This window comes from Pseudomonas umsongensis, from assembly GCF_002236105.1.
GTDB classification, from domain to species: Bacteria; Pseudomonadota; Gammaproteobacteria; order Pseudomonadales; family Pseudomonadaceae; genus Aquipseudomonas; species Aquipseudomonas umsongensis.
This window is the reverse complement of the sequence record NZ_NIWU01000006.1, coordinates 226,176-283,846: the sequence shown is the minus strand read 5'-3', so window position 1 is coordinate 283,846 and position 57,671 is coordinate 226,176. Positions and strand designations below refer to the sequence as shown.

Below are 57,671 nucleotides of genomic sequence, written 5' to 3'. Positions count from 1 at the left end.
GTATCCGCCGAGTAAGACGTCAGTCTGAAACAAAAAACCGGGCCTAGTGCCCGGTTTTTTGTGCCTGAAAGTAAAGCGCGCTGCGTACAAGCTTTTAACCGCTTCAAGTGGTCATCATGGGTCGGAGATGATCATTAGTAATTTTCTATCGATGTCTACAGGTTAATGAATTTGTAGGCGTCACAGTGATGATCAATACTCCCTCTCAGCCGATTAGCCGGCAGTTCAAGACTGACAGAGAAAGGAAGATCACATGAGCCAAAACAACACGCTTACAACTGCCAGTGGCGCTCCTGTCGCCGACAACCAGAATTCCCGCTCCGCCGGCCCTCGCGGCCCATTGCTGCTCGACGACTTCCACCTGCTCGAAAAACTCGCCCACTTCAACCGTGAAAATATCCCGGAGCGTCGTGTGCACGCCAAGGGTTCGGGCGCTTACGGTACATTTACCGTCACCCGCGATATCACCCAATACTCCAGCGCCATACTATTTGAGGCTGTCGGTAAGCAAACGCCAACCTTCCTGCGATTCTCCACTGTCGGTGGTGAACGCGGTTCGGCGGACACCGAACGTGATCCTCGTGGCTTCGCGCTGAAGTTCTATACCGAAGAAGGCAACTGGGACATTGTGGGCAACAACACGCCGGTATTCTTCATTCGCGACCCACTCAAGTTCCCGGACTTTATCCACACTCAAAAGCGTCTGCCACAAAGCAACCTCAAAAGTGCACAGGCGATGTGGGACTTCTGGTCGCACTCACCGGAAGCGTTGCACCAGGTCACCATTCTGTTCTCCGACCGGGGCATTCCCGACGGCTATCGTCACATGCACGGCTTCGGCAGCCACACTTACAGCCTGATCAACGCCACGGGCGAGCGTCATTGGGTGAAGTGGCACTACAAGACCCAACAAGGCATCAAGAATCTTGCACCTGCAGAGGCGACGCGGCTGGTGGGTACCGATCCAGATTACGCCCAGCGAGACTTGTTCGAAGCGATCGAGCGAGGCGAGTTCCCAAAATGGCGCGTGTGCATCCAGATCATGACCGAGGCCCAGGCTTGCGCGCACTATGAGAATCCGTTCGACGTGACTAAAACCTGGTCGCAGAAGGAGTTCCCGTTGATCGAAGTGGGTGAGTTGGAGCTCAATCGAAATCCACTGAACTACTTCGCCGAGGTCGAGCAAGCCGCGTTTGGCCCAAGTAACATGGTGCCCGGTGTAGGTCTGTCGCCAGATCGCATGCTGCAAGGTCGGGTATTCGCTTACGCTGATGCGCACCGCTACCGCATCGGCACCAATCACCAGCAATTGCCGGTGAATGCGCCGCGCAGTCCGGTCAACACTTATCAGCGCGATGGCTCGATGGCGTTTGGCAGCAATGGTGGTGCGGCGCCAAACTACGAGCCCAATAGCTATATCGAGTCGCCAAAGCAGGCGCCCCGTTATGCTGAACCTGCATTGGCATTAAGCGGCGCAGCGGATCGCTATGATCATCGCAAAGACACCGACTATTACAGTCACGCTGGCGCACTGTACCGATTGATGAATGACGAACAGAAAGCGTTGCTGGTCCACAACATTGCGGGCGCAATGGCGGGGGTCTCAAGCGACGTCGTCGACCGTCAACTGCAGCATTTCTTCAAGGCCGATCCGGCGTATGGAGAAGCAATTGCAACGCTGCTCAACGTACAGCTTAACGAAGTCTAAATGAGAAGCAGAACCGCCCTTATTAGGGCGGTTTTTGCGTTATTTAAGCTGCTTTTCTCAGAATATCTTCGCTTTTATTGCGTGCGGCGAGTGACGTTGTGGTCATGTTGGTTCAAACTACAGACTTTCAAGCAGGGAGATGTAGGGCGATGCAAGGCCACCCAGACGTTATCGATTACCTCAACACGTTGCTGACCGGCGAACTGGCCGCGCGTGATCAATATTTCGTCCACTCGCGGATGTATGAGGACTGGGGTTTCACCAAGCTCTACGAACGAATCAACCACGAGATGGAAGAAGAAGCAGGGCACGCTGATGCACTGATGCGCCGGATTCTGATGCTCGAAGGCACGCCGCGCATGCGTCCGGACGATCTGGATGTCGGCACCACGGTTACTGAAATGCTCGAAGCGGACTTGCGCCTGGAATACAAGGTTCGGGCCGCGCTGTGCAAGGGCATCAAGCTCTGCGAACAGCACAAGGACTATGTCAGCCGCGAAATGCTGCGGGTCCAACTGCATGACACCGAAGAAGATCACACCTATTGGCTTGAAAAGCAGCTTGGCCTGATCAAGTTGATCGGTCTCGAGAATTACCTGCAATCCCACACCTGATTGCGGCGAATACAAAAAAGCCCCTGTTACCGATGAAGTGACAGGGGCTTTTTCGTGGGGGCCCAGTTAAGCCCTGTCACGCTCCAGCAGGGGCTTGAGGTAATAACCGGTATGGGATTGCTTCATCTCTGAAACCTCTTCCGGCGTGCCAACGGCAATGATCTGCCCGCCCTTGGAACCGCCCTCTGGGCCCAGGTCCACCAGCCAGTCAGCGGTCTTGATGACGTCGAGGTTGTGCTCGATCACCACCACCGTATTGCCGTGGTCGCGCAGACGGTGCAACACATCCAGCAGTTGCTGGATGTCCGCAAAGTGCAGCCCGGTAGTCGGCTCGTCGAGGATGTACAGGGTCTTGCCAGTGTCACGCTTGGACAGTTCGCGCGACAGTTTGACCCGCTGGGCCTCACCACCGGACAGTGTGGTCGCCGATTGTCCCAGCTTGATGTACGACAAGCCGACGTCCATCAGAGTTTGCAGTTTGCGCGCCAAAGCCGGCACCGCATCGAAGAACTCCCGGGCCTCCTCGATGGTCATCTCGAGGGTTTCATGAATGCTCTTGCCCTTGTATTTGATCTCAAGGGTTTCGCGGTTGTAGCGCTTGCTCTTGCACACATCGCACGGCACATAGATATCCGGCAGGAAGTGCATTTCCACCTTGATCAGGCCATCACCCTGACAAGCTTCGCAGCGTCCGCCCTTCACGTTGAAGGAGAAGCGCCCGGGGCCATAACCGCGCGATCGCGACTCCGGTACGCCGGCAAAAAGCTCACGAATCGGTGTGAACAGGCCGGTGTAGGTGGCCGGGTTGGAGCGTGGGGTACGACCGATGGGACTCTGGTCGATGTCGACGACCTTATCCAGATGCTCCAGGCCCTTGATGCTGTCGTGAGCAGCCGCTTCCAGGGTGGTTGCCCCGTTGAGCGCCGTGGCACTCAACGGAAAGAGCGTGTTGTTGATCAGTGTCGACTTGCCTGAGCCGGACACGCCGGTCACGCAGGTCAGCAGGCCGATGGGAATGTCCAGGTCGACGTTGCGCAGGTTGTTGCCACGGGCGCCCTTGAGCGTCAGCGACAACTTCTTGTTGCGCGGCGTACGCTTGGCCGGCACCGCGATCTTCACGCGGCCCGACAGGTACTTGCCGGTCAGGGAGTCGGGATGCGCCATCACCTCGGCCGGCGTACCTTCAGCGACGATGTGCCCACCGTGAACCCCCGCACCAGGGCCGATATCCACCACATAGTCGGCCAGGCGAATCGCGTCTTCATCGTGCTCTACCACGATCACCGTGTTGCCGATGTCCCGCAGGTGTTTCAGCGTGCCAAGCAACCGGTCGTTATCACGCTGGTGCAGACCGATCGAGGGTTCGTCGAGGATGTACAGAACACCGACCAGCCCGGCGCCGATCTGGCTGGCCAGGCGGATACGCTGGGCCTCACCACCGGACAAGGTGTCTGCGCTGCGATCCAGCGACAGATAATCGAGGCCGACGTTGACCAGGAACTGCAGGCGTTCGCGAATTTCCTTGAGGATCTTGTCGGCGATCTCGCCACGGCGGCCAGTCAGTTTCATCCCTTCGAAATAGTCGCAGGCATCACCGATTGGCAGGTTGGTCACCGCCGGCAGGGTTTTCTCGCCGACCCACACATGCCGTGCTTCGCGACGCAGACGGGTGCCGCGGCAATCAGGGCAGGACTGGGTGCTGAGGAACTTGGCCAGCTCTTCGCGTACCGAGGCCGACTCGGTTTCACGGTAGCGGCGTTCCAGGTTTGGCACGATGCCTTCGAACGGGTGCGAGCGCTTGACGATATCGCCCCGGTCATTCAGGTATTTGAAATCGACGTTTTGTGAACCGCTGCCGTGCAGGATGCTCTTCTGCTGCTCGGCCGGCAGTTCGTTGAACGGCACTTCCAGACTGAACTTGTAGTGGGAGGCCAGCGAGCCAAGCATCTGGAAGTAATAGACGTTGCGCCGGTCCCAGCCGCGAATCGCGCCTTCGGCGAGGGTCAACTCACCATTAACCAGGCGCTTGATGTCGAAGAACTGCTTGACCCCCAGGCCATCACAGGTCGGGCAGGCACCGGCCGGGTTGTTGAAGGAAAACAGCTTGGGCTCGAGTTCACTGATGGCGTGCCCGCAAATTGGGCAGGCGAAGCGCGCGGAGAAGATCATCTCTTCGCCCGGCTCGTCGTCCATCGGTGCCACCAGGGCGATGCCATCTGCCAGTTTCAGCGCGGTCTCGAAGGATTCGGCCAGGCGCTGTTGCAGGTCGGCACGCACCTTGAAGCGGTCAACCACGACATCAATGGTGTGTTTTTTCTGTTTATCGAGCTTCGGTGCTTCGTCCAGCTCATACAACTTGCCGTTGATCCGGGCACGAACGAAACCTTGTGCGCGCAGTTCCTCGAAGACCGAAAGGTGCTCACCTTTGCGCTCGCGAATGACCGGCGCCAACAGCATGAGCTTGCTGCCCTCAGGTTCGGCAAGGACCAGGTCGACCATCTGGCTGACGGTCTGCGCTTCCAGGGGAATGTCGTGGTCCGGGCAGCGTGGAATGCCGACGCGCGCATAGAGCAGGCGCAGGTAGTCGTAGATTTCGGTGATGGTGCCCACGGTCGAACGCGGGTTGTGCGAGGTCGACTTCTGTTCGATGGAAATCGCCGGCGACAGGCCTTCGATGGTGTCGACGTCAGGCTTTTCCATCATCGACAGGAACTGCCGGGCATAGGCCGACAGCGACTCGACATAGCGGCGCTGGCCTTCGGCGTACAACGTGTCGAAAGCCAGGGATGACTTGCCCGAGCCGGACAGGCCGGTGATGACGATCAGCTTGTCCCGTGGCAGGGTCAGGTCGATGTTCTTCAGGTTGTGGGTTCGAGCCCCACGAATCAGGATCTTGTCCAAGGTGGCCTCGCTCGGCGGGCGTCGAAAACGTAGGAGTATACGGCCAAATACTGGATGGATGCACACTATCGAATGTTGCAATTGCTGCCTTACATGAAAGCTCTGTCATCTACACGCGGCAAAGCGTCGCGATATACCCTGCCAATCGATGGGACTGGTAGAATCGCCGCCGGTTCACATGAGGTTTTTCCATGCACGATCCCCACAGCGAGCGCATGAGTGGCAGCGAGACCCGCGCGGCAAGCGGTCTGGCCCTGGTGTTCGCCTTCCGTATGCTCGGCATGTTCATGGTGTTGCCGGTATTGGCGACCTATGGCATGGACCTGGCAGGAGCGACCCCGGCCCTCATCGGGCTGGCGATTGGCGCTTATGGCCTGACCCAGGCGATTTTCCAGATTCCTTTCGGTTTCATTTCTGACCGCATTGGCCGCCGCCCGGTGATTTACCTGGGGCTGATCGTCTTCGCGCTTGGCAGCGTCCTGGCGGCCAACGCCGACTCGATCTGGGGCGTGATCGCCGGGCGCATCCTGCAAGGTGCCGGTGCGATTTCCGCCGCGGTGATGGCTTTGCTGTCAGACCTGACCCGCGAACAGCACCGGACAAAGGCCATGGCGATGATCGGCATGACGATCGGGCTGTCGTTTGCTGTTGCCATGGTAGTAGGACCGTTGCTGACCCGTGCCTTCGGGCTGTCCGGACTGTTCCTTGCCACAGGTGGCATGGCGCTGGTTGGCATCGTGATTGTGATGTTCATGGTGCCGCGCTCCACGGGCCCGTTGCAGCACCGTGAATCCGGCGTCGCGCGCCAGGCGCTGATACCGACGCTCAAGCACCCGGACCTGCTGCGCCTGGATCTTGGTATCTTTGTGTTGCACGCAATGCTGATGTCGAGTTTCGTCGCCTTGCCCCTGGCGCTCGTCGAAAAAGCCGGGCTGCCCAAGGAGCAGCATTGGTGGGTGTACCTGACGGCGCTGCTGATTTCCTTCTTCGCCATGATCCCGTTCATCATCTACGGCGAGAAGAGACGCAAAATGAAACGTGTTTTACTCGGCGCCGTCGTGACGCTGATGCTCACTGAGCTATTCTTCTGGCAGTTCGGCGACAGCTTGCGAGCTCTGGTGATTGGTACCGTGGTGTTTTTCACCGCCTTCAATCTGCTGGAAGCTTCGTTGCCGTCGCTGATCAGCAAGGTTTCACCGGCGGGCGGCAAGGGCACGGCGATGGGGGTCTACTCCACCAGTCAGTTCCTTGGCTCGGCACTGGGCGGCATACTTGGCGGCTGGCTGTTCCAGCATGGCGGTCTGTCGGTTGTGTTCCTTGGATGCGCTGGTCTGGCTGCCCTCTGGCTGGCCTTTGCTGTTACCATGCGTGAACCTCCCTACGTGACAAGCCTGCGCTTGCCATTGTCGCCCGAGGCGATCCGCGAAGCGGGGCTGGTTGAGCGCCTGAAGGCCGTCGTAGGGGTAACAGATGCAGTGATAGTCGCAGACGAAGCGGCGATTTACATCAAATTGGACACCGAACTATTGGATCGCACCACCCTTGAAAGCCTGGTGAACAACCCGGCCGGGGCAGCGTGCGTAGCCTAGGAGAACGTAATGGCCCGTGGGGTTAACAAAGTCATATTGGTCGGCACTTGCGGCCAGGATCCTGAAGTTCGTTACCTGCCGAATGGCAACGCCGTGACCAACCTGAGTCTGGCAACCAGCGAACAGTGGACCGACAAGCAAACCGGTCAGAAAGTCGAAAAAACCGAATGGCACCGCGTGTCGATGTTTGGCAAGGTCGCGGAAATCGCCGGCGAATACCTGCGTAAAGGTTCGCAGGTCTACATCGAAGGCAAGCTGCAGACCCGCGAGTGGGAAAAAGACGGTATCAAGCGTTACACCACTGAAATCGTGGTCGACATGCAAGGCACCATGCAACTGCTGGGCGGTCGTCCTCAACAGGGTGACCAACAAGGCCAGGGCGGCGGTAACAACTACCAGCAATCCGCTCCTCGCCAGCAGGCTCCGCGTCCACAGCAGTCGGCACCGCAACAGTCGCGCCCGGCTCCTCAGCAGGCCGCGCCACAGCCAGCTCCGGACTTCGACAGCTTTGATGACGATATTCCGTTCTAAGCAATAGCTTCGATCGAATCAAAGCCCGGCACTCCCATCAGGATGCCGGGCTTTTTGTTACCCGCAGTTTTCGATTTCCCTGTAGGAGCCGTATTGCGCGGCAAGGCGGGTATGTTATTAACGGCTGGCGGCGAGGAACTCGTCGGTGGACACCACCTTGGCGTAGGCAAAACCCAATGCCGACATGAACGCGGCATGTACGTGGGCTGCCGGAACGTTCAGTCCATTGAACTCCAGGTCACGGGAGGCACAGGCATCGTGGATCACCATGACGCTGTAGCCGAGGTCGTTGGCGGCGCGGGTGATGCCGTCGACACACATGTGGCTCATGCTGCCGACCACCACCAGTTCCTTGATGCCTTGCTCGTCGAGAATGCTCTGCAGTTCGGTTTCGCGGAACGAGTTGACGAAGTGCTTGAGCACCACCGGCTCATTGCCTTGGTTGAGGACTTTAGGGTGCAGCTTCGCACCGTCCGAGCCCGGGGTGAAAAACGGCGCTTGTGCGGAGGTGAACTCGTGGCGGATGTGCACTACCGAATCACCGGCCTCACGAAAGGCCTTGAGCAGACGAACAGCGTTGTCTGCGGCGGCATCGGCGCCGACCAACGGCCATTTGCCCTGGGGGAAGTAGTCTTTTTGGATATCGACTACGATGAGTGCTTGCTTGGCCATGACTGTTTCCTCGAAGTGCGGTTTGGGTGTGGAATGAAGTATTGACCCTGGCAGACCGTCCGGGGATTGGCCGCACCGACAATAGAAGGGGGAAAACTGACAATGGAAGCACAAAGGGCAATCGCCGAGCTGGGCGTGTTGATCTATCCCGGCGCGCAGATGGCGGCGGTGCATGGGTTGACGGACCTGTTCGGGGTGGCCAACCGTATCGCTGCAGAGCATCAGGCGGCGCGCTTGCCTTTGTTGCGGATCAGCCATTGGCAGGTCGATGGCGAACAGGCGCCCGTTCGTGTCTATGACAGCCATCCCGCTGCGGACAGCGCATTGGTAGCGGTGTTGATTCCGCCGTCGATTGCCGGCTTCACCGAAGCCCAGGCGCCGCAAGCGCTGCTGCGTTGGCTTCGCCAGCAGCACGCCAATGGCGCGACCCTGGGGGGTGTCTGCGTGGGCTCGCTGCTATTGGCTGAAAGCGGACTGCTGGACGGTCGCAGCGCCACCACTCACTGGACTTCCGCGAAAACCTTCGCCGAGCGCTACCCGGCGATCAAGCTCAAGGCTGATACGCCCATCGTCGATGACGGCGACCTGATTACCACGGCCGGGCTGATGGCGTGGTCTGAATTGGGTCTGCGCCTGGTCAATCGTCTGCTGGGCCCGAGCATTGCCACCGGCACTGCGCGTTTCCTGGTGGTGGAACACAGCGACAGCGCCAGTGAGTGTGGCAGCAATTTCGCCCCGATTCTCAACCATGGCGATGCCGCGATCCTCAGGGTTCAACACTGGCTGCAAAGCACGGGTGCCACCGATGTCTCGCTGACGGCGATGGCTGAACGTGCAGGGCTGGAGGAGCGGACGTTCCTGCGGCGATTCCGTGCGGCAACCGGGCTTAAGCCGACGGAGTACTGCCAGCACCTGCGAGTCGGCAAGGCCCGGGAAATGCTCGAATTCACCAATGGCACCATCGATCACATCGCCTGGACCGTGGGATATCAGGATCCGGGGGCGTTTCGTTCGACATTCAAGAAGATTACCGGGTTGGCCCCCAGTGATTACCGGGCGCGGTTTGGGGCGATGCCGAGTGCGGCCCCCCGATAGAAGCATCACCCTGCGGGAGTGCCAAAATGCTCGAGTCGTGCAAAATGCCAGAGTCCTGATACCCGTCGTGCAGAATAAAGCAGGCGCGACGCTATGCTTTTTGCACAACCGATTGATTTTAAAACCGTTATTTTCGAGGGACGATTGGCCTGAACCCTGCACCCCATCAGCTACATTCATTTAGCGACAATTGAAGGGGGACGCATGACCCCAACCAACCGCAAAAAACTGGTAGTCGCCCATTCGGTCCGCCCCGATGCGCCGCAGCACGAAGTCGAAACCAATCGCGCCCTGGCCCGTTGGCTGGCGCAAATCCTCGGGCTCAAATACGGCGGCAGCTACGACCCGCAGGTGCATGGCGGGCGGGACATCTATTTGTTGCCGACCCAGACCCTGGTGGGCGCCGCTGCCGCCCGGCAGTTGGGCGTCAAGGGACCAGAGGATTTATGGGGCGGATACGTCGAGCACGATTTCATCTGCACCAAGGCCATCAGCCATGGTTTGTTGAACAGGCATGCCCATGCACCGCAAGGCTGGGCGCCGATGTTTTCCGAACGGGTGCGCACGGTAGTGCTCGACGGTCTCAGTGTTTTCTCCTTCGACGATGCACGGCCGGCGGCGGAGCATCTGCTCTACAGCGGTCCGATCCGTATGAAGCCAATTCATGCCTGTGCGGGGCGCGGCCAGGAAGTCATCACTAGCCTCGACCAGTTCGACGAAATCCTCGCCCGTCCTGAAGCCAAGGCGCTGTTCAGTGAAGGTGTGGTACTGGAGCAGGACCTGGACCAGGTGATTACCCACAGCGTCGGGCAGAGTTTCATCGGCGCCAGGTTGCTCAGTTATTGCGGTGATCAATACTTGACCAAAGACGCTCATGGCGAAGAGGTCTATGGTGGTTCGAACCTGCTGGTGGTGCAGGGTGGCTACGACGATCTGCTGGCGCTGGATTTGCCTGACGATGTGCGATTGGCGATCAGGCAGGCCAAGGTGTTCGACGCGGCCGCCGATGAAGCCTATCCCGGTTTCTACGCCTCACGGCGCAATTACGACATCGCCCAGGGAATTGCCAGTGACGGCCAGCGACGCAGCGGCGTGCTCGAGCAATCCTGGCGCATGGGCGGGGCCAGCAGCGCGGAAGTGGCAGCGTTGCAGAGCTTCGTCAACGATCCGGGGATGCGCGCGATTCTTGTGTCTTCGGTGGAAACCTACATCGATCAGCCACTGCCGGCGGACGCCATCGAGGTGTACCGAGGGCCAGCGGAAAACAGTGATTTTCTTCTCAAGTACGTAACGGTCAACTCCTATGACGGCTAGAAGCGAAAGCATTCAAATCGACATCGACGACGAACAGATGAGCGGGACTTTCCTGAGCCCCAAATCAAAAGTCCCTGGCGTGCTGTTCGTGCACGGTTGGGGGGGTAGCCAGGAGCGAGATCTGGAGCGGGCGAAAGGCATCGCCGGTCTGGGGTGCGTATGTTTGACCTTCGACCTGCGCGGGCATACCGGCGGCACGGGTATTCCGTTGACCCGCGTGACCCGTGAAGACAATCTGCGTGACCTGCTGGCGGCCTACGACCGCTTGCTGGCGCACCCGGCGCTGGATACCTCGGCGATTGCCGTGGTCGGCACCAGTTACGGCGGATACCTGGCCTCGATCCTCACCTCGCTACGGCCGGTGCGCTGGCTGGCCCTGCGAGTGCCGGCGCTGTACCGCGACGATCAATGGCATACGCCCAAGCGCGATTTGGACAAGCTCGATCTGCGCGATTACCGCAGCACTCTGGTGCGCGCCGACAGCAATCGGGCACTGCATGCCTGTTCGCAATTCACGGGTGATGTGTTGTTGGTACAGTCCGAAACCGATGATTACGTGCCTCACGCGACCATCATGAGTTATCGCGCGGCGTGCCAGCAGACACACTCGCTGACCCACCGCATCATCGACGGCGCCGATCATGCGCTGAGCGATCCGGTTTCACAGCAGGCCTACACCTCGATCCTGGTGGACTGGATAACGGAAATGGTGGTGGGTGAACGGTTGAGCATTATTCAGTCAAAATGAATAGTAGTGTCGCTCATGACGCCTTCGCGAGCAGGCTCGCTCCCACAGGGGAATGCATTTCAAATGTGGGAGCGAGCCTGCTCGCGAAGGTGTCCACCCATTATTTGGGTTTTTTCGATATCCGCAATGACTTGGCCTTGGCCTCCACCATCAGGTACATCACCAGCGTGATCAATAACGGCAACAGGAAATAAATTGCCCGATACGCCAGCAAACCCGCCACCAGGCTACCCCGCGATGCCTCGTGTTGCAGCAGCGCCACGAACACCGCTTCCAGCACACCTAGCCCTGCCGGAATGTGGGTGATGACCCCGGCGATGGCGCTGATCAGCAACACGCCAAGCACCAGCGGATAATCCAGTTTGCTCGGTAGCAGCGTGAAAATGACCGCGGCCATCAACGACCAGTTCAGCGCCCCCAGGGCCAGTTGCAGGACCGCCATGCGCAGTGATGGCAAGTTGATTTCGACCCCGCGGATCGCCCACTCGCGGCGTTTGGAAAACCGGCAGGCCGCGAGATATCCCGCACTCGCCAGCAAGAGTAAAACGCCCACGCCTTGCAGCGCGCCGCTACTGAGTTTCCAGCCTGGCGGCATGCGCACCAGCCCACTGCTGAACACCGCGCCGGCAATCACCATGTAGCCGAACCAGTTGGTCGCCAGGCTCAGGCCGAGGATTTTCGCAATGTTGGCCTTGCTCACCCCGAGTCGCGAATACAGCCGATAACGCATGGCGATGCCGCCCACCCAGGCGCTCAGGTTGAGGTTGAAGGCGTAGCTGATGATGCCCACCGGCAGGATCTGTTTCCACGTCAGGTCCTGGCGAATGTAGGTTCGGCCGATCAGGTCGAAGCAGGCGTAGACCAGGAAACTCATCAGTGTCAGCCCTGAGGCGATGATCAAGGTGCGTACCTTGAAATCGGCCAGGGTGTCGAGCACCTCGTTCCATTCGATGCGCTGGGCAAACATCGTCAAGAGGACGATCAGCGCCAGGAAAAACAGCATTGTCAGTGGTCTTTTCCAACGACTCCAGCGCGATTTCGCCGGGTGCTCGGCGTGGGACGCCGCGTGTGTTTCAGTGCGGCTCATGTTGATCGCTCCCGGTCGGTGGGGTGAACGTTTTCAAGCGTGGTTTGTGCGCTGGCAGCCAACCGGCCCATGCCGGGAAATGGCGTAGGAAATGGAACACCAGAAAGCCCACGGTCATGTGCCAGATGCGCCCGCGTGGGGCCTCGTCCACCGACATGGCCTTGCAATGGTTGTCGCTGAGTTCTTCAAGCCGATCGAACAGGTCGCGGTTGAACGCGCGGTCACGGATCAACACGTTGGCCTCCAGGTTCATCGACAGGCTCAGCGGGTCGAGGTTGCTGGAGCCGACTGTGCTCCAGTCTTCGTCCACCAGCGCGACTTTGCCGTGCAGTGGCCGGTCGCAGTATTCGAAGATTTTCACCCCGGACTTGAGCAGGTAATCGTAAGTCATGCGCGCCGCGAGTTTGGCCACCAACATGTCCGGCTGTCCCTGCAGGATCAGGCGCACTTCTACGCCGCGGCGCGCGGCGTTGCGGATTTCGCGCAGCAACCTGTAGCCTGGGAAGAAGTAGGCGTTGGCAATGACCACGCGCCGCTGCGCCGTGCGCAGCGCCAGGCGGTAGACCTCTTCGATGTCGGTCGCGTGCTCGGCGTTATCGCGGTACACCAGTCGTACCTGACCGTCGTGATCGGTGACGGCCAATTCCGAACGCCGTTGTCGACGCCGTTGCCACCAGTATTTGGCGCGGGCCGGGCGACCGCATTGCAGCAGGGCAAAGTGGTGAATGTCGGCCACCGCCGGGCCTTGCACTTCAACCGAATAATCCTGCTTGGCTTCGGGGCCGAAATCGGCCAGATGATCGGCGGAGAAGTTGATCCCGCCAATGAACGCAATCGTCCCGTCCACTACCACGATCTTGCGGTGCAGGCGTCGAAACCAGTTGGTGCGGATGCCCAGGCGCTTGGGTGCCGGGTCGAACATCTGTAAATGCACGCCAGCACCGCTCAGGGCGGAAAGATAATCGGCAGTCAGTTCTCCGCAGCCAAACCCGTCGAAGCTGGCAGTCACGCGGACACCCCGTTGTGCCGCCTCGATCAGCACCTCCTTCAATTCTTCACCGACTTTGTCCTCGAACACAATGAAGGTTTCCAGGAGGATTTCGGTGGTGGCCTGGCGCATCGCCTCGAACACTCTAGGGAAATAGGCTTCGCCATTTTCCAGCAGTTGGACCCGATTGTTGCCTTGCCAACCGTACTCGACGTCGACGGCTGCCGGCTCGCTAATGGGCGGTGCGGCAATGGTTCTTTCCAGCGTGTTTTTTTCCATCGACGGGATGCTCATAGCTCGATCTCCACCGACAACGGTGCGTGATCCGACAGGTGTGACCAGGGACGGTTCGCCAATACCTGCGGATGGCTGGCCTTGAGGTTACGTACGTAGATACGGTCCAGGCGCAAGGTCGGCAATCGCGCGGGGAAACTGCGCGCCGGCTTGCCGTGGTGCTCGGCGAACACTTCGCGCAGACCACAGGGCTGGAGCAGGGCATCGGCGCGTTGGCGCCAGTCGTTGAAATCACCGGCGACAATCACCGGGGCGTCGCCTGGCAACGACTCAAGGCGGCGGCCCAGTAACTTGAGTTGTTCATTGCGATGGGTTTCGCGCAAGCCAAGATGGACGCAAATGGCATGCACCTCCGGGCCCTCTCCCGGCAGGCGCAACACGCAATGCAAAATGCCGCGGTTCTCGTGTCCGCTGATGGACACGTCGAGGTTGTCGTGCCGAACGATCTGGAATTTCGACAGCAAGGCGTTGCCGTGATCACCTGCCGGATAGACCGCATTGCGTCCGTAGGCAAACTGCGGCCAGAGGGTGTCCGCGAGGAATTCGTACTGGGGCATCGCTGGCCAGTTGTCGTAGCGCTTGTGGTGATGCTCGTGGGTGCCGTGTACCTCCTGCAGAAACACCACGTCGGCGGAGACACTGCGCACCGCCTCGCGCAGTTCAGGCAGGATGAATCGCCGGTTCAACGCCGTGAAGCCCTTGTGGGTGTTGACCGTCAGTACGGTGAAACGATGCACCGTGGTATCGATGGTCGCCTGCTCGTCGGTGGTGCCAACCGGGTCGGAAACGCTCATGGCAGCACCCCTTCCGCAGCGGGCTCACCGGGGGCGGTGAGCAGCTCTTTGTCGAGGTCGAAGCGTGCCAGCAAACGGCGCGCATCGAAGGGCGCGCGGACCTTGATGTCGTTATCGAAGTAGCAGAAAACTTCTCGAGACTTTCGCACCCTGGGTTTGAGGCGAGGTGCGATCAGGTGGGGATCAGCCGGTTGCCGACCATGATGCCAGGCATCGATCCGGTCACCCCAACGCTTCAGTGCCTGAGGGGTGTAGCCACTGGCGTAGAGCTCTTCGGCACCGTGCAGGCGCAGGTACACGAAGTCGCTGGTGAGGTCTTCGCGATAGGGCCATTTACCGGCGGTGTCGGCAATCACCAGGGCCGTGTTGTAGCGTTTGAGCAGGCGGACAAATGCCGGATCGATGAAGCTGTCGTTGCGGATTTCCACGGCATGGCGCAAGGGCTTTTTCTTGCTTGTCTTAAGGCTGGCGTGGCCGTTCACATGGGCGTCGTGCTGGCGGGCAAGGGCAGCGGCCTGCTCCGTGTCGTGGGGCAATTGCTCGAGGAAGCTCTCGAACAGTGCGGCGTCGAATTTGAAGTTGGGGGGAAACTGCCATAGAAACGGTCCGAGTTTTTCCTTGAGTTCCAGGACGCCGGAGGCGAAAAAATTCGCCAGGGGTTTATGGATGTCACGCAGACGCTTGATATGGGTGATGAAGCGCGGCGCCTTGACGCTGAACACAAAGTGCTCCGGGGTTTCGGCATACCACTGGGCATAGCGTTCGGGCCGCTGCAGGGCGTAGAACGACCCATTGATTTCGATGCTGTTGACTGCCCGTGAGGCGAATTGCAATTCGCGCCTCTGGGCCAGTCCCTTCGGGTAGAAATCCCCCCGCCAGGGCGTATAGCGCCAACCTGAAATGCCAATATGAATCGCCGCCATGTCGCCTCCCGTCTGACTGCCCCCTGATCTTTTGATGACTGCCAGAGGTTGACGAAAGTTTCGGTGGGACTACGGACGGTATGCATTTCATACATCAACGCAATACCCGTAGGGGCCGGTTTGCTGGCGATCGCGCTGGCGGCTTTTTCCTTGGGCACTAGACTGGTGGCGATTGTCGAGCCAATCGAGAAAAACACCCCGTGCGCCAGGCCGGTGACGATCCGCGACAGGATCAGCGCGTAGCCCGGCGCTTGGCATTTACCGGCCAACACCGAACTAGTCCGGCATTTCTCGATCAGTTCCTTACAGTCCTATCCAAAGGAGCGGATGCCTTGATCAGGCTCAAGACGGCGATATTAATGGGGGCGCTGTTGTTCTTCGGCAGCGAGGAACTGGAAGCGGCGGCGATACCGGGCGTGCCGGCTGCGGCCACCGCCGCCACACCGCCGGCACATCCTGAACCCTTGGTTCAGGGCGGGTTGCTGGGCGCCATCAGTTCAAGCATCGATGGCATCCAGGACAAGCTCAATTTCAACAAGGACCTGCTCGACGCCTGGCGTCTGCGCGCGGATCGTGCGGCCGATGAGGTGGATCAATTGGTCAATCGTCCATCGGCCCGCTCGAGCTGGAGCGTGGCGGGCGATTTCCTGCTGCTGACGGCGGTGTGGGCAGGTGTCTTCGGCCTGCTCTGGATGTTCGGCAAGTTCTTGACCGAACGCCTGTGCCGTCATCGCTTGCTGCTCAGTCGAGAGCGTGGGCAGGCATTGCTTGGGTATGTCTTGCCCTACAGCCTCCCCGCGGTGATCAGCCTGCCGTTGACGATCTATGCCAGCCAGTTCATGGCTTTGTCAGCGGGTCGGGCGCTGGCGTTGTGTTTTGCCTATGCCACCAGCAGTGGGGTGTTCGCGGCGTCGTTGGTGATGTCCCTGGTGGTGCTGTTCAATGTCGGGCACAAGCGCCGGGCGGTGCAGATCATTCGCCAGGACAGCCCGCGGCCGCTGTTCGCGATCGGCTTCCTGGTCGCCCTCAGCGACGCCTTGACCAGCCCGCAGATCGCCCATCAACTGGGTAACAACCTCACCAGCAGCATCGCCGTATTTACCGGGCTGGCGGCCTCGATTTCCTTTGGTTTGCTGGTGGTCCGCATGCGCCGTCCGGTCGCTCACGTGATCCGCATCCTGCCGCTGGCCCAGCGGCGGGCGCAGCCGGCGTTGCGCGAAACCCTGCGGATTTTTTCCGGGCTCTGGTATTGGCCGATCCTGTTGATGGTGCTGGTGTCTGTCATCAACTTGATCGGCATTGGCGATGACAACCAGCAAGTGTTGCGCAGCGCGCTGTTCACCACGGTGCTGCTGATCGCGACGGTGTTTCTCAGCACCACGTTGCATCACTTGTTCAAGTCCCGTAGCGAATCCGACGTGCGCCGCAGTGGCGCCTACAAAGAGCGCTTCCTGAGCCTCTCCCACGCGTTGTTGCGTATCGCCATGGCCATCGTGTTCATCGATATCCTCGGACGCATCTGGGGCGTGTCGTTGTTCGATTTTGCGGTCAGCAATGCGGTGGGGCGGGCAATCAGTGACGCGTTGAGCCATATCGGCTTGATCTTCCTGGTGACGTGGATGGTCTGGGTCGTGCTGGACACGGCGATCCAGGAAGCCTTGAAGCCACCGCTCAACAAGCGCGGGGCGCGCCAGCCAAGTACGCGGGTAAAGACGATCCTGCCGTTGCTGCGCAATGCGATCAAAATCATTTTGGTGGTGATCTGCGCTATCACCACCATGGCCAATCTGGGAATCAATGTTGCGCCGTTCCTGGCCGGTGCCGGGGTCATTGGCCTGGCCATCGGTTTCGGCTCCCAGCAACTTGTGCAGGATGTGATCACCGGGTTGTTCATCATCATTGAAGACACCCTGTCGATCGGCGACTGGGTGGTGCTCGATTCCGGGCATGCCGGCACGGTCGAAGGCCTGACCATCCGCACCCTGCGCCTGCGCGACGGCAAAGGGTTCGTGCACTCGGTGCCCTTTGGCCAGATCAAGGCCGTGACCAACCAATCGCGGCAATTTGCCTACGCGTTCTTCTCCGTGCAGTTCACCTATGACACCGATGTCGACAAGGCCATCGAACTGATTCGCGAAGCCGGGCATTCGATCAGCGACGACCCGTTCCTCAGGTACAACCTGCAAGGGCCGCTGGATGTGTTCGGCGTCGACAAAATGGACCTTAATGGCGTGGTCTTGACGGCACAATTTCGCACGGTGTCGGGAGGGCAGTATGCGGTGAGCCGGGCATTCAACCAACGTTTGAAAAAGCTTGTGGATAACAGTCCCGAGGTGCATTTCGCGCAGACTTATCCACAGCAGGTCTTGATGCCGAGGCAGGCGGCGGAACCTGTGAATGATGGGGTGGCTGAGTCTGGGCATTCGGCGGTGTTGATGCCGGATCAGCTTCGGCCCCAATAAATTTGTTGGCAGTGATGGCCTCTTCGCGAGCAGGCTCGCCCCCACAATTGATTTATGTACACCGGTCCAATGTGGGAGCGGGCTTGCCCGCGAAGGGGCCTGATGAGACAACATCAATGCCGGATCAGCTTGCTCTGCACTTCAGCCATAGCCCGTTGATCCAGCTCCAGCCAAAAACACGGCTTGCCAGCTATCTGCGCAGCCACCGGCAGACCATCGCGATACACCAGTCGATTACTCGCCAGCGCCGGTACTTTCGCACCGGGCAGCAGGGTGCCGGCGAGGTTCAGCGGATCGACCCCGCAGACTGCGATCAAGCTGCCGTCGTGGGGTCGTCGCCGTACTTCGCGCAGCAGTGGAATAGCCTCCGGCAGTGCGAACTGTTCGCCCGCCAAGCCACTGACAAAGCGCCCGCCCCGAATCTCTCCGCGCGCCTCCAAGCGATGGAAGGTGCGCAGCAATTCTCGCCAGCTCGGCAGCCAATCGGCCTCACGTTCGAGCAATCGCCAGAACACCACACCGTAGCGGCGCAACAAGGTCATGGCGATGTGTTCAAGGGTCTCTGCGGGTGTTGGCGTCGGTCGCGGATTATCCACTGGCGCGGCAGTCCCACGACGCAACAGTGCCCAGCGCCCGGCATCGTCCATGCCGCCGACAAAGGCCCCGCGCCCGCGCCGGCTACTGCGCTGCTGGCGCTTGCTGGCCGGGGTGATCAGTGCGCGCAGGCCGGCAAAGCTGTCGGCGTTGACCAACCCGGCACCGACCAGTTCCTGCAGGGCGATTTCCAGTTCCGTGCGCAACAGGTGGGCTTCATGAATCAGCTCATCGAAAAACAGCGCGCCGTGCTGGCTGAGGGCGGCGTGAACCTTCTGTGTCTTGGGCGACAATTCGCCGACCGGCGTCTGCTCGGTCAAGTCGCTCCAGAGACCGACCCGCTGACGCGGCAACAACACGATCGGCGTGCTGCGCAGCGCGATGCCGGTGCTGCGGTTGCGTGCGGTCAACCGGGTCCAGACCAACTTGCCGCTACGGCAGGCATCATCGAGCCAGGTGGGCGAATAGTCTTTGAGCCTCGCGGGCAGCAGGTCGCTGTCCCAGGCCGAAGCAGCAGCGGGGTAGCCTTCGAACTGAGCACTGATGGCCGATAACATCGAGCTGCCCTGGCCTCGGGTGGCGTTGGACAGGTGCTGCCAGTCGAACAGAAATCGCATGAAATCCTGCAAGGCCACGGGCTCGATTTCCCGGCGCAGGCGCTTGACCGTATAGCGGTGAATCCGTGCCAGCAGGTGTCGCTCGCACCACTCATCTTCAGTGCTGCCCGGAGTGAACCGGCCGCGCAGCACGTAGCCTTCGTGTTCGAGTAGCGCCAGCGCCCGAGTGACGTGTGTCGCTGGCAATTGGAGCGGCTCGGCGATCGCCTGCAGCGGCAATGGACCAAACGCGCTGAGCCGTGCGCGAATCACTTCAAGCACCGCGTCGTCCACTTCCCAGTGCTCATCGAACCCCGGCAACGCTTCCAGCGCTGGCATCAAGACAGCCTGTGGATAAATGGCCCGCAGGCAGGTCAGTCGTTCCCGCGCCAGCCAAAGTGAATGGCTGATGCGGCAGGCGCGGCCGCTGTCGGCCAGGGTGTCCAGCCAATCGAGCCATGGGGCGTTGGCGCTGGCCTCGGCCTCGGTGATGCACGCCAGGCTCATCAACGCCTCGTGCATTTCATCCACACCGCTGGGTGTCGGCCAGGCTTCTTCGCGCACGGCGGTAATCGCCTCGACGTCCAACGCACCAAGGTCATCGGTGGATTCTGGCTCGCTCCAGCGTCGATTGATAACGGCTTGTGTGCGGCGCTCTTCCAGTGGCGCGTCGTCAAGAAAGGTGTATGGCCGGGCGCTGAGTATTTCCGCCGCCAGCGGCGAGGGTGCCGGCAGGTCTCGGCTGATCAGGCGGACCTCACCGCGCTCCATGCGCCGCAACAGCGCCAGCCAGCCTTCACTGTCCATGGCGTCGTGCAGGCAATCATCAAGGGTTTGTTCCACCAGCGGATGGTCGGGGACTTCGCGTTCGCCGACCAGGTTTTCCACGCAGGCAATCTGATCGGGAAACACGTTGGCGATCAGGTCTTCACTTTTCATGCGCTGGATCTGCGGCGCGACCTTGCGCCCGCCGGTATAGCGCGGCAACGCCAGGGCCACACCGGCATTCCAGCGCCAGCGCACACCGAACAGCGGCGCGTCGAGCACGGCCTGGATCAGAATGTGTTGCGCGCTATTGCTGTGCAGATAGCGCCAGACCTCATCGAGTTCAAAGCTGTGGCTGGTGGACAACGACAAGACGATGGCGTCCTCGCTGGCGGCCGCCTGCAATTCGAAATTGAAGGTGCGGCAAAAACGCTTGCGTAGGGCCAAGCCCCACGCGCGATTGATGCGGCTGCCGAACGGGCTGTGGATGATCAGTTGCGTACCGCCCGACTCATCGAAAAACCGCTCCATCAGCAGCGTGTCTTGAGAGGGCAGGGCGCCGAGGGACTGGCGCGCACGGGCGAGGTATTCGACCAGTTGTTCGGCGCTGGCCAGGTTCAGGCCGAGGTTGTCGGTCAACCAATCGAGGCTTGGCTGCAAATTGCCCGGCGTGGCGCCCAAGAGCTCATCGAGTCGGGCCTGCAGGCGCGCTACGGCAAACGACAGTTCAGCACTGCGCCCCGGGGCTTCGCCAAGCCAGAACGGGATCGTCGGCGGCTGGCCCTGAGCGTCTTCGACCCGGACCTTGCCGGTTTCGACCCGCAGGATCCGGTACGAGGTATTGCCCAACTGGAACACATCGCCAGCGATGCTCTCCACGGCGAAATCTTCATTGACGCTGCCGATATTCAGCGCTTGCGGCTCCAGCAATACGGCGTAGTCGGCGTTGTCCGGAATCGTCCCGCCGCTGGTCACGGCCGTCAGTTTGGCGCCACGACGACCACGCAGGGTACGGTTCACGGCGTCGCGGTGCAGATAGGCGCTGCGAATACCCTGACGCCCGTTGTAACCCTCGGCAAGCATGCGCAGCAGCGCCTGATAATGTTTTTCGTCGAGCGCGGCATAGGGCGAGGCCTGCCGGAACAACGCCAGCAAAGCGTCCTCTGGCCATTCCTGGCAACTGACTTCGGCGATGATCTGTTGCGCCAGGACATCCAGCGGTGCCTCGGGGATCAGCAGGGTGTCGAGCTCGCCCCGGCGCACGCAGTCGAGCAGCGCGACGCATTCAATCAGGTCGTCGCGGGTGGTCGCGAACAAACGGCCCTTGGGCGTGCCGCCGACCTGGTGTCCGGAGCGTCCAACCCTTTGCAAAAAGCCGGCAATCGAGCGCGGCGAGGCGATCTGGCACACCAGGTCGACGTCGCCAATGTCGATGCCCAATTCCAGCGACGCGGTGGCGATCAACACTTGCAGCTCGCCGCGCTTGAGCCGCTGTTCGGCGTCCAGGCGAAACTCCTTGGCCAGGCTGCCGTGGTGGGCGGCCACGGCGTCCTTGCCCAAGCATTCGCTCAGGTGCCGACTCAGGCGTTCGGCCAGGCGCCGCGTATTGACGAACACCAGCGTAGTGCGGTGCTCGCGGGCCAGGGCGGCCAGACGGTCATAGACCAGTTCCCAGACATCGTTCGCCATCACCGCCGACAGCGGCACGGGTGGAACCTCGATGCCCAGATCTCGTGGGCGGGCATGGCCGATGTCGATGATTTCGCAGTCCCGATCGCGGCCGACCAGAAAGCGCGATACCGCTTCTATGGGATTTTGCGTGGCCGACAGGCCGATGCGCACCAGCGGTTCGGCGCACAACGCCTGCAAGCGTTCCAGGCTCAGGGCCAGGTGGCTGCCGCGCTTACTGGCGGCGATGGCGTGGATTTCGTCGACGATCACCGTGCGTGCGGTGCCGAGCATTTTTCGGCCTGAGTCGGAGCCGAGCAGCACGTACAGCGATTCCGGGGTGGTGACCAGAATGTGCGGCGCGGTCTTGCGCATCGCCGAGCGGTCTTTTTGCGGTGTATCGCCGGTGCGCACGGCGGTGCTGATGCGCAACTCGGGCAGGCCCATCACCCTCAACTGTTCGCTGATACCGGCCAACGGGTTTTGCAGGTTGATCTGGATGTCGTTGGACAGCGCCTTGAGCGGCGAAACGTAGACCACCAGGGTTTCGTCAGGCAAGCCTTCGAGGGTTTCCAGGCCACGGTGGACCAGGTCGTCGATCACGGCGAGGAAGGCGGTGAGGGTCTTGCCGGAACCGGTGGGTGCGGCAATCAGGGTCGAGCGGCGCTGGCGGATCAGCGGCCACGCCCGGGCCTGGGCGGCGGTGACCGTCGCGAAAGTCTTGCTGAACCAGGCGCTGACGGCGGGGTGGAAGCCGGCCAAGGCACTGTCGACGGGGATGGGCAGGTTCATGGTCTGATTTATGCGGGTGACTCAGTGAAGATGCAAGTACCGCTCAAGACCTTTGCTGGCCTTTAGGGCCCCTTCGCGAGCAGGCTCGCTCCCACATTGGGCCGGTGTACACAATTTCATTGTGGGAGCGAGCCTGCTCGCGAAGAGGCCAGTAGCTGCACTACAAATCCCGGACATCTACACTTTACGGATGACGGTTGCGCACTAAACCCGCAAAATGCAACGATTCCGGCAACTATCGACGACATTGCCCGCGGGCGCCGTCGATTAAGCCATCGTTCCAATCAGACTGGGCCTGCTGACTCTATGCGAATGCGCCTTATGTTACTGGGCGGCGGAAATGCCCTTGGGCAGGCGCTGATTCGCCTCGGTGCGGAGGAAGACATCGGTTTCCTCGCCCCCCGCCCACCTCAAGACGGCTGGGATGCCGCGAGCCTGACGCAACTGCTCGACGACACCCGTCCGGACGCGTTGATCAACCTCGCCTACTACTTTGACTGGTTCCAGGCGGAGGCGGTCAGCGAACAGCGCCTGGCCGGGCAGGAGCGGGCGATCGAGCGCCTGGCCGAACTGTGCCAGCATCACAACATCGTCTTGCTGCAACCCTCGAGTTATCGCGTGTTCGACGGCTCCCGGGCGACAGCCTACAGCGAAAAAGACGAGCCGCAGCCGCTGGGCCTGCGTGGCCAGGCGTTGTGGCGAATCGAACAAAGCGTGCGCGCCACCTGCCCGCAACACGTGCTGTTGCGTTTCGGTTGGCTGCTCGATGACAGTCCCGACGGCACCCTCGGGCGCTTCCTCAGCCGCGCCGAGCAGTCACAGGAGCTGTTGATGGCCGACGATCGCCGTGGCAATCCGACACCGGTGGACGACGCGGCCCGCGTGATCATTTCGGTGCTCAAGCAACTGGACTGTGGCGCGCCGCTTTGGGGCACCTACCACTACGCCGGGCATGAGGCGACCACGCCACTAGCCTTGGGGCAGGCGATTCTCACCGAAGCACGCGCCCTGCATCCGCTGGCCGTCGAAGCTCCGACCGCCCAGGCTCACGCCGCGCGACCGGACGCCGCCGAAGAACCGCAGCACGCGGTACTGGCCTGCAAGAAAATTCTGCACACCTTCGGAATCAAGCCACGCGCCTGGCGTGCGGCCCTTCCGGGTCTTTTGGACAGGTTCTATCGTCATGGCTGATCGCCCCGTTTTGATTACCGGAGGGGCCGGTTTCATCGGCTCCCATCTCACCGATGCCTTGCTCGCCAAGGGCTATTCGGTTCGGATTCTCGATGATCTGTCTTCCGGTAAACGCAGCAACCTGCCGCTGGACAATCCCAAGGTCGAGCTGATTGTCGGCGACGTGGCCGATGCCGCCCTGGTCGCCCGAGCGGTGGCCGGTAGCGGTGCCGTGGCGCACCTGGCGGCAGTGGCATCGGTACAGGCGTCGGTGGACGATCCGGTGAAGACCCACCAGAGCAACTTCATCGGCTCGCTAAATGTTTGCGAAGCCATGCGCCAGTCCGGGGTCAAGCGCGTGCTTTTTGCCTCCAGTGCCGCGGTGTATGGCAACAATGGCGAAGGCGAGTCGATCGGTGAAGACACGCCCAAGGCACCGTTGACGCCCTACGCGTCGGACAAGCTGGCGAGCGAGCAATACTTCGATTTCTACCGGCGCGAGCATGGGCTGGAACCGGTGATTTTTCGCTTCTTCAACATCTTCGGCCCGCGCCAGGATCCGTCCTCGCCGTATTCCGGGGTGATCAGCATTTTCAGCGAGCGCGCACAGAAAGGCCTGCCGATCACCGTGTTTGGCGACGGTGAGCAAACGCGGGATTTTCTCTACGTCGAAGACCTGGTCGATTTGCTGGTGCAGGCTATCGAGAAACCCCAGGTGGAAGACGGCGCGGTAAACGTCGGCTGGAACCAGGCGACGAGTCTCAAGCAAATGCTTGCAGCCCTCGAGGTGGTCGTTGGCAAGCTGCCCCCGGTGAGCTACGCCCCGGCACGCTCCGGCGATATTCGTCATTCACGGGCCAACAACCAGCGTTTGCTGGAACGCTTCAGAGCGCCCGAGCCGACGCCGTTGAGTGTCGGGTTGGCGCGGTTGCTGGGACAATAGAAAAAGGCGCCGGTTGAGGCGCCTTTTTTGTGTGCGCCCAGCATGGGCGCAATCTTGTGGGTGAAAGTCCCGCCGTAAGCTGACCACAGCGAACGAAGTGAAGCGCAACTGCATGAGGGCGACCGAGTGTGGGGAGGAAGCGTGAATCGAAGCCATGAGCCGATGTACAAGAACCGGATAAAAGGCAAAGCCGATCAGGGCGAGCGGGCACAAAACCGCGAAGCTTTTGTGGTCAAGGATCAGGCTGTGTAAATCCGGCGGTTGTGTGGTGAAGGATTGCGTTCTTACCTGGGGAGATCTCGCCTTGTGCCTGAAAGGGCGACGGCGCCAGCCGGAGCGAGAAGTCAGCAGAGGCCGTAGTAGTCTTTTTTTTTGACGAAGGGCCGAACGAGAGAAAGCGTCATAGGCCATGTTGATGCGAAAGACCGGAAGTCAGATGCCTGCCAAACGCGGGGCGGACGGAGATAACGAGCGGTGAAACCGTGAGATATCCCATCAGCGACGAGGTCAATCGCCCGCAAGATGAACCCTATAACGCAGGGCAAGGGCTGCTGGAGCGGGCCTTTGCGAGAGAAAACCTGAAGCAGGCGTGGAAGCGGGTCAAGGCCAACAAAGGTGCAGCGGGAGTCGACGGTCTGAACATAGATCAGACGGCCGAGCATCTGCTGACCCAATGGGTCGTGATTCGTGAACAGCTTATGTCTGGTGTCTACCGGCCCAGTCCGGTACGCCGAGTGGTCATTCCCAAGCCCGACGGCGGTCAGCGCGAGTTGGGCATTCCCACGGTCACCGACCGCCTGATCCAACAGGCGTTGCTGCAAGTCTTGCAACCACTACTCGATCCGACTTTCAGTGAACACAGCTACGGTTTTCGCCCGGGGCGCAGTGCGCAGGACGCCGTTTTGGCGGCCCAGCGCCAGGTGTCCTCGGGACGCAAAGTGGTGGTGGATGTTGACCTGGAAAAGTTCTTCGACCGGGTCGATCACGACATTTTGATGGGGCGCTTACGCAAACGGATCACGGATCGGGCGGTTATCCGGCTGATTCGTGCCTATCTGGATGCAGGAACGCTGATCAATGGCGTGGTCGAGAAAAGCCGCTGCGGGGCGCCGCAAGGCGGCCCGCTGTCGCCGTTGCTGGCGAATGTGCTGCTGGACGAAGTGGATCGGGAGCTTGAGCGTCGAGGTCATTGCTTCGTGCGTTATGCCGACGATGCGAATGTGTATGTTCGCAGTCATAAGGCGGGGGAGCGGGTAATGGCTCTGCTGAAGCGTCTGTATGACAAGCTGCACTTGAGTGTCAACGCGAGCAAGAGTGCAGTGGCGAGTGCGTTTGGTCGCAAGTTCTTGGGCTATGAGATGTGGTCAGCCCGCGGCGAAGTCAAGCGTGCTGCATCCTATAAAGCGCAGAAGCAGTTCAAGCAGCGAATACGCTGGTACACCCGACGCTCGTGTGGCCGTAGCTTGCAGCAGATTGCTGATGAGCTGCGACCTTACATTTTGGGCTGGAAGGCTTACTTCGGTTTGTCGCAAACCCCAGCCGTCTGGCGTGAGTTGGACGAATGGATGCGACACCGATTGCGAGCTATCCAGCTTAAACAATGGGGGCGTGGAACGACGACGTATCGTGAGCTACGAGCACTTGGTGCAAACATCCAGGTGGCACAGAAGGTGGCGGGAAATACCTGCCGCTGGTGGCGTAACAGTCGTCTTGATCTGAATCGCGTGCTTAATATTGCGTGGTTCGACAGGCTGGGATTAGTGCGTCTCTCATAACCTCAATCTCTCGAACCGCCCGGTGCGGACCCGCATGCCGGGTGGTGTGGCAGGGGAACGGCCTGTGAAGGCCGTCCCCTATGCCGATTGCCGATCGTTCTCACGCTCTGCTTGGGAATGCCTCAATGGACGCTCTGCGTCTGCTCTTGGGACGTGGAGCGTCCCTGGCTGCATCCCACGCTGAGCGGGGGAACGATCATCACCACCACGTGAATGTTTAGAACTTGTAACCCAGGCCGACCATGTAGATAAACGGATCCGCATCCACGTTCACCCGTGCCCGGGTGCCCGGCGCGATGGCGTTGTTTTCCACGGTCGCACGCGTGTCGATGTCGATGTAGCGCATCTGCGCGTTGAACAGGATGTTGTCAGTCAGCATGTAATCGGCACCTACCTGCCAGGCCACGCCCCAGGAGTTTTCGGTCTTGAAGTTGCTGAAACCATTGGCGCGCGCTTCGCTGCTCAGGTGTTCGTCATACATCCAGGTGTAGTTGACGCCTGCACCGACATAGGGCTGGAACGCGGACTTGGGGTCGAGCGGGTAGTACACCAGGCTCAAGGTCGGCGGCAGTTGATTAAAACTGCCGAGTTTGCCGTTGGCTGCGCTCAGGGCAGTGCCCTTGAGTTTTACGTCATGCTCGAACGGTGTGGCCGCCAGCAATTCGATGCCAAGGTGATCGGTGATCATATAGGCGAAGTTAAGGCCCAGTTGTGTGTCGCTGCTCAGCGTCGCCTCGCCGCCCAGGTCGGCACCGCTCAATGGGCCCTGATCGACCTTGACGCTGGAACTGTCGGTATTCGGATCGACGGTGATCGCGCCTGCACGCAAGAGGATGTCGCCTTTTTCGTGAGCGTGGGCGAGCGGGGCCGCGAGCGCGAGGGCAAACAGCGAGGCGCCGAGCAAGGACTTGTTCATGGGGGCTCCAGAGGACGTTAAAAATGTTCGATGTCCAATGGTAAGTCGGCTAACGATTTGGTCTTTTGATGCAGCTCAATGAAAGTGGGATGAGATTGTTTTTTGGGGAACCTGTGAGGGCCTCTTCGCGGGCAAGCCTCGCGCCTATGGCAATTCATACAGGTAAATCTTGTCCGCCTCCATCTGGTAACCGGCATCCGCCAACTCGCTGGTGGACGCTTTTACCTGCAACGCACCTTCGATCCAGTACGGCTGATACAGCTCGTCGAGCTTCACGCCCACTTCGCTTTTGACATGCACGATCTGGTTCGACGGCGGTGGCGGTACGTGAATACAGGCGCCGAAATACGGCACCAGCAGAAACTCCGTGGTGCGACCTTCTTCACTCACTTCCAGCGGCACGATGTAGCCCGGCAAGCGAATGTTCTGCCCGTCGAGGGCCTTGACCACCGGCGCGTTGGGCATGTCCTGCTTCGCGGCCGGAGCCGATTCGGCAGCCAGTGCATCGCTCATCTTCGACAGGTCATGCAGCGGCGTCATGTTCGGCACTTCCGCGGCCGCATCCGGCGGGATCATTTCCGACCAGGTCAGCTCTTTCGGCGCAGCCGCCCACAATGGCAGGGCGACCAGCATCAACAGCGCAAAGACAGCGCGGGGCATTTCAACATCCTCATAAACGAATCGACAGGCCATCGGCCAGGGATTGGCGATAGGCGCGCCAGGCAGGCACGCTGCCCATCAGCAACGCAGCGATCAGGATGCCACCGAGTAGCGTCCATTCATATTCACTTGGCCATGCCAGTGGCAGAAACAGGCCGTAATTGGCTTGCACGTAACCCTGTGCCGCAGCGATGCCGATGTAAAGCAGCGCCACGCCGGCAACCACACCGGCCAGCGCCAAGGCAAACGCTTCCAGTACCAGCAGCGTCGCGACATGCCAAGGTCGCGCACCTACCGAACGCAGGATCGCCATCTCCCGGCGGCGTTCGTTGAGGCTGGTAAGAATCGCCGTGAGCATGCCGATCAACCCGGTCAACACCACGAACAGCGACACCACGAACAAGGCTTTTTCCGCGGTGCTCATCAAGCTCCACAACTCTTGCAGCGCAACGCCCGGCAAGATCGCCAGCATCGGTTCGCCGCGGAATTCGTTGATTTCGCGCTGCAAGGCAAAGGTTGAAATCTTGCTGTTCAGGCCGAGCATGAATGCGGTGATCGCTTGGGGCGTCAGGTCCATGTTGCGCGCCTGATCGGCGCTGATCCGCCCGTTGCCCCGGGCCGGCACACCGTTGTGCCAATCAACGTGAATGGCCTCCATACCGCCGAGGCTGATGTGCAGTGTGCGGTCCACCGGGGTGCCAGTACGCTTGAGAATGCCGACCACGGTGAAGGGCTTGTCGTCATGCTTGACCAGGCTGATCACGGCCACACCGTGGGCCAGCACCAGCTTGTCGCCGAGTTTGTAGTGCAATGCGTCGGCCACTTCGGCACCGAGCACCACTTCGAACGGATCGGTGGCGAAGGCACGGCCATCGGCCAGTTCCAGGTGTTGCTGGCGGCCGTACTGGTAGTGTTCGAAGTACGCCTCGGTGGTGCCCATCACCCGATAACCGCGATGGGAGTCGCCGAGTGACATCGGGATGGCCCACTTCACTTTCGGGTTGTTGGCGAAGTGTTCGAAGCTGTCCCAGCGGATATTGTTGGTGGCGTTGCCGATGCGGAACACTGAGTACAGCAGCAGGTTGACCGAGCCGGAACGTGCGCCGACGATCAGGTCGGTGCCGCTGATGGTGCTGGCGAAACTGGCCTTGGCCTCGGTGCGCACCCGTTCCACAGCCAGCAGCAGGCACACCGACAGGGCAATGGCGAACGCGGTGAGGATCGCGGTGAAACGGCGGTTTGACAGGCTGGCCATGGCTAGACGAAACAGATACATCTCAAACCTCGAAAGACGTGGCGGCGCGATTGAGTTCGGCCAGCGACAGGTGGCGGTCGAACAGCGGCGCCAGGCTCTGGTCATGGCTGACGAACAACAGGCTCGACCCGGCTTCGCGGCATTCGGCGAACAGCAGGCGAATGAAGTTCTCCCGGGCGTCGTAGTCGAGGGCCGAGGTCGGCTCATCGGCGATCACCAGTTCCGGTTGACCGATCAGCGCGCGCGCGGCGGCCACTCGTTGTTGCTGGCCGATGGACAGGGAGTCGGCGCGGCGAGCGAGGATGTTGTCGTCCTTCAAACCCAAATGCGCGAGCAGGGTGGCGGCGGCCTGATCGATGCTGCCGTGGCGCTGTTTTGCCCGCTCGGCGCGCAGTTTGGAGAAGTGGCAGGGCAGTTCGACGTTCTCGCGCACTGACAGAAACGGCAGCAGGTTGAACTGCTGGAAAATGTAGCCGGTGTGATCGACGCGAAAGTGATCGCGGGCGCCGGCAGAGAGTGCCGTCAGCTCCTGGCCGAGCAGGCGAATGCTGCCGCGATCGGGCTTTTGCACACCGCCGAGCAGGCCGAGCAGGGTGGTCTTGCCGCTGCCGCTGGGGCCCTTGAGGAACAGGGTTTCCCCCGGTTCCAGGCGAAACGCCGGGATATCCAGCAATGGCGGATGACCGGGCCAGCTGAAGCCCAGGTCGGACAGTTCGATGAGTGCTTGGGTCATGGCGCCGATTTCATGAATGTTGATTAACCTGTGGGAGCGGGCTTGCTCGCGAAGGGGGGAGTGTCAGTCGACATCTATGTTGCATGACACACTGCCTTCGCGAGCAAGCCCGCTCCCACATTGGTTTTGCAGTGAATTCAGAATTTGAGGGCGGCAGCCTTTGCCGTCACTTCAACCCCTTGCTGCCCGCTCGGGCCGATCAGTTGTACCTGAATTTTCTGGGTCGCCGGGAATGTGTTGAAGATATTCGCCAGGTCCAGGTTTTTCAGCGCAGCGGGTGTAGTGCAGGTGAACTGGTAGCGGGCGTGGATTTCGCTGTGATCGTGGTGATGCTCGTCCTTGGCATCTTTGTCGTGATCGTCGTCGGCGTCCGGCTTGTCACCGAAGAGGGGGCTTTGCAGTTTCTGAGAAGCCACCCCACAACCGGCTGCTGTCGGCAGGTTGAACAGCGTCAAGGGTTTTTCAAGCTGACTGCGGACTGCGGCGACCTTGGCCTTGTCAGCGTCGGTGGCGGCGGCATGCTCGAATCCCACCAGATTCATCGCCGGACTTTCCAGCTCCAGCTCCAGGGTCTGGCCGTCCAGCACCGCGTTCAGGCGCCCGACGCCGTGCTCGTGGGCGCCAAGGCTGCCGTGCTCATGGTCGTGATCATGTTCGTCGGCGGCATGGGCCACAGCCAGCGGCAACATGGCAAACGGCAGGGCGAGAAGCAGGCGGCGCATGGCGAGTCTCCGAAAGACAAGATGAAAAAAATGTTATGTAATCTTATAACGTTTGTGCGCGGATTGTGACTGCCAGCTTGGCGTTGCACAAGCCCCATGGGAGCATGGGCATGAAGAAATGTTCGGGAGCTGACTCATGTTGCGAATTCGCGGAAACATCGGCGACTGGCCGGTGGATTTGACGCTGGAGATGGATGACGCCGATTGGGCGCGGCTGGGGGCGCAACTGCAGGTAGAAAAAACCGAAGTCAGTGCACCAGCGGCGAAACCGCTGAATCAAGACGATGCGCTGTGGCAGGTTGCCAGGGATTTGCTGCGCAAGGCCGGGCAATTGAGCGGGCCGGACTTGCTCGATCAACTGGAAGGGCTGGCCGGCAGTGCGGCGGCGGGCAAGCGCCTGTTGGTGCGCTTGCGTCATAGTGCGGATGTAAAAGTCGAGAGCGGCGGCGATACGCCGATTTATCGCTGGCTGTAGGAGCGAGCATGCTCGCGATGGACGTAATGCTTGGCGCGTTTCTACAGACAGCACGCGTCATCGTTGACGTCCATCGCGAGCATGCTCTCTCCTACAGGACGGGGCTGTTAATACAGTGCAGCAAAGAGCTTGCGGCGGTAGGTCGTCACTAACGGATGATCGTTACCCAGCAGTTCGAACACCTGCAGCAAGGTCTTGTGCGGCAAACCTTCGCTGTAGCTGCGGTTGCGGATGAACAACTTGAGCAGGCCATCCAGCGCCGCGTCGTACTGCTGGCGCGCCAGTTGTTGCACGGCCAACTGGTAGACCGCTTCATCGTCCTGTGGGTTTTTTGCCAGGCGCGCTTTAAGGTCGGCGGCATCCGGCAAATCCTTGGCCTGGCCGAGGAACTTGATCTGCGCCTTGGCGCCGGCCAGGGCGGCCTTGTGCTCATCGCTCTTGACCGCGTCGAGTACGGCTTGCGCCTCGCCCAGCTCACCGCGCTCGGTGAGGCAGCGGGCGTAAAGAATCAGCGCCTTGGCATTGGTGTTGTCTTCGCCCAGCAGCACTTTCAGCAGGGCTTCCGCATCGGCGAAGCGGCTGTCATCGAACAAGGCCTGGGCCTGTTCGAACGGATCGGCGGCCGCCGGTGGCGGCATTTGTACATGGGGCTCGAGCAGCGCCCGCACGGCCGACTCCGGCTGCGCACCGGCAAAACCATCGACCGGCTGGCCATCCTTGAACAGCACCACGGTCGGCAGGCTACGAATACCGAAGCGGGCGACGATGTCCTGTTCGAGGTCGCAGTTGACCTTGGCCAGCAGCAGTTCGCCCTGATAGCTCTCGGCAATGGTCTGCAGCATCGGCATCAGGACCTTGCAGGGGGCACACCATTCGGCCCAGAAATCCACCAGCACCGGTTTGTGAAAGGAGTTCTCGATCACCGACTGGTCGAAATCGGCAGTCGTGGCGTCGAAGATGTACGGCGTTTGCTGACTCATGGGGGATCTCTTGGAAGCGTGAATGTGCTCACTATAAGGGCTGGCGCAAAAGATCGCAGCCTTCGGCAGCTCCTACAGGATCGGGTTTACACACGGTCAATGTAGGAGCTGCCGAAGGCTGCGATCTTTTAACGGTTTGCGTGGTAGAGGCTCACATGCCGAAACTCTTCGGGTTCACACAGGTCCGGCAAGGTCATGGCCTCCAGCATTTCGATGCGCCGGTACAGCGGATGACGAAAATCGCGCACCCGCGAGTCCGCCACCAGCGCTTCGCGGCCACGACTGAGGAACTCATCGAGCAGCGGCAAATTCGCCCGGTCGTACAGCACATCCGCCACCAGGATCAGGTCAAAACGGTCGTCTTCGGCGAAAAAGTCCGTCGAGTAAGTGAGCGCTACGTCATTGAGTTCGGCATTCGCCCGACAGGCGGCAATCGCCAGCGGGTCAAGGTCGCAGGCCACTACTTCCAGCGCCCCCGCCTTGACCGCGGCAATCCCCGCGACCCCGGAGCCGGCACCGAAATCCAACACCCTTTTGCCTTCGACCCAATGCCGGTTCTGCGCCAGATACCGAGCCACGGCCAGACCGCTGGCCCAGCAAAAACTCCAGTACGGCGGCTCATGCAGAATGCGGCGGGTCTCTTCCGGGCTGAAGGCGCGGTCCATGTTGTCGCCATCGATCAGCCACAGCTTCAGATCAGTCTCCGGCAGCCCGCAGGCGACCAGTCGCGCATCGCCGAGCAATTCACCCAACGCCTGTTGCAGGTCCAGCGGCGTCTTCATGGCGCTTTGACAAATTGCAGCTGGCCCAGCGCCTGGGTGGTCGGCTGATAGATCCGCTGTGACGGCAGGTGCAGGATCAGTTGGCCGGACTGGCTGGCGCGGCCGCGCAGTTCAACGCGGGCACCGGCCGGGAACGATTCTGGATTGAAGCGCAGATGAAACGGCAATGCCTGGTTGGTGCCGATCAGGTTGGAACTGGCGAGCAATTGTTGCGGACGGTCCTTGTCGTCGATCACCAGCAGGGCCAGCTCGACTTCGGCGCCATCCGGGATGCCTTGCAGGGTGCCGCTCAATTCACGTTGATGGGCCGGCAAAGGACCGAGGTTGGCCGACTCTCGGGCTTTTTTCTGCGCTTGTTGTGGCGCCGGGCCAGGCGTTGGCGGCTGGGGGGCATCGCTGCTGCAAGCCACCAACAGGCTGAAAAGGCTGAGCAAAACGAGCGGACGTAACGGCATTGGCAGCTCCGGAAGGGTGAAATCCATGGATCCAGTGATCATCCCGTCTGTATACCGCAAACCCTATGTCTTGTCTTGCCACCCGGATGCGCTACCATGGCCCTCCCTTTTTTTGTTGCCTGCCACCATGCACTGTCCCTTCTGCGGTGCCAACGACACCAAGGTCATCGACTCGCGTCTGGTCGCCGAGGGCGAACAGGTACGCCGCCGGCGCGAATGCCTGGCCTGCGGCGAACGTTTCACGACGTTCGAAACCGCTGAACTGGTGTTGCCGCGCCTGATCAAAACCGACGGCAGTCGCCAGCCGTTCGACGAAGAAAAACTCCGCGCCGGCATGCAGCGTGCGTTGGAGAAGCGCCCGGTGAGTGTCGAGCGCCTCGAATCGTCGCTGGTGCACATCAAACACAAACTGCGCGCCACTGGCGAACGCGAGGTCAAGTCCCTCGTGGTCGGTGAGCTGGTGATGGCCGAGCTGCAAAAGCTCGACGAAGTCGCCTACATCCGCTTCGCCTCGGTGTATCGCCGCTTCCAGGACCTCAATGAGTTCCGCGAAGAAATCGATCGCCTGGCCCGGGAACCGGTGAAAGAATGACCACGCCAGCAGAACTTGCCATCCTCGACGCCCATTACATGGCCCGCGCGCTGGAACTCGCGCGCAAAGGGCATTACACGACACACCCCAACCCGAGGGTCGGCTGCGTGATCGTGCGTGACGGGCAGATCGTCGGCGAAGGCTGGCACGAGCGCGCCGGTGAACCCCACGCCGAAGTCCACGCCTTGCGTGCCGCCGGTGAGCTGGCCCGTGGCGCCACCGCCTACGTGACCCTCGAACCCTGCAGTCACCACGGTCGCACGCCTCCGTGCGCCGATGCGTTGGTGAACGCCGGTGTGGCGCGGGTCGTGGCGGCGATGCAGGACCCGAACCCGGAAGTGGCCGGACGTGGCCTGCAACGCCTGGCCCAGGCCGGCATCGCCACTGAAAGCGGTGTGCTGGAAGGTGAGGCGCGCAAGCTCAATCAGGGCTTCCTCAAGCGCATGGAACATGGCTTGCCGTTCGTGCGGGTCAAGTTGGCCATGAGCCTGGACGGTCGCACGGCGATGGAAAGCGGCGAAAGCCAATGGATCACCGGGCCCGCGGCACGTTCGGCGGTACAACGCCTGCGTGCCCAGGCCAGTGTGGTGCTGACCGGTGCCGACACCGTGCTGGCAGACAACGCCCGCTTGACCGTGCGCGCCAATGAGCTGGGCCTGGATGCCGATCAAACCGCTTTGGTCATGAGCCGTCCGCCGCTACGCGTACTGGTCGACGGGCGTCTGCGCGTACCGTTGGATGCCCCGTTCTTCAAGGCCGGCCCGGCGCTGGTCGCCACCTGTGTAGCGGTGGAAGAGCAATACGCCAATGGTCCGGAATGCTTGATCGTGCCTGGCTATGACGGTCAGGTCGATCTGCGCCAGCTACTGGTCGAACTCGCCCACCGTGGCGTCAACGAGGTGCTGGTAGAGGCCGGTCCACGGCTGGCCGGTGCTTTCGCTCAACTCGGTTTGGTGGATGAGTTCCAGATTTTCATTGCCGGCAAGTTCTTGGGCTCTTCGGCACGACCGCTGCTGGACTGGCCGCTCGCGCAGATGAAGGATGCACCCGAGCTCAAAATCACCGAAATTCGCGCGGTGGGCGATGACTGGCGAGTCACCGCCATTCCTTCACCGGCAGCGAGCGTATAATTTCCGGCCATCGCTATAGCGCTGGCTCTGTTCTCGAGGAGAACCCCATGTTCACCGGCATCATCGAATCCATCGGCAGTATTCGTGCATTGACCCCAAAAGGCGGAGATGTGCGGGTGCATGTAGAAACCGGCAAGCTCGACCTGAGCGACGTCAAACTGGGCGACAGCATCGCGGTCAACGGCGTATGCCTGACCGCCGTTGAACTGCCGGGCAACGGCTTTGCAGCTGACGTCAGTCGCGAAACCCTCGACTGCACCGCCATGAATGACCTCAAGAGCGGCAGCCCGGTCAATCTGGAAAAAGCCCTGACTCCGACTACACGCCTGGGCGGGCACCTGGTCAGTGGCCACGTCGACGGCGTGGGCGAAGTCGTTGCCCGTACCGAGAACGCGCGTGCCGTGGAGTTCCGCATCCGCGCGCCGAAGGACTTGGCCAAGTACATCGCCCATAAAGGCTCGATCACCGTCGACGGCACCAGCCTGACCGTGAACGCGGTCGATGGCGCCGAGTTCCTGCTGACGATCATTCCGCACACCCTGAGCGAAACCATCATGGCGTCGTACCAGCCAGGTCGCCGGGTGAACCTGGAAGTGGACTTGCTGGCCCGTTACCTGGAGCGTCTGCTGCTGGGCGACAAGGCCGCTGAGCCAACTACCGGCAGCAACATTACCGAAAGCTTTCTCGCCGCCAACGGCTACCTCAAATCCTGAAACTCAATTTCTAAAAGAATGGGGGTGCCTTGTGGCGCTCAATAGCATCGAAGAACTGGTTGAAGACATCCGCCAAGGCAAGATGGTCATCCTCATGGATGACGAAGACCGCGAGAACGAAGGCGACCTGATCATGGCCGCCGAGTGCTGCCAGGCCGAACACATCAACTTCATGGCCAAGCACGCCCGTGGCCTGATCTGCATGCCGATGACCCGCGAGCGCTGTGAACTGCTCAAGCTGCCACTGATGGCCCCGCGCAACGGCTCCGGTTTCGGCACCAAGTTCACCGTATCGATCGAAGCGGCCACCGGCGTCACCACCGGCATCTCTGCCGCGGACCGTGCGCGCACCGTGCAAGCGGCCGCCGCCCGTGATGCCAAGGCTGAAGACATCGTCAGCCCCGGCCACATTTTCCCGCTGATGGCCCAGGCCGGCGGCACCCTGGCCCGCGCTGGCCACACTGAGGCTGCGTGCGATCTGGCGCGCATGGCCGGTTTCGAGCCGAGCGGGGTGATCTGCGAAGTGATGAACGACGACGGCACCATGTCCCGTCGCGCCGAACTGGAAGCTTTCGCCGCCGAACACAACATCAAGATCGGCACCATCGCCGACCTGATTCACTACCGGATGATCCACGAACGTACCGTTCAGCGGATTGCCGAGCAGCCGCTGGACAGCGAACTGGGCCAATTCAACCTGGTGACCTATCGTGATTCCGTGGAAGGTGACGTGCACATGGCCCTGACCTTGGGCAATGTCTGCGCCGAAGAACCGACCCTGGTGCGCGTGCACAATATGGACCCGCTGCGCGACCTGCTGATGGTCAAGCAGCCGGGCCGCTGGAGCCTGCGCGCCGCCATGTCCGCGGTTGCGGAAGCTGGCAGCGGCGTGGTGCTGTTGCTCGGACACCCGCTCGATGGCGACGTGTTACTGGCGCACATCCGCGAAACCGCAGACCACGCGGCGGTGAAAAAACCGACCACCTATAGCACCGTGGGTGCCGGTTCGCAGATCCTGCGCGACCTGGGCGTACGCAAAATGCGCTTGATGTCGGCACCGATGAAATTTAATGCGATATCCGGTTTCGATCTGGAAGTTGTAGAATACGTGCCCTCCGAATAATGACCGGTTGTTTCCGGCCTTGAATTCGCGGTTCAAATATCACCGAGGGGCGCGTACGAGACGCGTCCCGGCTCTTTAAGAGATCTATCGAATGACCCTGAAGACCATCGAAGGTACCTTCATCGCCCCTAAAGGCCGCTATGCTTTGGTAGTAGGCCGTTTCAACAGTTTCGTCGTTGAAAGCCTGGTCAGCGGTGCTGTTGATGCCCTGGTTCGCCATGGCGTGAGCGAAAGCGACATCACCATCATCCGCGCCCCTGGCGCCTTCGAAATTCCGCTGGTTGCGCAGAAAGTCGCTCAGAAGGGCGAGTTCGCGGCAATCATCGCCCTGGGCGCGGTCATTCGTGGCGGTACTCCGCACTTCGAATACGTGGCTGGCGAGTGCACCAAGGGCCTGGCCCAGGTGTCCATGGAGTTCGGCGTACCGGTCGCTTTCGGCGTCCTGACCGTCGATTCCATCGAGCAAGCCATTGAACGTTCCGGCACCAAGGCCGGGAACAAAGGTGCCGAAGCTGCCCTGTCCGCTCTGGAAATGGTCAGCCTGCTGGCGCAGTTGGAGGCCAAGTGATTAGCGACGAAAGCGATCGTTTCAACCCGCGCGATCCAAAACCTGCGGATGCTGGCAAGCCATCGAAAAGCGTCAAGCGTCGCGAAGCCCGTCAGCTCGCGACTCAGGCGCTGTACCAATGGCACATGGCCAAGCAATCGCTGAACGAGATCGAAGCGCAGTTCCGGGTCGATAACGATTTCACCGATGTCGATGGTGCGTATTTCCGCGAAATCCTGCACGGGGTTCCGCAGTTCAAGACCGAAATCGACACCGCGCTCAAGCCTTGCCTGGACTTGACCATCGAAGAGCTGGACCCGGTTGAACTGGCAGTTCTGCGCCTGTCCACCTGGGAGCTGCTCAAGCGCGTCGACGTACCGTATCGCGTTGTGATCAACGAAGGCATCGAACTGGCCAAGGTCTTCGGTTCTACCGATGGCCATAAGTTCGTCAACGGTGTGCTCGACAAGCTGGCCCCGCGTCTGCGTGAAGCTGAAGTGAAGGCGTTCAAGCGCTGATTGGCGCTTGGAATGTCGACACGAAGCCATGGGCGAGTTTGAGCTGATCCGCAATTTCTTCGCCGCCGCGCCCTGTGCGCAGGGCGGCGAAGGCGTTGCCCTCGGAATTGGCGATGACTGCGCCTTGCTGGCTGTCCCTCCCGGGGAGCAGTTGGCGATTTCTACCGATACCCTGGTGGCAGGCGTACATTTCGCCGACCCCTGCGATCCATTCCTGCTCGGTCAGCGCTCGCTGGCCGTGGCGGTGAGCGACTTGGCTGCCATGGGCGCCACGCCCGTTGCCTTTACCCTTGCCCTGACTTTGCCGACGGTGACCGCCGATTGGTTGCAGGCCTATGCCCGTGGTTTGAACCTTATGGCTTCGAGCTGCGGCGTGGCGCTGGTGGGCGGCGATACCACCCGCGGGCCGCTGAGCCTGACCATGACGGTGTTCGGGCGCGTGCCGGGCGGTTTGGCCCTGACCCGCAGCGGTGCGCGGCCGGGCGACCTGCTGTGTGTGGGCGGCGACCTTGGCAATGCCGCCGGTGCCTTGCCATTGGTGCTCGGCCAGCGCACGGCCCAAGCGCGCATTGCCGAGCCGCTGCTGGCGCATTACTGGTCGCCGCAACCGCAGCTTGGATTGGGCCAGGCGCTGCGTGGCAAGGCCACTTCGGCCATGGATATCTCCGATGGTCTGCTCGCTGATTGCGGGCATATCGCGCTGGCCTCGAAGGTCGGCATCGAAGTCGAGCGGGATCGCTTGCCGCTGTCGCAAAGCCTGGTCGATTTTCTTGGACTGGCGCACGCACAGGTTGCGGCCCTGAGTGGCGGCGACGACTACGTACTGGCTTTCACCTTACCGTCTGTCGAATTGCCGCTGTTGCTGGCCGACGGCTGGCCGATCCATGTGGTCGGGCGGGTGGTAGCAGGGCAGGGCGTGACGCTGCTGGACGCCGACGGCAAGGACATCACCCCGCAAACCCGGGGCTACCAACATTTTCGGGAGACACCGTGACAGATCACCCCAATCAGGTTCCGGCGGAGTTCGTACCGCCATCGGTCTGGCGCAATCCCTGGCATTTCCTGGCGTTTGGCTTTGGCTCCGGCACCTTGCCAAAGGCTCCGGGCACCTGGGGGTCGCTGGTTGCGCTACCCTTTATCCCGCTATGGCAGATGTTGCCCGACTGGGGCTACTGGTTGATGCTGGGCATTACGATGCTGTTCGGCTTCTGGCTGTGCGGCAAGGTGGCCGATGATTTACGGGTACACGACCACGAAGGTATCGTCTGGGACGAGATGGTCGGAATGTGGATCACCCTGTGGCTGGTGCCGGAAGGTTGGCAGTGGCTGCTGGCAGGATTTTTGATGTTTCGCTTCTTCGACATCCTCAAGCCGTGGCCGATTCACTGGGTTGACCGGCATGTGCACGGAGGCGTTGGCATCATGCTCGATGACGTGTTGGCTGGAGTGTTTGCGTGGTTGGCGATGCAGGGGCTGGTATGGATTTTCGCCTGAGGGATTAATTGGGAGAACTAGGGATGGCTCGACGCTGGTGGGTAGCGATGGTGATGGTGCTGTTCGGTGCGCTGGTCCAGGCGGAGGAGGCAATCACCGCGCCGTCCGTGATTCATCTGGCCAGCGAAGACTGGGAAGACTATACCGCTGCCGACGGCCACGGCCTCGGCTGGGACGTGTTGCGCAAAGTCTTCGAGCCGGCGGGGGTCAAGCTGGACATCCGCAGCGAACCCTATGTGCGCTCGATGGGACTGGCCGAGCGGGGTGAAGTCGATGCATGCGTCGGTTCCTACCATGAAGAATCCAGCGATGTGCTTTATCCGCACTGGAACTTCGATACGGACCATATCTACGCCCTGGGCCTGGCCAGCAGCCCGCAACCGACCCCACAAACCCTGGGTAATTACCGTCTGGCGTGGGTGCGTGGCTACGATTATCAACATTATCTGCCTAATGTCCGCCGCTACAACGAAGTACTACGTCGTACCGGCATCGTTTCGATGCTGACGCAGAACCGCGCCGACTTCTACATAGACGCACTGACCGAAGTCGATTGGGTGCTCAGTCGGGCGAAGGATCCTTCGCAGTTTCGCCGCACGCATATCGCTGAATTACCGTTGTACCTGTGCTTTGCCAAGACCCCGGCGGCCCGCAGCCTGATGGCGTTGTTCGACCAACGCATGGCGCAGTTGGTTAAAAGCGGCGAGCTCAGACCGATCTTCGAACGCTGGAAGCAACCCTACCCGTTCGATGAGGAATAACCTGTAGGAGCTGCCGCAGGCTGCGATCTTTTGATCTTAAAATACAAAATCAAAAGATCGCAGCCTGCGGCAGCTTCTACAGAGATCAAACTTTTTGATAATTATGGCCGATAATTCAGCCTAAGCGTCGGTTGGAACCTGCTGTTACAATGCCGGCCTGCGAATCTTCAGACTTTTAGATCAGGAGCACACCGGTGCCTGTCGTTTTTGTCGCCGCTTCCAAGCTGCCAACGCCTTTTGCGCAATTCATCATGCACGGCTTTCTCGATGAGGCCACCGGCCGCGAGCACGTCGTGCTGAGCCTGGGTGAGATCGCCGATGGTGCCCCGGTACTCGGTCGGTTGCACTCCGAGTGCCTGACGGGCGACGCCTTGTTCAGCCAGCGTTGCGACTGCGGCTCGCAACTTGAGGCTGCGCTGCAGGCCATCGCTCGTGAAGGTCGGGGCGTATTGCTGTATTTGCGCCAGGAAGGCCGTGGCATTGGCCTGCTGAACAAGATCCGCGCCTATGAGCTGCAGGACGGCGGTGCCGACACCGTTGAGGCCAACGAGCGCCTGGGCTTTGCCGCCGACCAGCGCGATTACGCCATGTGCCTGCCGATGCTTGAGCACCTGGGGGTGAAATCCCTGCGCCTGATGACCAACAACCCACGCAAGGTCAAAGCCTTGACCGACATGGGCATCGCGGTTGCCGAGCGCGTGCCGCTGCACACGGGTCACAATCCGCACAACAAACTCTACCTGGCAACCAAGGCCAGCAAACTCGACCATATGATGGGCAATGAACATCAGGGCGAGGTAGACCGGGCGTGACCCGCGGCCAGGTACGGCGGCGGCTGTCCGTCAATTGGTGGCAATACCTGGCGTTGGCCTTGTTGCCGCTGTTCGTGATCAACGCAGTGTTCGGCCAGGGTGAAGCCATACTGCCGGTGCTGGCAATGCCGTTGTTCATCGCCGGTGTCGCCTCGATGTTTGTCAGCCTGAAGTTTTTTGGCGGCTATAAACATGCGTTGATCGCCACCCAGAAAGCCCTCGATACCCCTGAAGAGCCTGATGCATGGATCCGTTTGGCGGCCAAGCGGCGCACGGCGTTCCTCGCGGCTGGCTTGCCGGCCTGGATCGGTGCATTGGCGGTGTTTGTCGGTCTCGAAGCGGTGCCGCTGATGCTGCTGGCGCTGTCGACCGCGGTGCTGTTCTACCTCTACCGAATTCCACGTCAGCTCGGTTGATGCGCCCTGTCTGGCTGGCGGTTTTGCTGCTGGTGATCAGCGGCTCGGCCATGGCGGTGGAGCGGGTTGTCAGCCTCGCTCCGTCCCTCACTGAGATGGTCGTCGAACTGGGTTCGGCCGACTTGCTGGTCGGCGTGCTGGATGCCGGTGAGCGTCCCGCCGAACTCAAGGATTTGCCCTCCGTGGGGCGCTACGGTCAGCTGGACATGGAGCGGTTGCTCAGCCTCAAGCCTGATTTGTTGCTGCTCTGGCCTGGCAGTGTCGGCCCGGCCCAGCGTGAACAACTCAAGCGCTTGAACATCCCGACCTACGTCGCTGAACCGCATGATTTCGCGCAACTCACCTCACAGATCGAAGCCATTGCCTCGCAACTCGGGCGGCCTGAGCGTGGGGCGGTATTGGCCAGCGAATTGCGTCAACGCCTGGCGCAGCTGCGTCAACGCTATCGGCGGGAGCATCCGTTGCGTGTGTTCTATCAAGTCTGGGATAAGCCGCTATACACCGTGGGCGGAGGGCAGATCATCAGCGCTGCGCTTGAAGTCTGTGGGGCGCAAAACGTCTTCGGCGACCAGGCACTCCCGGCGCCGCAGATCAGTGTCGAAGCGGTCCTGCAGCGCGATCCCGAGGTGATTCTGGCCGGTGATCAGGCGCAACTTGATGCGTGGAAGGCGTGGCCGCAGGTGGCGGCGGTGCGGCAGGGGCAGTTGCGGCTGGTTACGGACAAGGGCCTGGAGCGGCCGAGCGGGCAGATGGTCGAGGCGACGGCCAAGTTGTGCCGCGAGATTGCACCTGACCGCTGAGACCGAGGTGCGGCCTTCGCGGGCTTGCTCGCGAAGAGGCTAGCCCAGAGACCATCAGAGCTCCGGGGTCCAAGTCACCCCAAACACCCACGCCCGACCTTCCTCGCGATATCCGTACTGGCTGCCTTCATGGCTGTACAGTGCCCGGCTGTAACCCTTGTCCAGCAGGTTGTCGACCTTAAGCTCCAGGCTGATCTCTCGATTGAGTGCCCAACTGCTGCGCAACCCCAGCAACCCATAACCACCCAATGGCTGTTGATTGTTCAGGTCGTCATAGCTGCTGCTAACAGCTTGCCAACTGGCGCCCAGGCCCAGGCGGTCGAACTGTCGATCCAGATCCCAGCTCAATGTGCGACGTGCGCGACGGGCCAGGGTATGCCCCGTATCGCGGTCACGCGGGTCGATAATCGCCACGCCGAGGTTGCTCTGCCAGCCGAACAGTTCCTGTCTTAATGTCGCTTCAAAGCCGTTGATGCGTGCCGACGCCACGTTCTCTGGCCGTGAGTTGCTGCCGAAGATGATCGCGTCTTCGAGGTCCGTACGGTACAGCGAGGCCTCCAGGCGACTGCTCTCGGTCAATTGGCTGCGCCATTGCAGTTCATAGCTTTTCGAGGTCTCGGGTTTAAGGTCCGGGTTGCTGAAGTCGGGGTAGTACAGGTCGTTGAAGGTCGGCGCACGGAAACCTTCGCTGTAGGTCAGCAGCACGTCGTTGTCGGGGTTTAGCGGCAGGGTGAAGGTGCCGCTCCAGCTGTTCTGGCCGCCGAACTGTTGGTTCTGGTCGCGGCGCAGACCCAGTTCGGTGGAGAAGCTATCGGCCTGGTAGCGATGCTGGACAAATGCTGCACGGTTCCAGCGACTGTCCTCGTCGAACGGCGTGCTGCTGTTGACGCGGTCTTCGTACCAGTCGCCGCCGAGGATCAGGCTGTTGCGCTGGTTGAGTGTCAGGTCGTTCTGCCAGTTCACCGAGTCACGGTAGGTATTGAACACGCTGCGCTCATCGCTGAGCTTGTCGAACGTCTTCTCGCGGTTTTCGCTGTGGCCGAACTCGACGCGGGTTTTCCACAGGTCGTTGACCTGTGCGTCGATGTAGCTGCTGACACTGCTCACATCGAATTCGTTGTAGGGCTGCTGCTGGACTGACTCGAACGTGTTCAGGTCGAAGCGACCGAACGGATTGTCGAATTCGCTTTTACCACGGTTATCCAGCAGATTGGCGCCGATCTCGACGTCGTCGCTGAGGGCGTGACTCACGCTCAGGCTCAGGGATTTGTTGCGGTAGGCGTCGTGATCACTGTCGCTGGGATACGACTCATGGGTGCGATCGATCCCGGCGGTTTCATCCAGGCTGGCGCCGAGGTTGAAGCGGGTCTGCTCATCGCCCCCAGACAAGCCGAGGCTACGCTCCCAGGTCTGGTTGCTGCCAAACCCCATATGCAGCCTGGGTTGCAGGCCGGGGTCGCTGCCACGCCGAGTGAAGATCTGGATCACCCCGCCAATCGCATCGCTGCCGTAGATCACCGAACGGGAGCCGCGCAGCACTTCCACGCGCTCGACCTGGTCGATGTTGATGTGTTGCAGGTTGCTGTCGCCGGAGGACGAGTTGCCGATCCGCTGGCCGTCCACCAGCACCAGGCTCTGGGCCGACTGCGTGCCGCGAATGTAAATTCCCGGCAGGCTGCCGCGCCCGCCGGTTTGTGCCACTTGCACCCCCGGTACACGGCGCAGCAGGTCAGTGACGCTGTTGGGTTGCAACCGGTCGATGTCTTCGCGGGTGAAGACCGTGTTGGCGGCGCTGCTGTCGTTGCGCGCCTCGACCTGGCGGTTGGCGCTGATCAGTACGTCGGGCAGCTTCAGGGCCTGGTCGCGTTCGAAGGTGTCAGCCAGCACTGGGCCGGCTGGCAGCAGGGTCAGCGTCAGGGCGAGGGGGGAGAGTTTCATCGACAGTCCGTTGGTGCTTGAGGTGTACACAATTTTGATAGCGCCACAAACCACTGTGGGAGCGGGCTTGCCCGCGAAGGCGTCGGCACATTCAACATTGATGTTGGATGTGTCGGCCTCTTCGCGGGCAAGCCCGCTCCCACAGGGGGGAGTGTGTATAGCGGTTTAGCGGTTTAGCGGTTTAGCAGTTGCAGACGCTCGCGGATCGAAGCCTCGATCCCGGCTTCATCCAGTCCACACTCAGCCAGCATTTGCGCCGGCTTGGCGTGTTCGACATAAATGTCCGGCAAGCCCAGGTGCAGCATCGACTTGAGGATATTCTCGCGAGCGAGAAATTCGCTGACCGCACCGCCGGCACCACCCATGATGGCGTTTTCTTCGACGGTCACCAGCAGCTCGTGGCTGCCAGCGATTTCGCGAACCAGCTCTTCATCCAGCGGTTTGACGAAGCGCATGTCGACCACGGTCGCGTCCAGCGTCTCGGCGACTTTCAGCGCCTCGGCCAGTTGCACGCCGAACACCAGCAAAGCGACGTTGCTACCCTGGCGGCGAACCACGCCCTTGCCGATTTCGATCGGCTCGAGGTCTTTCTCGATGGTCGCATTCGGGCCGTTGCCGCGCGGGTAACGCACGGCGGCCGGGCCGTTATACAGATGACCGGTCGAGAGCATCTTGCGCAGTTCGTTTTCGTCGCTCGGGGTCATCACCAGCATGCCGGGGATGCAGCGCAGGAACGACAGGTCGAAGCTGCCCGCGTGGGTCGGACCGTCTTCGCCCACCAGGCCGGCGCGATCGATGGCGAACAGCACGTCGAGGTTTTGCACCGCGACGTCATGCACCAACTGGTCGTAGCCGCGTTGCAGGAAGGTCGAATAGATCGCCACCACCGGCTTCGCGCCTTCGCAGGCCATGCCGGCCGCAAAGGTCACGGCGTGTTGCTCGGCAATCGCCACGTCGAAGTAGCGCAGCGGGAAGCGCTCGCTGAAGGCCACCAGGTCCGAGCCTTCCTTCATCGCCGGGGTGATCCCGACCAGGCGCGGGTCGGCAGCCGCCATGTCGCACAGCCACTCACCGAACACACCGGAGTACTTCGGCCCGCTGGCTTTCTTCGGAGGGTTGGCCGGCGCATCGACAGGTTCGAGCTTGGTGATGGCGTGGTAACCGATCGGGTCGACCTCAGCCGGGGCGAAGCCTTTGCCTTTCTTGGTGACGATGTGCAGGAACTGCGGGCCCTTGAGATCACGCATGTTGCGCAGGGTAGCGATCAGGGTTGGCAGGTCGTGGCCATCGATCGGGCCGATGTAGTTCCAGCCCAGCTCTTCGAACAGCGTGCCGGGCACCAGCATGCCTTTTGCGTATTCTTCGGTGCGACGGGCGATTTCCCAGGCGCCGGGCAGGCGCGACAGGACTTTTTTGCTGCCCTCGCGCATGCTCGCGTAGGTACGGCTGGAAAGGATCTTCGCCAGGTAGTTCGACAAACCGCCGACGTTGCGCGAGATCGACATGTCATTGTCGTTGAGGATCACCAGCATGTTGGCGTCCACTTCCGGCGCGTGGTTCAGCGCTTCGAACGCCATGCCGGCCGTCAGTGCGCCGTCGCCGATCACGGCAATCGCCTTGCGATCACTGTTTTGCAGACGGGCGGCAATCGCCATGCCCAGGGCTGCGCTGATCGACGTGCTGGAATGGCCGACGCCAAAGGTGTCGTACTCGCTCTCGGATCGACGCGGGAAGGCGGCAACGCCGTCCTTCTGGCGCAGGGTGGCCATGCGCTCGCGACGACCGGTGAGGATCTTGTGCGGATAAGCCTGATGACCCACGTCCCACACCAGCCGGTCGTCCGGGGTGTCGAAGACGTAATGCAACGCGATGGTCAGCTCGATGACGCCCAGACCTGCACCGAAATGCCCACCGGTCTGACCGACCGTGTAGAGCAATTCCAGGCGCAACTCATCGGCCAGGGTTTCCAGCTCGGCTTCGCCTAACCGGCGCAGGCCGTCCGGCGTATTCGCGCGGTCGAGCAGGGGCGTGGTCGGGCGCTTGCGGGGAATCTCATGAAACGTCGTGGGCATCAGGCGAATCGTTATAGGTATAAAAGATGCGGCAGTTTACCTGATGCATCGGCCCCTGCCCACGCGTTGGTCTTTTTTGGCGGATTCGCCGTCAGTTGCGTCGCTCGACGATGTAGCGGGCCAGTTCACGCAGGGGCTCGGCAGCCGCGTCAAACGGTCGCAGCGCATGCAGCGCCTGATCGCGCAGTTCCAGGGCATAGGCCTTGGCGGCGTCCAGGCCCAGCAGTGCCGGGTAGGTCGGCTTGTCGCGGGCAATGTCGGCGCCTTGGCGTTTGCCCAGGGTTTCGGTATCGCTTTCGACGTCGAGAATGTCGTCCTGGACCTGGAATGCCAGGCCGATGGCCTGTGCATAAGTCTGCAGGGACTTGAGTTCGTCCTTCTCGGCGCGACCACTGGCCAGGGCGCCGAGCTTGACGCTGGCTTCGATCAGCGCGCCGGTCTTGTGCCGGTGCATGTATTCGAGCGCCTGTTGATCGAGCTTCAGGCCTACCGAGCCAAGGTCGATGGCCTGGCCGCCGACCATGCCCGCCGGACCTGCCGCCAATGCCAGTGTGCTGACCATTTCAAGACGGATCTCGGCGTCGACGTTGCTCAGGCGCGGGTCGAGCAGGGCGCTGAACGCCAGGCTCTGCAAGCCATCGCCAGCGAGGATCGCGCAGGCTTCATCGAATTTCTTGTGCGTAGTCGGCTGGCCGCGACGCAGATCGTCATCATCCATGGCCGGCAAATCGTCGTGCACCAGCGAGTAGGCATGGATCAGCTCCACCGCGCAGGCCGCGCCGTTGGCCTGCTCCGCCTTGCCGCCCAGTGCTTCGCACGCAGCGTAGGCCAGCAATGGGCGCACCCGTTTGCCGCCGTTCATCACGCTGTAGCGCATGGCGTCGTACAAGCGCACCAGCTCAGGGCCTGGCGCGATGAACAGGGTTTCCATGGCGGCGTTGACGCGGGCCTGGCTGGTCGCTGAATACGCTGCAATCATTCTGGTTGATCCGCGTCGAAGGGTTCCTCGGCCAACTCGCCATCACGCTCGAGCAACACTTGAACCTTTTGCTCGGCCTGGGCCAGCGCCGCCTGGCAATCGCGGGTCAGGCCGATGCCTTGCTCGAAAGCGGCCAGCGAGTCTTCCAGCGATAATTCGCCATTCTCCAGACGCTCTACCAGCGTTTGCAGGTCAGCGAGGGACTGTTCGAAATCCAGTGCAGCTTTTTTGCGGGCCATGGCGGCGATTTCCGGTTGACGTTAAACCGGCGCGACACTAGCAGATAGGGGGTTTATGGGCAAATGAGCGGGGTGTTTCAGCCACCGTTTCCTGAGAGGAACCAGTCCTGTGGCGAGGGGATTTATCCCCGTTGGGCTGCGAAGCGGCCCCTGACGTCTGTTCCGACTGTATGCGTTGTCCGGATTTACGACTGCTTTGCAGCCGAACGGGGATAAATCCCCTCGCCACAAAGTGAGTGGCGATTCGGCTCATTTTGTGAGCCGAATAGGAACGGTAATCGGCTCATCGTGACTCTCCCCGCAAATCCGGACGCATCCGATTGTTAAAAAACACCCGCACGTCTAACCTTCCCGCCATCGACGACCCGCTATTCATGGGTCTTTCAGACGAAACGCAGTACCCACATCTGTAACGCGCCGAGGATCAGGCGCAAGGTTTCGTCATGCATGGCAGGAGGCATCACATGCGCTCATTTCTTTTGCTGCTGATCGGCTGGGCCTGTGCGCCCGCCCTGGCCGCGCCCAGTGCCGAGCTGTCGGAGCCGGTGGGCGGCTGGCGCTTCAACGGTTTGCTGGACCGTACGGAAAGCCCGCAAGTCGCCTATCCCACGCCACCCATCGACCGTGGTGTGCAGCGCAATCGCACGATGATCCAGGGCCAGCTCAAGGCCATCGGTACCCAGCGCGGACCCCACACGATCGCAGTCAACGGTAATCCGTTGAACCTGTACACCGACGATCAGGGCCGGTTTGCCCGGCCCTATGCATTCGGAGCCGGCTCCAACAGCGTCGAAGTGCGCAGCGCCGAAGGCCAGTCGCTCAAACGCGTGCAATTCTATGAAGCCAACAATTTACGCACGCCCGCACGGATTCGCGTGGTGCTGGGGTGGGACGATCCAAAAGCCGAACTTGACCTGCACATCGTCACCCCCGACGGCCAGCACGCGTTCTGGGCACGGCCGGCGATGAGCAATGGTGGTGGCCTCGACCCGGACGGCGTCGACGGCCCCGGCCCGGAAATGTTCACCATGACCGCGTCGCTGCATGGCACCTATCTGGTTTACGTCAACTATTGGGGCAACTTCGGTAGCGGCGGCTATAACTTCGATGAGACCAGCAATCAGAACGAGGTCATTACGTCGCAAATCAACCTGGTGCTCAACGAAAACACCGTCGACGAAAAACGCGAAACCTTCATCGTGCCCCTGCGCGCAATCGGTGACCTGCTGCTGGTCAAGACTTTCAACTATTAAGCATCCCGCTCCACGGATGAATTCGGGTTTTGTGAAATGAGCGATGACACTGTTTCCCCGGCCGCTGTAACACCTGGCCCCAAGCCGTCCCGCTATTGGGCAGGAAAAAATGTCCGGGCCATTGTGATCGGGCTGTGTCTGGTCGTGGGCGTGGCTGCTGGCATGGGCTGGCTGATGCTGAAAAGCAAAGCCCCGGCCCCGCAACTGGCGGCGGAAAAACTCGGCATGAGTCGCCCCGATGGCTTGCTCGAGACCCACTCCTTGAGCCAGTTGCCCAGGGACCTGCTGGCGGTACCGTTCCTAAAGGAAACCCTGACCGAAGATTTCGTCTTCTATTACGAAACCCACGCCGATCGCCTCGGGCTGATCGGCAGCTTGCGGCGGATCATCTACGAGCATGAGCTGAAGTTGCAGGACACGCTGATCGAGCAGCTGTTCGATCAACCGGCGGACGTTGCGTTGTGGCGCGGGGCGGATGGCAGGCTCAAGGATTTCCTGCTGGTGATGGATCGCGGTGGCCTGGCCAAGGTGCTGGAGCCGCTGGCCAAAGTGGCGCTGGATGATTCGCAGTTGAGCAAACTCGCAGACGTGAAAGTCGGCAACGACGACGTGGCGCTTTATCAGCTCAGCTACAACGCCAGCAAGGCGCTGCTGTTTGCCTCCCATGGCGACAAACTGGTGGTGCTGTCGAATCCAACCAAACTCTACGATCCGCAAAGTGGAGCGACGCAGGAGTCGGGCAGTGTCTCGACCCAAGCCATCGCCGCACTGCTCAACGGCGACAAACTGTTCCCCGAAGCGTTTGGCTTGCAACCCCGCGCGCCGGAAGTGAAGCAGCGACTGTCGGTGAATGCCAGCGTGCTCGCCATGGGGTATCAGCGCTTCATCCCGAATTTCGCCGGGTTGCGCTTCGACATGGATGACAAGGGCTGGCACAGCTTCCTGGCCATGGATGAACTGGACGATCAGCCGGACTTTGATTTCAAGCCGATCTGGCAAGCCATGCCGATGGGCGCCAGCGCTTGCGTGGCCGTGCCGCTGGCTGCCGAGCAACAGAAGCCGCTGCTGCTCAAACTCGGTGCTGACGAGACTGCGGCCCAGGCGTTGACCGAGCACATGGCCGGTGCGGCGGGCCTGTGCTGGTACGCCGATTCGCGGCTGTACACACCACTGCTGGTCGCCAGCCTAAAGGATGAAGACAGCGCCAGCCTCGATGGCGAACTGGGCAGGCTGTTCGGCTCGATGGTCGGCGCTTATGAAGGCAAGGTCGATGAGCATGTGTTCCCGGTGATTGAGAAACAGCAAGGTGACAACCGCCAGTGGCAGCGTCAGGTCAGCTCCCGTTTCGGTCCGTATGCGGCCAAGGATGCCGCGAATCCCGATGCGATCACCGGCCAGGCTTTCATGAACGTCAGCCTGGCGCGCCACGGGTCGACGCTGTTGTTTTCCCTCGATGACAAACTGCTGGACAAGGCCCTTGGCACCCTCGACAAACGCTTCCCGCCGATGGCCGACGTGGTGCCCAAGGACCTGCTGATGCCGGTGTACTTCGGCCCGGACGCCATGGCGCAGTTGATGCAGCGCGAAACCCTCGACAGCCTGCCGCAAGACATGGAACCGGTGTTCTACAACGCGGCGCAAACCTACCTGATCCCCAAATTGCGCAAGCTCGGCGGATACGGCAAGTACGCCCTGACCCTGCCCGAGGGCACCGAACCCGATGGCCACTGGCAATGGCTGCCGCTGCAATGGAAAGCCCTGTGAACGTACTGATCCGCAGCCTCGGCGTGCTCGCTTTGCTGTTGAGCGCGGGCGCCCGAGCGATCGAAACACCGGCGCTTGATCCGCAGCAATCCCAGGTGTTCCGCGCCTGGTTCGTCCGCATCGCGCAGGAGCAACTGAGTCGGGGGCCGAGCCCGCGCTGGTATCAGCAGGACTGCGCGGGCCTGGTGCGTTTTGCCGCCAACGAAGCGCTGAAAGTCCATGACGACAAATGGCTGCGCAGCAATGGCCTGTCCAACCGCTACCTGCCGCCGGAACTGGAGTTGAGTGCGGGTCAGCGCGGGCTGGCCCAGCAATGGCAGCAAGGTGGTGGCAAGGTCGGGCCCTACGTCAATGCGATCAAGCTGATCCAGTTCAACAGCCAACTGGTTGGCCGCGATATCGCACAGGCGCGTCCCGGCGACCTGATGTTTTTCGACCAGGGCGACGACCAGCACCTGATGATCTGGATGGGCCGCTACATCGCCTATCACACCGGCACCACTACTCCCACCGACAACGGCATGCGTTCGGCAAGCCTGCAACAACTCATGACATGGAAGGACACCCGATGGATACCCGATGCAGCCAACCCCAACTTCATCGGCGTCTATCGACTGAATTTTCTCTCCCAATGATGGGTGCCCGCATGCTGCGTTTTCTGCCTCTGCTGTTGGCGTTGGTGCTTCCATTTTCGACGGTCAACGCCCAAGACGCTGTCGAACCCAGCGGCTATACACCGGTGGCCGGTGAAAGTTTTTTCCTGCTGGCCGACAGCAGTTTTGCCAGCGACGAACAGGCGATGGTCCGCCTTGAAGCGCCGGGTCGCGACTACCGTCGCTTGCGCATGGAACCCTATGGCGGTGCCGACATTCGGGTGTACCGCATCGACAAGCCGCTGGACTTTCTCAAGCGCCAGAAGAACCTGCACCGGGTCGTCAGTGACGGCCAGTTCAAGGGCGAAGGCCTGTCGAATACGCTCGCCTACTTGTGGGACACCTGGTACCGCAAATCTCGTCGGGTCATGCAACGGGCGTTTTCCTACGAGTCGCGTAAACAAGTCACCGAAGAAGTGCCGGAATTGAAGATGGGCAACGCCATGGCCGCGCCAACGCCCTACGACGCGCAGCCACAATTCGCCCTGATTCCGGGCCTGCCGGTGGTCAGCCAATTCCGCTACCCGCTGTGGCAAGCCAAACCGATCCAGCCGCCTGAAGGCGTGAACCTCGCCGGGTCTTCCAGTGAGTTCGTCAGTGTGGCGCCGGGCAACGTCTACATCCCGTTGGGCAACTTGAAACCAGGCCTGTATCTGGTGGAAGCGCTGATCGGCAAGTACCGCGCGACCACCATGGTCTTCGTCTCTAACACCGTGGCGGTCAGCAAGATTGCCGGGGATGAACTGCTGGTGTGGGCTGCGCGTAAACACGAAGGCAGTTCGGTGCCCAAGGTCAACGTGCTGTGGACCGATGGCCTGGGTGTGATGAGCAGCGGTGCAACCGATGCCGATGGTTTGCTGCGCCTGAAACACGTCAGTCCCGAGCGCTCATTCGTGATTGGCGAGGATGAAGAGGGCGGCGTTTTCGTCTCGGAGAACTTCTACTACGACAGCGAAATCTACGACACCAAACTCTTTGCTTTCACTGACCGCCCGCTGTACCGACCGGGGGATTGGGTGTCGCTGAAAATCGTCGGGCGCGAGTTCAAGAACGCCCGGGATTCGGTGCAGCCCGTCGCAGCCGACGTTAACGTGACCGTATTGGATGCGACCGGGACGGCGCTGCAATCCCTGGCCTTGAAGCTCGACTCCAAGGCCGGTACCCAAGGCCGTTTCCAGTTGCCCGACAATGCTGTGGCCGGTGGGTACGAGTTGCGTTTCAACTATAAGGATCAGGCCTACAGCAGTGCCTTTCGCGTCGCTGAATACATCAAGCCGCACTTCGAAATTTCCCTGAACCTGGCCAAGCAGGATTACCGCACCGGCGAACCGATCAAGGGCAACCTGGTGCTGCTCTATCCGGACGGCAAGCCGGTGGCCAACGCCAAGTTGAGCCTGAGCCTGCGTGCCCAGCAATTGTCGATGGTCGACAACGAGCTGCAATACCTGGGGCAATTCCCGGTGGAACTGACCAGCACCGAATCGACCACCGACGCCAAGGGTAATGCCGTTGTCGATTTGCCAGCCGCCGAGAAACCGAGTCGCTACATGCTCACCGTGTTCGCCAGCGATGGCGCGGCGTATCGGGTCAAGACCACCAAGGAAATCCTCATTGACCGCGGCGCGGCGAATTTTCGCCTGAGTGCGCCGCGGCGCTTCAGTGCGGTGGGCGACAAGGTTGTGTTCAGCTACGTCAATCAAAGCGAGCAGAGCGCAGCGGTCACGCCTGCCAGCTACGGCTGGGTACGCCTGGAGGATCAAAGCACCGGCGAGGGCAAGCTCGCGGCAACCGACAAGGGCTTCAGCCTGGCCTTCGAGCGTCCCGGTACTTACAACCTCTCGCTCAAGGATGACCATGGTCGCACCCTCGGTGCCACCGGCCATTCTGTCACCGGCGAGGGCGTCAAGGCGGTACCGGGAACCGTGGAAATCGTCCTCGACAAACCCGAGTACAAGGCTGGCGATGAAGCGCTGGCGCTGATCACTTTTCCCGAGCCGATCAGCGATGCGCTGCTGTCCCTGGAGCGCGACAAGGTCGAGGCCACGGCGCTGCTGTCCAAGGGCGGCGACTGGCTGAAGCTGGAAAAACTCAGCGACACTCAATACCGCGCACGCATTGCGGTGCAGGACAGCTTCGCGCCGAACCTGACGTTCTCGGTGCTGTACACCAAGGGCGGCCAGTACAGCTTCCAGAACACCGGTATCAAGGTGATCACGCCGCAGATCGAAGTGGCCATCGCCACTGACAAAGAGACCTACCGACCCGGTGAAACCGTGTCGGTCGACCTGAGCACGCAGTTCGCCGGCAAGCCGATCCCGGCGCATCTGACGGTCAGTGTGGTCGACGAGATGGTCTATGCCTTGCAGCCGGAAATCGCGCCGTCCATCGACCAGTTCTTCTACCATCCGCGCCGCAACAACGTGCGCACCAGCGCCAGTCTGTCGTTCATCAGTTACGACGTCGCGCTGCCTGGCAGCCCTGGCGCGCCGGGCAAGGCCAACCGCAGTGAGCGGGGCGTCAAGGTGCTGGAGCGCCCGCGTCGCGAAGACGTCGACACCGCGGCCTGGCAACCGGAGCTTGTGACCGATGCCAGTGGCAAGACCCGCTTCACTTTCAAGATGCCGGACTCGTTGACCCGCTGGCGCATCACCGCCCGGGCCATCGCCGATGGCGGCCAGGTCGGGCAGAAGAAGCAGTTCGTGCGCTCGGAGAAACCGCTGTACCTGAAGTGGAGCGGGCCGACTCGATTCCGCGCCGGTGACAAACCGGATCTTGGTGTGTTTGCTTTCAGCCAGGCGCAAAACCAGGTCAAGGCCGAGCTGGTGATTCATTACGCGGGCAGCGAACAGCGGGTTCCCGTCACGCTCGACAGCGGCATCAACTACATACTGCTGCCGGCATTCGGGCTGGTCAATGGCGAATGGAGCGCGGAACTAGTGCAGGACGGTAAAACCGTCGATGCCTTGACCGTGCACCTGAGCGCAACCGGCGAAGGCTGGCAAGTCACGCAAAGCCAACGCGTGGACGTAGCTGGCGCGGATACGCCGCTGAACCTGCCAGCGGATGCAACGGATATCCGTCTGCGTCTGGACGACAGCCCGCAAGCACTGTTCCGTGCTGCCCTCGATGATCTGCTGAGCTATCCGTACGGCGGCGTCGAACAGACCGCCAGTCAATTGCTGCCGTTGAGCATCGCCTATCCAGCCTTATCGTCGAACCCGCAGGTCCGCGATCGCTTGCGCCTGATCATGCAGAACAGCCGCCTGCGCCTGGTGCAAATGGCCGGCCCTTCGGCGAGCTTCACCTGGTGGGGCCTGGACGGCGAACCGGATGCGTTTCTTACCGCCTACGCCTATTACGCCGACTGGCACGCCAGCCGGGTAATGGAGCTGAGCCTACCGCCAGAGCACTGGCAGCGAGTGTTGGAGGTGTACGCGAAACAGGCGAAGAACACGCCACTGTTGCAACGGGCGCTGATCCTGTCGTTCGCCAGACAGATGCAATTGCCGGTCGAGACTTTGCTCAGCGGATTGATGGAGGACCTGATGCGCGCCGGTGAGGGCAGTGCCGCAAACGTCATGGACGTGGCTGGCGATAGCCTGGTCATGACTGATCCGGACTCGGCGCTGGGCCTGGCTGCTGCGCGCGCATTGACCGCCTCGCTGGCGGGGCAATCGAAGGTTGCTCTGCCAGCCGCATTCAAGCGGCAATTGGCTGACGCACAGCAGCGACTGGCCACCAGCTCCGAGCCATTTGCCGAGGCGCTGAATGCATCGCTGCAGCCCTTCGATCAGGCGCATGCGCAAGCGTTGTTGCTTCGGTTACTGCCACAGCAATCCACGCTGGAACGTGCACTGGCACTGACCTGGTTACAACGCAACATCGAACAGGCGGCGCCGGCTGTGACCTTGAAACCGGGTGACGGCTGGAATCAGGAGCAGGGCGCAACCGGTGAAATCTATTGGACATGGCAAGGCGCACAGGTCCCCGGCGTCTTGTCGCTGAGCGGTGCTCAGGAGCGTCCACTGAACGCCGCGTTGAGCTTCCAGAGCAAACAGTCAGCGGTCGATCCGCTGCCTGTGACCATCACCCGTCGCCTGTCGCGACTGGTGCCGGGCGATGAAGCCTTCACCTTCAAGCTGCAGCCTGTCGGCAGTGCTCCCTTGTCCAGCGACAACCTGTATCTGGACGAAGTGATCCTGACCAGCAAAGCCGCCAGACCCTTGCGTTACGGCCTGCTCGAAGTGCCGCTGCCACCGGGCGCGGATGTCGAACGCACGACCTGGGGCATCAAGCTCATGGGCAAGGCCGGGACCGAACCTTCTGCGCTGGAGAAGGCCCGTTTCGAGCCCGGACAAATGGCCTATGCAGTGCCGGTGGATGCCTTGAGCGGCGAACTGCGTTTGCGTCACCTGGTGCGCTTCTCGCAGAAAGGCCAGTTCAGCCTGCCGCCGGCGCGTTTTACCCAGGTGTACGCGCCACAGCATCAGGCTCAGGAGCAGAAACCGGCGCTCGGTCAGCTGACGGTTCACTGATATGTATCGGCCTTGGGTCTGGTTGCTGCTGTGTCTGATTCCCGCGCTGGTCAGTGCGCAGGAAGAGCCCTTGCGCCTGGCTTTCAAGGATCAGTTGCTGACGTTGAGCCGAACGCAGGTGCTGTCGCGCGAACCTTTGCCCGACAGTTTGCAGGCGCCCCTGGGCAGTGTCTGGAAGTTGTTTGTGTACGCCTGGCTGGTGGACACCGGCGCGCGTGAGCCGGCGTACGAGTGTCGCGGGCAGTCGAAGGAAGACGTCTATTGTTGCACCGCCGGTGGCAAGATCGAGCGGGATCAGGCGCTGGTGAAGTCCTGTGGGCTGTATTTCGAGCCGGCGCGATTGGGTATTGATGTTTCTGGTTGGCGAGCGTATTGGCAGGCTCGTCAGGCGCCGGAGTGGCTGCTGGACTTGCCATCCTTGCAGCCAGCCACCCGGGTTTCGGTGGTGGAATTGTTGCGCATGTTGGCGCTGATGCCGGCGCAGGACCAGGCGCGTCGGGTATTGCTGGATGTGCTATTGAACGCGGCGGATGGCAACGTCGTGGGCGAGCTCGGCAGTCGCTTGCGGGTGAAGACCTGGAGCTGGCTCGGGGACCGGGATACAGCGTCGCGTCAGGGTGGATTCGCCGGTTGGACGACGGATGGCACGCCGATCTGGGCGGGAGGACGCGGAACCAGCCAGCGGGTTCTGCGCGATTACGCCCAGGCGTTGTCCGTGGTGCTGCCGACGTCCTGGCCGGTGGAGGCGGGGAAGTGTGTCGAAGTCGATCTTTTCTCCCGCTATCCACTGCAGCGGGTCATGTCAGGTGACCGTGTCATGTCGTCCGGCCTGTTGCGGGGCGATTACCGGGTCGAGTTCGTCAACGGCAACCAACTGGATATCCACAGTGACGGCGACCTGTTTTTACTCAACGACAGCCCTTCACCAAAACTGGTCGCCCGCCTCGATCGCGAAGAGTACGTCGCCCGAGTCCTGCAGCGTGAAGCCAGTGCCGAACCCGTTGAGGCCGCCAAGGCCCTGGCCGTGGCCATCCGCACCTACCTGCTGCAAAACGCCACGCGCCGCGGTGATTGCCTGAGCATCGACGACAGCAGTCAGCACCAGCGCGTCGCCCCACGCCCAGCCACGGCGCAGGTACGCAGCATCGCCGCCTGGACCAGCGACCTGGTGCTCACCGGGAGCACCGTGACCTACCACTCCAATCAGCCAGGCCTCGACAGATTGTCCTGGCAACTTGCCGTGGACCAAGCCAACGCCGGCCAGCGCTACGACGCCATCCTGCTCCACGCATACCCGCGCGCCAGCCTCAGCCGCTGGGATAATCCTGTTGCTTCCTGCGAGGCGCTGCCCGCCGCGCAAGACTGGCTGCAAAAGCAACGCCGCGGCTGGCGCCCCCGTCTTGAAAGCGAAGCCGGCTACAACGAAGTCAGCACCTTCGCCGTATGTCGCCTGGCCTTCGGCCGTCCTTTCGTCGACCGTGAACGCCAGCGCATCTACGCGCGCGGCGTGCTTTCGCTGCAGGACCGCCTCGACCTGACCCACGAATACCTGCACCTGGCCTTCGAAGCGCATCCCAACGGCCAGGATGAAACCTATATCGAAGGGCTCGCCCGCCACCTCTTGCTGGAATAGGCCATGACAGATCGTTATCCACAGGTCTTGCTGCTGCTCTGCGCGCTCGCCCTGTTATCCCCGGCAACCGCCGCCGACAGCGTCAAACTCGGCACCCCCTCTGGCGGCTGGCGAACCGGCGCCGCCGAAGGGGAAGGCGAAAATTTTCGGCAGATCGTCAACTACCCGGCCTCATCGGTGAACACCCCGGCGGGACAGGCAAACACCGCACGTATCAAAGGTCAGATCAACGCCGCGCCTAAGAACGGCGAACCCGGCCGACTAATCGTCAACGGCGTCAGCATGCCGCTGAAAATCGATACCGCGGGAGGCTTCGATCGACCGTTCTCATTCCCCAGTGGCAGTAACAGCGTCGAAGTCCGCAGCCCCGACGGCCAGCAACACCGCCGCGTGCAATTCCTCAACGCCAGTGGTGGAGCAACTCCAGCCAAACTACGCGTGCTGCTGGCCTGGGACAGCGACGGCACCGACCTTGACCTGCACCTGATCACCCCCGACGGCGCCCACATCTGGTACGGCGACCGCGCCGTGGCCAACGGCGCCGCACTCGATGTCGACGTCACCACCGGCTACGGCCCGGAAATCTTCGCCATGCCCGCGCCGATCAAGGGGCAGTATCTGGTGTATGTGAATTACTTTGGCGGTGGGTACCGCAGCGATGAAGAAGGGCAGGAGGATGCGGTGCAACCGCTGACGAC

At 61.2% G+C, this 57,671-nt stretch carries 50 protein-coding genes and 1 pseudogene (2 of these 51 cut by a window edge); 31 read left to right on the top strand and 20 right to left on the bottom strand.

Going from position 1 to position 57,671, the window contains the following annotated elements:
* From rplQ to bfr, 3 genes are all read left to right on the top strand, one after another.
* Positions 1–15: the 3' end of a 50S ribosomal protein L17 gene (gene rplQ, locus PSUM_RS25725; protein WP_007970429.1), read on the top strand. It extends 372 nt beyond the left edge of the window; the window shows 15 of its 387 coding nt (coding positions 373–387); its start codon lies off the left edge, out of view; its stop codon occupies positions 13–15.
* Between the two features lie 238 nt (positions 16–253).
* Positions 254–1,708, top strand: coding sequence for a catalase (locus PSUM_RS25720; RefSeq protein WP_083349805.1), 1,455 nt, complete (start codon positions 254–256; stop codon positions 1,706–1,708).
* Positions 1,709–1,857: 149 nt separating this feature from the next.
* The gene (bfr, locus tag PSUM_RS25715; protein ID WP_008053867.1) at positions 1,858–2,322 is read left to right on the top strand and encodes a bacterioferritin; all 465 of its coding nucleotides are present in this window, start codon (positions 1,858–1,860) and stop codon (positions 2,320–2,322) included.
* 66 nt (positions 2,323–2,388) lie between these two features.
* Here the strand turns inward: bfr and uvrA are convergent, their stop codons facing one another.
* Positions 2,389–5,223 carry an excinuclease ABC subunit UvrA gene (uvrA, locus tag PSUM_RS25710; protein WP_020799827.1) on the bottom strand — a complete coding sequence of 945 codons (2,835 nt, stop codon included), beginning with the start codon at positions 5,221–5,223 and terminating at the stop codon, positions 2,389–2,391.
* A 191-nt stretch (positions 5,224–5,414) separates the two neighbouring features.
* Between uvrA and PSUM_RS25705 the strand changes: the two genes are divergently transcribed.
* Both PSUM_RS25705 and PSUM_RS25700 read left to right on the top strand, forming a co-directional pair.
* Complete coding sequence (locus PSUM_RS25705) at positions 5,415–6,812, top strand: MFS transporter (protein ID WP_008065728.1); 1,398 nt, start codon at positions 5,415–5,417, stop codon at positions 6,810–6,812.
* A 9-nt stretch (positions 6,813–6,821) separates the two neighbouring features.
* Positions 6,822–7,343 carry a single-stranded DNA-binding protein gene (locus PSUM_RS25700; RefSeq protein WP_020799826.1) on the top strand — a complete coding sequence of 174 codons (522 nt, stop codon included), beginning with the start codon at positions 6,822–6,824 and terminating at the stop codon, positions 7,341–7,343.
* Positions 7,344–7,460: 117 nt separating this feature from the next.
* Here PSUM_RS25700 and PSUM_RS25695 read toward each other — a convergent pair whose 3' ends face one another.
* Positions 7,461–8,015, bottom strand: a complete 555-nt coding sequence (locus tag PSUM_RS25695; RefSeq protein ID WP_020800584.1) for a cysteine hydrolase family protein — start codon at positions 8,013–8,015, stop codon at positions 7,461–7,463.
* A 102-nt stretch (positions 8,016–8,117) separates the two neighbouring features.
* Here PSUM_RS25695 and PSUM_RS25690 point away from each other — a divergent pair, with 102 nt between their 5' ends.
* The 3 genes from PSUM_RS25690 (at position 8,118) to PSUM_RS25680 (ending at position 11,172) form a co-directional block, all read left to right on the top strand.
* Positions 8,118–9,110, top strand: coding sequence for a GlxA family transcriptional regulator (locus PSUM_RS25690; RefSeq protein ID WP_083349804.1), 993 nt, complete (start codon positions 8,118–8,120; stop codon positions 9,108–9,110).
* Positions 9,111–9,314: 204 nt separating this feature from the next.
* Positions 9,315–10,424 (top strand): DUF3182 family protein, encoded by a 1,110-nt coding sequence (locus PSUM_RS25685; RefSeq protein WP_083349803.1) that lies wholly within the window; start codon positions 9,315–9,317, stop codon positions 10,422–10,424.
* Complete coding sequence (locus PSUM_RS25680; RefSeq protein WP_020800587.1) at positions 10,414–11,172, top strand: alpha/beta hydrolase family protein; 759 nt, start codon at positions 10,414–10,416, stop codon at positions 11,170–11,172. The genes PSUM_RS25685 and PSUM_RS25680 overlap by 11 nt, the downstream gene beginning before the upstream one ends.
* A gap of 100 nt (positions 11,173–11,272) precedes the next feature.
* Here the strand turns inward: PSUM_RS25680 and PSUM_RS25675 are convergent, their stop codons facing one another.
* The 5 genes and pseudogenes from PSUM_RS25675 to PSUM_RS32715 all read right to left on the bottom strand — a co-directional run.
* Positions 11,273–12,259: a lysylphosphatidylglycerol synthase domain-containing protein gene (locus tag PSUM_RS25675; RefSeq protein WP_083349802.1), complete on the bottom strand. Its 987-nt coding sequence runs from the start codon at positions 12,257–12,259 to the stop codon at positions 11,273–11,275.
* Positions 12,246–13,541, bottom strand: coding sequence for a cardiolipin synthase ClsB (gene clsB, locus PSUM_RS25670; protein ID WP_020800589.1), 1,296 nt, complete (start codon positions 13,539–13,541; stop codon positions 12,246–12,248). The genes PSUM_RS25675 and clsB overlap by 14 nt, the downstream gene beginning before the upstream one ends.
* Positions 13,538–14,335, bottom strand: coding sequence for an endonuclease/exonuclease/phosphatase family protein (locus PSUM_RS25665; RefSeq protein ID WP_083349801.1), 798 nt, complete (start codon positions 14,333–14,335; stop codon positions 13,538–13,540). Before PSUM_RS25665 ends, clsB begins: the two co-directional genes overlap by 4 nt.
* Positions 14,332–15,258, bottom strand: coding sequence for a DUF72 domain-containing protein (locus PSUM_RS25660; protein WP_020800591.1), 927 nt, complete (start codon positions 15,256–15,258; stop codon positions 14,332–14,334). The genes PSUM_RS25665 and PSUM_RS25660 overlap by 4 nt, the downstream gene beginning before the upstream one ends.
* A gap of 125 nt (positions 15,259–15,383) precedes the next feature.
* Positions 15,384–15,512 (bottom strand): annotated as a pseudogene (locus PSUM_RS32715) (MFS transporter); the annotation flags it as partial.
* A gap of 78 nt (positions 15,513–15,590) precedes the next feature.
* On the opposite strand from PSUM_RS32715, the gene PSUM_RS25655 reads away from it, so the two are divergent.
* Entirely contained in the window at positions 15,591–17,720 is a 2,130-nt protein-coding gene (locus tag PSUM_RS25655; RefSeq protein WP_083349800.1) for a mechanosensitive ion channel family protein, read from the top strand.
* A 113-nt stretch (positions 17,721–17,833) separates the two neighbouring features.
* Here the strand turns inward: PSUM_RS25655 and PSUM_RS25650 are convergent, their stop codons facing one another.
* Positions 17,834–22,135 (bottom strand): DEAD/DEAH box helicase, encoded by a 4,302-nt coding sequence (locus PSUM_RS25650; RefSeq protein WP_083349799.1) that lies wholly within the window; start codon positions 22,133–22,135, stop codon positions 17,834–17,836.
* Positions 22,136–22,441: 306 nt separating this feature from the next.
* Here PSUM_RS25650 and PSUM_RS25645 point away from each other — a divergent pair, with 306 nt between their 5' ends.
* From PSUM_RS25645 to ltrA, 3 genes are all read left to right on the top strand, one after another.
* Positions 22,442–23,326, top strand: a complete 885-nt coding sequence (locus PSUM_RS25645; protein ID WP_033043465.1) for a sugar nucleotide-binding protein — start codon at positions 22,442–22,444, stop codon at positions 23,324–23,326.
* On the top strand, positions 23,319–24,248 hold the full coding sequence (locus PSUM_RS25640) for an NAD-dependent epimerase/dehydratase family protein (RefSeq protein WP_033043466.1): 930 nt from the start codon (positions 23,319–23,321) through the stop codon (positions 24,246–24,248). Before PSUM_RS25645 ends, PSUM_RS25640 begins: the two co-directional genes overlap by 8 nt.
* A 482-nt stretch (positions 24,249–24,730) precedes the next feature.
* Positions 24,731–26,023 carry a group II intron reverse transcriptase/maturase gene (gene ltrA / locus PSUM_RS25630; protein ID WP_083348927.1) on the top strand — a complete coding sequence of 431 codons (1,293 nt, stop codon included), beginning with the start codon at positions 24,731–24,733 and terminating at the stop codon, positions 26,021–26,023.
* 217 nt (positions 26,024–26,240) lie between these two features.
* On the opposite strand, the gene PSUM_RS25625 is transcribed toward ltrA, so the two are convergent.
* The 5 genes from PSUM_RS25625 to PSUM_RS25605 all read right to left on the bottom strand — a co-directional run bounded on the left by PSUM_RS25625 (position 26,241) and on the right by PSUM_RS25605 (position 30,309).
* A complete protein-coding gene (locus PSUM_RS25625; protein WP_020796267.1) occupies positions 26,241–26,939 on the bottom strand; it encodes an OmpW/AlkL family protein in 699 nt (232 codons plus the stop codon).
* 144 nt (positions 26,940–27,083) lie between these two features.
* The gene (locus tag PSUM_RS25620) at positions 27,084–27,599 is read right to left on the bottom strand and encodes a DUF3299 domain-containing protein (protein WP_020796268.1); all 516 of its coding nucleotides are present in this window, start codon (positions 27,597–27,599) and stop codon (positions 27,084–27,086) included.
* Between the two features lie 10 nt (positions 27,600–27,609).
* The gene (locus PSUM_RS25615; RefSeq protein WP_020796269.1) at positions 27,610–28,875 is read right to left on the bottom strand and encodes an ABC transporter permease; all 1,266 of its coding nucleotides are present in this window, start codon (positions 28,873–28,875) and stop codon (positions 27,610–27,612) included.
* 1 nt (position 28,876) lies between these two features.
* Complete coding sequence (locus PSUM_RS25610; protein ID WP_033043467.1) at positions 28,877–29,587, bottom strand: ABC transporter ATP-binding protein; 711 nt, start codon at positions 29,585–29,587, stop codon at positions 28,877–28,879.
* 137 nt (positions 29,588–29,724) lie between these two features.
* A complete protein-coding gene (locus PSUM_RS25605) occupies positions 29,725–30,309 on the bottom strand; it encodes a DUF2796 domain-containing protein (protein WP_033043468.1) in 585 nt (194 codons plus the stop codon).
* Between the two features lie 136 nt (positions 30,310–30,445).
* Here PSUM_RS25605 and PSUM_RS25600 point away from each other — a divergent pair, with 136 nt between their 5' ends.
* Positions 30,446–30,784 carry a hypothetical protein gene (locus PSUM_RS25600; protein WP_020796272.1) on the top strand — a complete coding sequence of 113 codons (339 nt, stop codon included), beginning with the start codon at positions 30,446–30,448 and terminating at the stop codon, positions 30,782–30,784.
* A gap of 107 nt (positions 30,785–30,891) precedes the next feature.
* On the opposite strand, the gene trxA is transcribed toward PSUM_RS25600, so the two are convergent.
* From trxA to PSUM_RS25585, 3 genes are all read right to left on the bottom strand, one after another.
* Positions 30,892–31,764, bottom strand: a complete 873-nt coding sequence (gene trxA / locus PSUM_RS25595; RefSeq protein ID WP_008065763.1) for a thioredoxin — start codon at positions 31,762–31,764, stop codon at positions 30,892–30,894.
* Between the two features lie 128 nt (positions 31,765–31,892).
* Positions 31,893–32,546, bottom strand: a complete 654-nt coding sequence (locus PSUM_RS25590) for a class I SAM-dependent methyltransferase (RefSeq protein ID WP_033044777.1) — start codon at positions 32,544–32,546, stop codon at positions 31,893–31,895.
* Positions 32,543–33,001, bottom strand: a complete 459-nt coding sequence (locus tag PSUM_RS25585; protein WP_020796274.1) for a YbaY family lipoprotein — start codon at positions 32,999–33,001, stop codon at positions 32,543–32,545. The genes PSUM_RS25590 and PSUM_RS25585 overlap by 4 nt, the downstream gene beginning before the upstream one ends.
* Before the next feature lie 127 nt (positions 33,002–33,128).
* On the opposite strand from PSUM_RS25585, the gene nrdR reads away from it, so the two are divergent.
* From nrdR to PSUM_RS25525, 12 genes are all read left to right on the top strand, one after another.
* The gene (gene nrdR, locus PSUM_RS25580; protein ID WP_003228656.1) at positions 33,129–33,593 is read left to right on the top strand and encodes a transcriptional regulator NrdR; all 465 of its coding nucleotides are present in this window, start codon (positions 33,129–33,131) and stop codon (positions 33,591–33,593) included.
* Positions 33,590–34,723, top strand: a complete 1,134-nt coding sequence (ribD, locus tag PSUM_RS25575; protein WP_020796276.1) for a bifunctional diaminohydroxyphosphoribosylaminopyrimidine deaminase/5-amino-6-(5-phosphoribosylamino)uracil reductase RibD — start codon at positions 33,590–33,592, stop codon at positions 34,721–34,723. The genes nrdR and ribD overlap by 4 nt, the downstream gene beginning before the upstream one ends.
* Positions 34,724–34,770: 47 nt before the next feature.
* Positions 34,771–35,436, top strand: coding sequence for a riboflavin synthase (locus PSUM_RS25570; RefSeq protein ID WP_020796277.1), 666 nt, complete (start codon positions 34,771–34,773; stop codon positions 35,434–35,436).
* A 31-nt stretch (positions 35,437–35,467) separates the two neighbouring features.
* A complete protein-coding gene (ribBA, locus tag PSUM_RS25565) occupies positions 35,468–36,559 on the top strand; it encodes a bifunctional 3,4-dihydroxy-2-butanone-4-phosphate synthase/GTP cyclohydrolase II (protein WP_020796278.1) in 1,092 nt (363 codons plus the stop codon).
* Between the two features lie 91 nt (positions 36,560–36,650).
* The gene (gene ribH, locus PSUM_RS25560; RefSeq protein ID WP_003228649.1) at positions 36,651–37,127 is read left to right on the top strand and encodes a 6,7-dimethyl-8-ribityllumazine synthase; all 477 of its coding nucleotides are present in this window, start codon (positions 36,651–36,653) and stop codon (positions 37,125–37,127) included.
* A complete protein-coding gene (nusB, locus tag PSUM_RS25555) occupies positions 37,124–37,624 on the top strand; it encodes a transcription antitermination factor NusB (protein ID WP_008000432.1) in 501 nt (166 codons plus the stop codon). The genes ribH and nusB overlap by 4 nt, the downstream gene beginning before the upstream one ends.
* Before the next feature lie 28 nt (positions 37,625–37,652).
* A complete protein-coding gene (thiL, locus tag PSUM_RS25550; RefSeq protein ID WP_020796279.1) occupies positions 37,653–38,618 on the top strand; it encodes a thiamine-phosphate kinase in 966 nt (321 codons plus the stop codon).
* Entirely contained in the window at positions 38,615–39,118 is a 504-nt protein-coding gene (locus PSUM_RS25545; RefSeq protein WP_020796280.1) for a phosphatidylglycerophosphatase A family protein, read from the top strand. Before thiL ends, PSUM_RS25545 begins: the two co-directional genes overlap by 4 nt.
* A 23-nt stretch (positions 39,119–39,141) precedes the next feature.
* A complete protein-coding gene (locus PSUM_RS25540) occupies positions 39,142–39,879 on the top strand; it encodes a substrate-binding periplasmic protein (RefSeq protein WP_033044775.1) in 738 nt (245 codons plus the stop codon).
* Between the two features lie 194 nt (positions 39,880–40,073).
* A complete protein-coding gene (ribA, locus tag PSUM_RS25535; protein WP_008059515.1) occupies positions 40,074–40,691 on the top strand; it encodes a GTP cyclohydrolase II in 618 nt (205 codons plus the stop codon).
* On the top strand, positions 40,688–41,107 hold the full coding sequence (locus PSUM_RS25530) for a hypothetical protein (protein WP_020796282.1): 420 nt from the start codon (positions 40,688–40,690) through the stop codon (positions 41,105–41,107). Before ribA ends, PSUM_RS25530 begins: the two co-directional genes overlap by 4 nt.
* Positions 41,107–41,907, top strand: a complete 801-nt coding sequence (locus PSUM_RS25525) for a cobalamin-binding protein (RefSeq protein ID WP_083349798.1) — start codon at positions 41,107–41,109, stop codon at positions 41,905–41,907. Before PSUM_RS25530 ends, PSUM_RS25525 begins: the two co-directional genes overlap by 1 nt.
* 54 nt (positions 41,908–41,961) lie before the next feature.
* On the opposite strand, the gene PSUM_RS25520 is transcribed toward PSUM_RS25525, so the two are convergent.
* The 4 genes from PSUM_RS25520 to PSUM_RS25505 form a co-directional block, all read right to left on the bottom strand.
* Positions 41,962–43,845, bottom strand: coding sequence for a TonB-dependent receptor domain-containing protein (locus tag PSUM_RS25520; RefSeq protein WP_083349797.1), 1,884 nt, complete (start codon positions 43,843–43,845; stop codon positions 41,962–41,964).
* 173 nt (positions 43,846–44,018) lie between these two features.
* Positions 44,019–45,917: a 1-deoxy-D-xylulose-5-phosphate synthase gene (gene dxs, locus PSUM_RS25515; protein WP_020796285.1), complete on the bottom strand. Its 1,899-nt coding sequence runs from the start codon at positions 45,915–45,917 to the stop codon at positions 44,019–44,021.
* 91 nt (positions 45,918–46,008) lie between these two features.
* Positions 46,009–46,896 carry a (2E,6E)-farnesyl diphosphate synthase gene (ispA, locus tag PSUM_RS25510; protein WP_020796286.1) on the bottom strand — a complete coding sequence of 296 codons (888 nt, stop codon included), beginning with the start codon at positions 46,894–46,896 and terminating at the stop codon, positions 46,009–46,011.
* Entirely contained in the window at positions 46,893–47,135 is a 243-nt protein-coding gene (locus tag PSUM_RS25505; protein WP_007970180.1) for an exodeoxyribonuclease VII small subunit, read from the bottom strand. Before PSUM_RS25505 ends, ispA begins: the two co-directional genes overlap by 4 nt.
* 464 nt (positions 47,136–47,599) lie before the next feature.
* Here PSUM_RS25505 and PSUM_RS25500 point away from each other — a divergent pair, with 464 nt between their 5' ends.
* The 6 genes in view from PSUM_RS25500 to PSUM_RS25475 are tightly spaced (at most 36 nt apart) and all read left to right on the top strand, a layout consistent with a single transcriptional unit that may run on beyond the window.
* Positions 47,600–48,388 (top strand): YfaP family protein, encoded by a 789-nt coding sequence (locus PSUM_RS25500; RefSeq protein ID WP_033045477.1) that lies wholly within the window; start codon positions 47,600–47,602, stop codon positions 48,386–48,388.
* Between the two features lie 36 nt (positions 48,389–48,424).
* Positions 48,425–50,152 (top strand): DUF2138 domain-containing protein, encoded by a 1,728-nt coding sequence (locus PSUM_RS25495; protein WP_020796288.1) that lies wholly within the window; start codon positions 48,425–48,427, stop codon positions 50,150–50,152.
* Entirely contained in the window at positions 50,137–50,787 is a 651-nt protein-coding gene (locus tag PSUM_RS25490; protein ID WP_033045475.1) for a DUF1175 domain-containing protein, read from the top strand. Before PSUM_RS25495 ends, PSUM_RS25490 begins: the two co-directional genes overlap by 16 nt.
* A complete protein-coding gene (locus PSUM_RS25485) occupies positions 50,784–55,340 on the top strand; it encodes an alpha-2-macroglobulin family protein (RefSeq protein WP_083349796.1) in 4,557 nt (1,518 codons plus the stop codon). Before PSUM_RS25490 ends, PSUM_RS25485 begins: the two co-directional genes overlap by 4 nt.
* 1 nt (position 55,341) lies before the next feature.
* Positions 55,342–56,973, top strand: a complete 1,632-nt coding sequence (locus tag PSUM_RS25480) for a DUF2300 domain-containing protein (RefSeq protein WP_083349795.1) — start codon at positions 55,342–55,344, stop codon at positions 56,971–56,973.
* A 3-nt stretch (positions 56,974–56,976) separates the two neighbouring features.
* On the top strand, positions 56,977–57,671 hold the 5' portion of the coding sequence (locus PSUM_RS25475) for a YfaP family protein (protein ID WP_083349794.1). Its footprint extends 118 nt past the window's final position; only the first 695 of its 813 coding nucleotides appear in the window; its start codon is at positions 56,977–56,979; its stop codon lies off the right edge, out of view.

Bases quoted from the DNA above. Each gene is read 5' to 3' on its own strand.
- PSUM_RS25720 (WP_083349805.1), top strand. From the start codon at position 254: ATGAGCCAAAACAACACGCTTACAACTGCCAGTGGCGCTCCTGTCGCC.
- bfr (WP_008053867.1), top strand. From the start codon at position 1,858: ATGCAAGGCCACCCAGACGTTATCGATTACCTCAACACGTTGCTGACC.
- PSUM_RS25705 (WP_008065728.1), top strand. From the start codon at position 5,415: ATGCACGATCCCCACAGCGAGCGCATGAGTGGCAGCGAGACCCGCGCG.
- PSUM_RS25700 (WP_020799826.1), top strand. From the start codon at position 6,822: ATGGCCCGTGGGGTTAACAAAGTCATATTGGTCGGCACTTGCGGCCAG.
- PSUM_RS25695 (WP_020800584.1), bottom strand. From the start codon at position 8,015: ATGGCCAAGCAAGCACTCATCGTAGTCGATATCCAAAAAGACTACTTC.
- PSUM_RS25690 (WP_083349804.1), top strand. From the start codon at position 8,118: ATGGAAGCACAAAGGGCAATCGCCGAGCTGGGCGTGTTGATCTATCCC.
- PSUM_RS25685 (WP_083349803.1), top strand. From the start codon at position 9,315: ATGACCCCAACCAACCGCAAAAAACTGGTAGTCGCCCATTCGGTCCGC.
- PSUM_RS25680 (WP_020800587.1), top strand. From the start codon at position 10,414: ATGACGGCTAGAAGCGAAAGCATTCAAATCGACATCGACGACGAACAG.
- PSUM_RS25675 (WP_083349802.1), bottom strand. From the start codon at position 12,259: ATGAGCCGCACTGAAACACACGCGGCGTCCCACGCCGAGCACCCGGCG.
- clsB (WP_020800589.1), bottom strand. From the start codon at position 13,541: ATGAGCATCCCGTCGATGGAAAAAAACACGCTGGAAAGAACCATTGCC.
- PSUM_RS25665 (WP_083349801.1), bottom strand. From the start codon at position 14,335: ATGAGCGTTTCCGACCCGGTTGGCACCACCGACGAGCAGGCGACCATC.
- PSUM_RS25660 (WP_020800591.1), bottom strand. From the start codon at position 15,258: ATGGCGGCGATTCATATTGGCATTTCAGGTTGGCGCTATACGCCCTGG.
- PSUM_RS25650 (WP_083349799.1), bottom strand. From the start codon at position 22,135: ATGAACCTGCCCATCCCCGTCGACAGTGCCTTGGCCGGCTTCCACCCC.
- PSUM_RS25645 (WP_033043465.1), top strand. From the start codon at position 22,442: ATGCGAATGCGCCTTATGTTACTGGGCGGCGGAAATGCCCTTGGGCAG.
- PSUM_RS25640 (WP_033043466.1), top strand. From the start codon at position 23,319: ATGGCTGATCGCCCCGTTTTGATTACCGGAGGGGCCGGTTTCATCGGC.
- PSUM_RS25625 (WP_020796267.1), bottom strand. From the start codon at position 26,939: ATGAACAAGTCCTTGCTCGGCGCCTCGCTGTTTGCCCTCGCGCTCGCG.
- PSUM_RS25620 (WP_020796268.1), bottom strand. From the start codon at position 27,599: ATGCCCCGCGCTGTCTTTGCGCTGTTGATGCTGGTCGCCCTGCCATTG.
- PSUM_RS25615 (WP_020796269.1), bottom strand. From the start codon at position 28,875: ATGTATCTGTTTCGTCTAGCCATGGCCAGCCTGTCAAACCGCCGTTTC.
- PSUM_RS25610 (WP_033043467.1), bottom strand. From the start codon at position 29,587: ATGACCCAAGCACTCATCGAACTGTCCGACCTGGGCTTCAGCTGGCCC.
- PSUM_RS25605 (WP_033043468.1), bottom strand. From the start codon at position 30,309: ATGCGCCGCCTGCTTCTCGCCCTGCCGTTTGCCATGTTGCCGCTGGCT.
- PSUM_RS25600 (WP_020796272.1), top strand. From the start codon at position 30,446: ATGTTGCGAATTCGCGGAAACATCGGCGACTGGCCGGTGGATTTGACG.
- trxA (WP_008065763.1), bottom strand. From the start codon at position 31,764: ATGAGTCAGCAAACGCCGTACATCTTCGACGCCACGACTGCCGATTTC.
- PSUM_RS25590 (WP_033044777.1), bottom strand. From the start codon at position 32,546: ATGAAGACGCCGCTGGACCTGCAACAGGCGTTGGGTGAATTGCTCGGC.
- PSUM_RS25585 (WP_020796274.1), bottom strand. From the start codon at position 33,001: ATGCCGTTACGTCCGCTCGTTTTGCTCAGCCTTTTCAGCCTGTTGGTG.
- nrdR (WP_003228656.1), top strand. From the start codon at position 33,129: ATGCACTGTCCCTTCTGCGGTGCCAACGACACCAAGGTCATCGACTCG.
- ribD (WP_020796276.1), top strand. From the start codon at position 33,590: ATGACCACGCCAGCAGAACTTGCCATCCTCGACGCCCATTACATGGCC.
- PSUM_RS25570 (WP_020796277.1), top strand. From the start codon at position 34,771: ATGTTCACCGGCATCATCGAATCCATCGGCAGTATTCGTGCATTGACC.
- ribH (WP_003228649.1), top strand. From the start codon at position 36,651: ATGACCCTGAAGACCATCGAAGGTACCTTCATCGCCCCTAAAGGCCGC.
- thiL (WP_020796279.1), top strand. From the start codon at position 37,653: ATGGGCGAGTTTGAGCTGATCCGCAATTTCTTCGCCGCCGCGCCCTGT.
- PSUM_RS25540 (WP_033044775.1), top strand. From the start codon at position 39,142: ATGGCTCGACGCTGGTGGGTAGCGATGGTGATGGTGCTGTTCGGTGCG.
- PSUM_RS25525 (WP_083349798.1), top strand. From the start codon at position 41,107: ATGCGCCCTGTCTGGCTGGCGGTTTTGCTGCTGGTGATCAGCGGCTCG.
- PSUM_RS25520 (WP_083349797.1), bottom strand. From the start codon at position 43,845: ATGAAACTCTCCCCCCTCGCCCTGACGCTGACCCTGCTGCCAGCCGGC.
- dxs (WP_020796285.1), bottom strand. From the start codon at position 45,917: ATGCCCACGACGTTTCATGAGATTCCCCGCAAGCGCCCGACCACGCCC.
- ispA (WP_020796286.1), bottom strand. From the start codon at position 46,896: ATGATTGCAGCGTATTCAGCGACCAGCCAGGCCCGCGTCAACGCCGCC.
- PSUM_RS25505 (WP_007970180.1), bottom strand. From the start codon at position 47,135: ATGGCCCGCAAAAAAGCTGCACTGGATTTCGAACAGTCCCTCGCTGAC.
- PSUM_RS25500 (WP_033045477.1), top strand. From the start codon at position 47,600: ATGCGCTCATTTCTTTTGCTGCTGATCGGCTGGGCCTGTGCGCCCGCC.
- PSUM_RS25495 (WP_020796288.1), top strand. From the start codon at position 48,425: ATGAGCGATGACACTGTTTCCCCGGCCGCTGTAACACCTGGCCCCAAG.
- PSUM_RS25490 (WP_033045475.1), top strand. From the start codon at position 50,137: ATGGAAAGCCCTGTGAACGTACTGATCCGCAGCCTCGGCGTGCTCGCT.
- PSUM_RS25485 (WP_083349796.1), top strand. From the start codon at position 50,784: ATGATGGGTGCCCGCATGCTGCGTTTTCTGCCTCTGCTGTTGGCGTTG.
- PSUM_RS25480 (WP_083349795.1), top strand. From the start codon at position 55,342: ATGTATCGGCCTTGGGTCTGGTTGCTGCTGTGTCTGATTCCCGCGCTG.